The 55333-nt window shown below is 67.3% G+C and carries 56 protein-coding genes, 1 tRNA gene and 1 riboswitch (1 of these 58 cut by a window edge); of the genes, 33 read left to right on the forward strand and 24 right to left on the reverse strand.

Features of this window, described 5'->3' with window-relative positions; genetic code table 11:
• On the forward strand, window positions 1–537 hold a 537-nt coding region (locus C8D95_RS08560), incomplete at its 5' end, for a hypothetical protein (RefSeq protein ID WP_211312621.1).
• Entirely contained in the window at window positions 534–1226 is a 693-nt protein-coding gene (locus C8D95_RS08565) for a hypothetical protein (RefSeq protein WP_109758755.1), read from the forward strand. The genes C8D95_RS08560 and C8D95_RS08565, both read left to right, overlap by 4 nt.
• Before the next feature lie 73 nt (window positions 1227–1299).
• Here C8D95_RS08565 and purD read toward each other — a convergent pair whose 3' ends face one another.
• A complete protein-coding gene (gene purD / locus C8D95_RS08570; RefSeq protein ID WP_109758756.1) occupies window positions 1300–2565 on the reverse strand; it encodes a phosphoribosylamine--glycine ligase in 1266 nt (421 codons plus the stop codon).
• Between the two features lie 75 nt (window positions 2566–2640).
• On the opposite strand from purD, the gene xseA reads away from it, so the two are divergent.
• Window positions 2641–4140 carry an exodeoxyribonuclease VII large subunit gene (xseA, locus tag C8D95_RS08575; RefSeq protein ID WP_109758757.1) on the forward strand — a complete coding sequence of 500 codons (1500 nt, stop codon included), beginning with the start codon at window positions 2641–2643 and terminating at the stop codon, window positions 4138–4140.
• Window positions 4141–4210: 70 nt separating this feature from the next.
• Here xseA and C8D95_RS08580 read toward each other — a convergent pair whose 3' ends face one another.
• Window positions 4211–4603, reverse strand: coding sequence for a hypothetical protein (locus tag C8D95_RS08580; protein ID WP_109758758.1), 393 nt, complete (start codon window positions 4601–4603; stop codon window positions 4211–4213).
• A 106-nt stretch (window positions 4604–4709) separates the two neighbouring features.
• On the opposite strand from C8D95_RS08580, the gene ftsY reads away from it, so the two are divergent.
• The gene (gene ftsY / locus C8D95_RS08585; RefSeq protein WP_109758759.1) at window positions 4710–5828 is read left to right on the forward strand and encodes a signal recognition particle-docking protein FtsY; all 1119 of its coding nucleotides are present in this window, start codon (window positions 4710–4712) and stop codon (window positions 5826–5828) included.
• 20 nt (window positions 5829–5848) lie between these two features.
• Here the strand turns inward: ftsY and C8D95_RS08590 are convergent, their stop codons facing one another.
• Window positions 5849–6346, reverse strand: coding sequence for an MgtC/SapB family protein (locus C8D95_RS08590; protein WP_109758760.1), 498 nt, complete (start codon window positions 6344–6346; stop codon window positions 5849–5851).
• 65 nt (window positions 6347–6411) lie between these two features.
• Here C8D95_RS08590 and C8D95_RS08595 point away from each other — a divergent pair, with 65 nt between their 5' ends.
• Window positions 6412–7311 carry an EamA family transporter gene (locus C8D95_RS08595; RefSeq protein WP_109758761.1) on the forward strand — a complete coding sequence of 300 codons (900 nt, stop codon included), beginning with the start codon at window positions 6412–6414 and terminating at the stop codon, window positions 7309–7311.
• Window positions 7312–7336: 25 nt separating this feature from the next.
• Window positions 7337–7945 carry an inner membrane-spanning protein YciB gene (locus C8D95_RS08600; protein ID WP_109758762.1) on the forward strand — a complete coding sequence of 203 codons (609 nt, stop codon included), beginning with the start codon at window positions 7337–7339 and terminating at the stop codon, window positions 7943–7945.
• On the opposite strand, the gene C8D95_RS08605 is transcribed toward C8D95_RS08600, so the two are convergent.
• Complete coding sequence (locus C8D95_RS08605) at window positions 7942–8277, reverse strand: PilZ domain-containing protein (protein WP_109758763.1); 336 nt, start codon at window positions 8275–8277, stop codon at window positions 7942–7944. The genes C8D95_RS08600 and C8D95_RS08605 overlap by 4 nt on opposite strands.
• Window positions 8278–8378: 101 nt before the next feature.
• Window positions 8379–8457: riboswitch (SAM riboswitch) on the forward strand.
• A gap of 53 nt (window positions 8458–8510) precedes the next feature.
• Between C8D95_RS08605 and metZ the strand changes: the two genes are divergently transcribed.
• From metZ to C8D95_RS08635, 6 genes are read left to right on the forward strand one after another with little or no spacing between them, the layout of a single operon-like run.
• Window positions 8511–9695: an O-succinylhomoserine sulfhydrylase gene (gene metZ, locus C8D95_RS08610; RefSeq protein ID WP_109758764.1), complete on the forward strand. Its 1185-nt coding sequence runs from the start codon at window positions 8511–8513 to the stop codon at window positions 9693–9695.
• Window positions 9695–10222: a GNAT family N-acetyltransferase gene (locus tag C8D95_RS08615; RefSeq protein WP_109758765.1), complete on the forward strand. Its 528-nt coding sequence runs from the start codon at window positions 9695–9697 to the stop codon at window positions 10220–10222. Before metZ ends, C8D95_RS08615 begins: the two co-directional genes overlap by 1 nt.
• Entirely contained in the window at window positions 10222–10980 is a 759-nt protein-coding gene (locus C8D95_RS08620; RefSeq protein ID WP_109758766.1) for a glutamine amidotransferase, read from the forward strand. The genes C8D95_RS08615 and C8D95_RS08620 overlap by 1 nt, the downstream gene beginning before the upstream one ends.
• A 53-nt stretch (window positions 10981–11033) precedes the next feature.
• On the forward strand, window positions 11034–12134 hold the full coding sequence (gene folE2, locus C8D95_RS08625) for a GTP cyclohydrolase FolE2 (RefSeq protein ID WP_109758767.1): 1101 nt from the start codon (window positions 11034–11036) through the stop codon (window positions 12132–12134).
• A gap of 59 nt (window positions 12135–12193) precedes the next feature.
• The gene (locus tag C8D95_RS08630) at window positions 12194–12763 is read left to right on the forward strand and encodes a DUF6151 family protein (RefSeq protein ID WP_126918546.1); all 570 of its coding nucleotides are present in this window, start codon (window positions 12194–12196) and stop codon (window positions 12761–12763) included.
• 31 nt (window positions 12764–12794) lie between these two features.
• Complete coding sequence (locus tag C8D95_RS08635; RefSeq protein WP_109758769.1) at window positions 12795–14243, forward strand: TrkH family potassium uptake protein; 1449 nt, start codon at window positions 12795–12797, stop codon at window positions 14241–14243.
• A gap of 3 nt (window positions 14244–14246) precedes the next feature.
• Here the strand turns inward: C8D95_RS08635 and C8D95_RS08640 are convergent, their stop codons facing one another.
• Entirely contained in the window at window positions 14247–15941 is a 1695-nt protein-coding gene (locus C8D95_RS08640) for a serine protease (RefSeq protein WP_109758770.1), read from the reverse strand.
• A gap of 150 nt (window positions 15942–16091) precedes the next feature.
• Between C8D95_RS08640 and C8D95_RS08645 the strand changes: the two genes are divergently transcribed.
• The 7 genes from C8D95_RS08645 (at window position 16092) to glmM (ending at window position 25584) form a co-directional block, all read left to right on the forward strand.
• Window positions 16092–17033: a glycine--tRNA ligase subunit alpha gene (locus C8D95_RS08645; protein WP_109758771.1), complete on the forward strand. Its 942-nt coding sequence runs from the start codon at window positions 16092–16094 to the stop codon at window positions 17031–17033.
• 4 nt (window positions 17034–17037) lie between these two features.
• Window positions 17038–17559 carry a DUF6446 family protein gene (locus C8D95_RS08650; RefSeq protein ID WP_109758772.1) on the forward strand — a complete coding sequence of 174 codons (522 nt, stop codon included), beginning with the start codon at window positions 17038–17040 and terminating at the stop codon, window positions 17557–17559.
• Window positions 17560–17614: 55 nt separating this feature from the next.
• Window positions 17615–18451, forward strand: coding sequence for a DUF1206 domain-containing protein (locus tag C8D95_RS08655; RefSeq protein WP_109758773.1), 837 nt, complete (start codon window positions 17615–17617; stop codon window positions 18449–18451).
• Between the two features lie 84 nt (window positions 18452–18535).
• Complete coding sequence (gene glyS / locus C8D95_RS08660; RefSeq protein ID WP_109758774.1) at window positions 18536–20617, forward strand: glycine--tRNA ligase subunit beta; 2082 nt, start codon at window positions 18536–18538, stop codon at window positions 20615–20617.
• A gap of 104 nt (window positions 20618–20721) precedes the next feature.
• Complete coding sequence (locus C8D95_RS08665; RefSeq protein WP_109758775.1) at window positions 20722–23286, forward strand: putative PEP-binding protein; 2565 nt, start codon at window positions 20722–20724, stop codon at window positions 23284–23286.
• A 160-nt stretch (window positions 23287–23446) separates the two neighbouring features.
• The gene (locus C8D95_RS08670) at window positions 23447–24127 is read left to right on the forward strand and encodes a cell wall hydrolase (RefSeq protein WP_109758776.1); all 681 of its coding nucleotides are present in this window, start codon (window positions 23447–23449) and stop codon (window positions 24125–24127) included.
• Window positions 24128–24243: 116 nt separating this feature from the next.
• Window positions 24244–25584 (forward strand): phosphoglucosamine mutase, encoded by a 1341-nt coding sequence (gene glmM / locus C8D95_RS08675; RefSeq protein WP_109758777.1) that lies wholly within the window; start codon window positions 24244–24246, stop codon window positions 25582–25584.
• A 5-nt stretch (window positions 25585–25589) separates the two neighbouring features.
• On the opposite strand, the gene C8D95_RS08680 is transcribed toward glmM, so the two are convergent.
• Genes C8D95_RS08680 through C8D95_RS08690 form a run of 3 tightly spaced genes read right to left on the reverse strand, consistent with a single transcriptional unit; the run spans window position 25590 to window position 27168 of the window.
• Window positions 25590–26507 (reverse strand): DMT family transporter, encoded by a 918-nt coding sequence (locus C8D95_RS08680; protein WP_109758778.1) that lies wholly within the window; start codon window positions 26505–26507, stop codon window positions 25590–25592.
• Window positions 26504–26848 carry an antibiotic biosynthesis monooxygenase family protein gene (locus C8D95_RS08685; protein WP_109758779.1) on the reverse strand — a complete coding sequence of 115 codons (345 nt, stop codon included), beginning with the start codon at window positions 26846–26848 and terminating at the stop codon, window positions 26504–26506. Before C8D95_RS08685 ends, C8D95_RS08680 begins: the two co-directional genes overlap by 4 nt.
• Window positions 26845–27168: an NIPSNAP family protein gene (locus C8D95_RS08690; protein ID WP_109758780.1), complete on the reverse strand. Its 324-nt coding sequence runs from the start codon at window positions 27166–27168 to the stop codon at window positions 26845–26847. Before C8D95_RS08690 ends, C8D95_RS08685 begins: the two co-directional genes overlap by 4 nt.
• A 70-nt stretch (window positions 27169–27238) precedes the next feature.
• On the opposite strand from C8D95_RS08690, the gene C8D95_RS08695 reads away from it, so the two are divergent.
• The 3 genes from C8D95_RS08695 to C8D95_RS08705 all read left to right on the forward strand — a co-directional run bounded on the left by C8D95_RS08695 (window position 27239) and on the right by C8D95_RS08705 (window position 30246).
• Entirely contained in the window at window positions 27239–27919 is a 681-nt protein-coding gene (locus C8D95_RS08695; RefSeq protein WP_109758781.1) for an ArsR/SmtB family transcription factor, read from the forward strand.
• Between the two features lie 254 nt (window positions 27920–28173).
• Entirely contained in the window at window positions 28174–29106 is a 933-nt protein-coding gene (locus C8D95_RS08700; protein WP_164721637.1) for a PAS domain-containing protein, read from the forward strand.
• Window positions 29107–29226: 120 nt separating this feature from the next.
• Window positions 29227–30246, forward strand: a complete 1020-nt coding sequence (locus tag C8D95_RS08705; protein WP_211312625.1) for a sensor histidine kinase — start codon at window positions 29227–29229, stop codon at window positions 30244–30246.
• A gap of 175 nt (window positions 30247–30421) precedes the next feature.
• On the opposite strand, the gene ilvC is transcribed toward C8D95_RS08705, so the two are convergent.
• Window positions 30422–31444 carry a ketol-acid reductoisomerase gene (gene ilvC, locus C8D95_RS08710; protein ID WP_109758784.1) on the reverse strand — a complete coding sequence of 341 codons (1023 nt, stop codon included), beginning with the start codon at window positions 31442–31444 and terminating at the stop codon, window positions 30422–30424.
• Window positions 31445–31603: 159 nt separating this feature from the next.
• Between ilvC and C8D95_RS08715 the strand changes: the two genes are divergently transcribed.
• Window positions 31604–32734, forward strand: coding sequence for an aminotransferase class V-fold PLP-dependent enzyme (locus tag C8D95_RS08715; protein WP_109758785.1), 1131 nt, complete (start codon window positions 31604–31606; stop codon window positions 32732–32734).
• Window positions 32735–32789: 55 nt separating this feature from the next.
• On the opposite strand, the gene C8D95_RS08720 is transcribed toward C8D95_RS08715, so the two are convergent.
• On the reverse strand, window positions 32790–33989 hold the full coding sequence (locus C8D95_RS08720) for an FAD-dependent monooxygenase (RefSeq protein WP_109758786.1): 1200 nt from the start codon (window positions 33987–33989) through the stop codon (window positions 32790–32792).
• Between the two features lie 49 nt (window positions 33990–34038).
• The gene (locus C8D95_RS08725) at window positions 34039–34683 is read right to left on the reverse strand and encodes a pyrimidine 5'-nucleotidase (protein ID WP_109758787.1); all 645 of its coding nucleotides are present in this window, start codon (window positions 34681–34683) and stop codon (window positions 34039–34041) included.
• 121 nt (window positions 34684–34804) lie between these two features.
• On the opposite strand from C8D95_RS08725, the gene C8D95_RS08730 reads away from it, so the two are divergent.
• A complete protein-coding gene (locus C8D95_RS08730; protein WP_109758788.1) occupies window positions 34805–35476 on the forward strand; it encodes a GntR family transcriptional regulator in 672 nt (223 codons plus the stop codon).
• Between the two features lie 17 nt (window positions 35477–35493).
• On the opposite strand, the gene C8D95_RS08735 is transcribed toward C8D95_RS08730, so the two are convergent.
• Both C8D95_RS08735 and carA read right to left on the reverse strand, forming a co-directional pair.
• Complete coding sequence (locus C8D95_RS08735; protein WP_241239861.1) at window positions 35494–37227, reverse strand: glycosyltransferase; 1734 nt, start codon at window positions 37225–37227, stop codon at window positions 35494–35496.
• Window positions 37228–37292: 65 nt separating this feature from the next.
• Complete coding sequence (carA, locus tag C8D95_RS08740) at window positions 37293–38462, reverse strand: glutamine-hydrolyzing carbamoyl-phosphate synthase small subunit (protein WP_109758789.1); 1170 nt, start codon at window positions 38460–38462, stop codon at window positions 37293–37295.
• Window positions 38463–38612: 150 nt separating this feature from the next.
• Here carA and C8D95_RS08745 point away from each other — a divergent pair, with 150 nt between their 5' ends.
• From C8D95_RS08745 to C8D95_RS08755, 3 genes are all read left to right on the forward strand, one after another.
• Window positions 38613–39227, forward strand: coding sequence for a hypothetical protein (locus tag C8D95_RS08745; protein ID WP_109758790.1), 615 nt, complete (start codon window positions 38613–38615; stop codon window positions 39225–39227).
• Between the two features lie 102 nt (window positions 39228–39329).
• Entirely contained in the window at window positions 39330–39797 is a 468-nt protein-coding gene (locus C8D95_RS08750) for a GatB/YqeY domain-containing protein (RefSeq protein WP_109758791.1), read from the forward strand.
• Between the two features lie 80 nt (window positions 39798–39877).
• Complete coding sequence (locus tag C8D95_RS08755) at window positions 39878–40066, forward strand: DUF3008 family protein (protein ID WP_109758792.1); 189 nt, start codon at window positions 39878–39880, stop codon at window positions 40064–40066.
• A gap of 4 nt (window positions 40067–40070) precedes the next feature.
• Here the strand turns inward: C8D95_RS08755 and C8D95_RS08760 are convergent, their stop codons facing one another.
• The 3 genes from C8D95_RS08760 to ctaD are packed head-to-tail and all read right to left on the reverse strand — an operon-like array spanning window position 40071 to window position 42685.
• Window positions 40071–40547 carry a DUF2244 domain-containing protein gene (locus C8D95_RS08760; protein ID WP_109758793.1) on the reverse strand — a complete coding sequence of 159 codons (477 nt, stop codon included), beginning with the start codon at window positions 40545–40547 and terminating at the stop codon, window positions 40071–40073.
• A 48-nt stretch (window positions 40548–40595) separates the two neighbouring features.
• Window positions 40596–40961 (reverse strand): hypothetical protein, encoded by a 366-nt coding sequence (locus C8D95_RS08765; RefSeq protein WP_109758794.1) that lies wholly within the window; start codon window positions 40959–40961, stop codon window positions 40596–40598.
• A gap of 56 nt (window positions 40962–41017) precedes the next feature.
• Entirely contained in the window at window positions 41018–42685 is a 1668-nt protein-coding gene (ctaD, locus tag C8D95_RS08770) for a cytochrome c oxidase subunit I (protein WP_109758795.1), read from the reverse strand.
• A 306-nt stretch (window positions 42686–42991) separates the two neighbouring features.
• Between ctaD and argC the strand changes: the two genes are divergently transcribed.
• On the forward strand, window positions 42992–43921 hold the full coding sequence (gene argC, locus C8D95_RS08775) for an N-acetyl-gamma-glutamyl-phosphate reductase (protein ID WP_109758796.1): 930 nt from the start codon (window positions 42992–42994) through the stop codon (window positions 43919–43921).
• Here the strand turns inward: argC and C8D95_RS08780 are convergent.
• Both C8D95_RS08780 and lipB read right to left on the reverse strand, forming a co-directional pair.
• A complete protein-coding gene (locus C8D95_RS08780; RefSeq protein ID WP_109758797.1) occupies window positions 43918–45048 on the reverse strand; it encodes a hypothetical protein in 1131 nt (376 codons plus the stop codon). The two genes, argC and C8D95_RS08780, sit on opposite strands and share 4 nt — an antisense overlap.
• Window positions 45045–45692, reverse strand: a complete 648-nt coding sequence (lipB, locus tag C8D95_RS08785) for a lipoyl(octanoyl) transferase LipB (RefSeq protein WP_109758798.1) — start codon at window positions 45690–45692, stop codon at window positions 45045–45047. Before lipB ends, C8D95_RS08780 begins: the two co-directional genes overlap by 4 nt.
• A 127-nt stretch (window positions 45693–45819) precedes the next feature.
• Between lipB and C8D95_RS08790 the strand changes: the two genes are divergently transcribed.
• The 4 genes from C8D95_RS08790 (at window position 45820) to C8D95_RS08805 (ending at window position 49037) form a co-directional block, all read left to right on the forward strand.
• The gene (locus C8D95_RS08790; protein WP_109758799.1) at window positions 45820–47136 is read left to right on the forward strand and encodes a peptidoglycan-binding domain-containing protein; all 1317 of its coding nucleotides are present in this window, start codon (window positions 45820–45822) and stop codon (window positions 47134–47136) included.
• A gap of 108 nt (window positions 47137–47244) precedes the next feature.
• Window positions 47245–47331: transfer RNA gene (locus tag C8D95_RS08795), tRNA-Leu, on the forward strand.
• 73 nt (window positions 47332–47404) lie between these two features.
• On the forward strand, window positions 47405–47920 hold the full coding sequence (locus C8D95_RS08800) for a DUF2478 domain-containing protein (RefSeq protein WP_109758800.1): 516 nt from the start codon (window positions 47405–47407) through the stop codon (window positions 47918–47920).
• 67 nt (window positions 47921–47987) lie between these two features.
• Complete coding sequence (locus C8D95_RS08805) at window positions 47988–49037, forward strand: AI-2E family transporter (protein WP_164721638.1); 1050 nt, start codon at window positions 47988–47990, stop codon at window positions 49035–49037.
• Window positions 49038–49041: 4 nt separating this feature from the next.
• Here the strand turns inward: C8D95_RS08805 and C8D95_RS08810 are convergent, their stop codons facing one another.
• The 5 genes from C8D95_RS08810 to C8D95_RS08830 all read right to left on the reverse strand — a co-directional run bounded on the left by C8D95_RS08810 (window position 49042) and on the right by C8D95_RS08830 (window position 53504).
• Window positions 49042–49956, reverse strand: a complete 915-nt coding sequence (locus tag C8D95_RS08810; protein ID WP_109758802.1) for a YihY/virulence factor BrkB family protein — start codon at window positions 49954–49956, stop codon at window positions 49042–49044.
• Window positions 49957–50084: 128 nt separating this feature from the next.
• Entirely contained in the window at window positions 50085–51134 is a 1050-nt protein-coding gene (locus tag C8D95_RS08815; protein ID WP_109758803.1) for a DUF3618 domain-containing protein, read from the reverse strand.
• Window positions 51127–51522 (reverse strand): phage holin family protein, encoded by a 396-nt coding sequence (locus C8D95_RS08820; protein WP_109758804.1) that lies wholly within the window; start codon window positions 51520–51522, stop codon window positions 51127–51129. The genes C8D95_RS08815 and C8D95_RS08820 overlap by 8 nt, the downstream gene beginning before the upstream one ends.
• Complete coding sequence (locus tag C8D95_RS08825) at window positions 51522–52124, reverse strand: hypothetical protein (RefSeq protein ID WP_126918548.1); 603 nt, start codon at window positions 52122–52124, stop codon at window positions 51522–51524. The genes C8D95_RS08820 and C8D95_RS08825 overlap by 1 nt, the downstream gene beginning before the upstream one ends.
• A gap of 153 nt (window positions 52125–52277) precedes the next feature.
• Entirely contained in the window at window positions 52278–53504 is a 1227-nt protein-coding gene (locus tag C8D95_RS08830; RefSeq protein ID WP_109758806.1) for a DUF2254 domain-containing protein, read from the reverse strand.
• A gap of 412 nt (window positions 53505–53916) precedes the next feature.
• Between C8D95_RS08830 and C8D95_RS08835 the strand changes: the two genes are divergently transcribed.
• Window positions 53917–55236 (forward strand): PRC-barrel domain-containing protein, encoded by a 1320-nt coding sequence (locus C8D95_RS08835; RefSeq protein WP_109758807.1) that lies wholly within the window; start codon window positions 53917–53919, stop codon window positions 55234–55236.
• A 93-nt stretch (window positions 55237–55329) separates the two neighbouring features.
• Here C8D95_RS08835 and C8D95_RS08840 read toward each other — a convergent pair whose 3' ends face one another.
• Window positions 55330–55333, reverse strand: partial view of a phospholipase D family protein gene (locus C8D95_RS08840; RefSeq protein ID WP_109758808.1) — the 3' portion only. The gene runs 1484 nt beyond the window's last position; 4 of the gene's 1488 nt are visible here — the last part of the coding sequence; the start codon falls outside the window, past its right edge; the stop codon is at window positions 55330–55332.

The following is a 55333-nucleotide window of genomic DNA, read 5'->3' on the forward strand; positions in this document are numbered from 1 at the left end:
ATATGCCTGTCGCATGAGGCCGGCGATGTCGACTTCTACCTCAAAGGTCGAGCGAGCCCATTTGGCAACGCACCCCGTTTTTTGGTTCCGGCGCCTTATCTGACACCAGACATAATGGACGATCCGGTGAGGACTGGTATCGGCGCAGCATATTTTCCGTTGGATGATCTCACGTATGCGGGCCGGATCAGGGAACGGACAAATCCCCCGCCGGGCGCCTGCCTAGAGGAGCCGTTCGATCACGGGCTGATCTCTCTGAAGACCAATGAAGACTACAATCCGCAGGAGCAGGTCCCAGCCCGCTGCCGCGTGCTGCCTCTTGATCTGCAGCTCGTGCCGGAAGACAAATCCATACCGCTGGCAATGCGGTGCCCGCTGTCGCCCCGCACGGGTGCCTGCGAAGCGAGTTACCACATGGGAAACGGGTGGGAAGCGCAGTTCCTGGTTTCCGTCGGGGACATTCCCGAGTGGGAAGACCACGTCCAGCGCGTGACGGATTTCTTCGAGAACAGTTTAGAGGAATGTGAGCCGGAATGACCTGCGTCACCCTCGCCTGCCTTGCCCGCGGAGACGTCTCTGGGCATTCCCTGCTCTACACGAGACTGCTCGTGATCGTCTCGATGATCGCCGTCTCGTCCGGAGCGTTCGCCGAAACGATCAAACATCGGTACGAGAAGGCAAACAAACCTATATGCCTGTCGCATGAGGCCGGCGATGTCGACTTCTACCTCAAAGGTCGAGCGAGCCCATTTGGCAACGCACCCCGTTTTTTGGTTCCGGCGCCTTATCTGACACCAGACATAATGGACGATCCGGTGAGGACTGGTATCGGCGCAGCATATTTTCCGTTGGATGATCTCACGTATGCGGGCCGGATCAGGGAACGGACAAATCCCCCGCCGGGCGCCTGCCTAGAGGAGCCGTTCGATCACGGGCTGATCTCTCTGAAGACCAATGAAGACTACAATCCGCAGGAGCAGGTCCCAGCCCGCTGCCGCGTGCTGCCTCTTGATCTGCAGCTCGTGCCGGAAGACAAATCCATACCGCTGGCAATGCGGTGCCCGCTGTCGCCCCGCACGGGTGCCTGCGAAGCGAGTTACTACATGGGAAACGGGTGGGAAGCGCAGTTCCTGGTTTCCGTCGGAGACATTTCCGAGTGGGAAGACCACGTCCGGCGGGTGACGGATTTCTTCGAGAACAGTTTTGAGGAATGCGAGCCGGAATGAGCCGGACCACCCTCCGCCTTGCCAGCGGAGATGTCTCCCGGCTTTACCGCGTTTTCATCGACCGCAGACTGCCTCAGGGCAGCGCGCGCCAGCCGATGTCGCGGCGGCAGAAGCCGCCGGGCCAGTCGATGCCGTCGATCATCGCGTAGGCGGCGTCGCGCGCCTCGGCCAAGGACGCGGCGCGCGCGGTGACGTTCAGGACCCGGCCTCCGGTGGCGACGATGGCGCCGTCGCGCGCCTCGGTGCCGGCGTGGAAGACCATGCGGAAAGAGTCCTCGGGCATCGCATCCAGCCCCCGGATTTCGCTGCCCTTGTCGTAGGCACCGGGATAGCCTGTGGCGGCCATGACGACCGTGATCGCGTGGTCGTCGGCCCAGTTCACGCGCGTCTCGGCAAGCCGCCCCTCGGCTGCGGCCTGCATCAGGTCGAGCGCCTGCGCGCCGAGGCGCATCATCAGCACCTGGCATTCGGGGTCGCCGAAGCGGGCGTTGTATTCGACGAGGCGGGGGGTGCCGTTCTCGATCATCAGCCCGGCGTAGAGGACGCCCTGATAGGGGGTGCCGCGCTTCGACATCTCGGCCAGCGTGGGTTTCACGATCTCGTCCATGGCGCGCCGCGCGATCTCGTCGGTCAGGACGGGGGCGGGGGAATAGGCGCCCATGCCGCCGGTGTTGGGGCCGGTATCGCCGTCGCCCACGCGCTTGTGGTCCTGCGCTGTGCCTATGGCGAGGGCGTCCGTGCCGTCGCAGAGGACGAAGAACGAGGCTTCCTCGCCCGACATGAACTCCTCGATCACGATGTCCGCGCCGGCCTCGCCGAACTGGCCGCCGAGCATCTCGTCGATGGCGGTCTCGGCCTCCTCCTCGGTCATCGCGACGACGACGCCCTTGCCGGCGGCGAGGCCGTCGGCCTTCACGACGATGGGGGCGCCCTGCTCGCGGATGTAGGCCTTCGCGGGGTCGGTCTCGGTGAAGCGGGCCCAGGCGGCGGTGGGAGCGCCAGCGGCGTCGCAGATCTCCTTGGTGAAGCTCTTCGAGGCTTCGAGGCGGGCGGCCTCGTTCGAGGGACCGAAGACGAGGAAGCCCGCGCCGCGCAGGTCGTCGGCCACGCCCGCAGCGAGGGGAGCCTCCGGGCCGACGATGACGAAGTCGATGGCGTTCTCTTCGGCGAAGGTCGCCACCGCGCCGCCGTCGAGGATGTCGAGTTGGGCGCAGTCGGCGATGGCGGCGATCCCGGCGTTGCCCGGCGCCACGATCAGCTTGTCGCACTTCGGGTTCTGGAGCACCGCCCAGGCCAGCGCGTGCTCGCGTCCGCCGCCGCCGAGGATCAGGATATTCACTGTGCGCGCCCCCTTCGCTATGGTCGGCGCCGATAGACACGAAACGCGCCTGCTAGACAAGCGCGAGGGGAGCCGATGGACCTGTTCGAGCATGTGGGCGACGGCGGCGGCGCAGGCGACAACACGCCCGAGTTCACCGTGTCGGAGATCGCGGGCACCGTGCGCCGCATCCTCGAGGGCGAGATGGCCCATGTGCGGGTGCGGGGCGAGGTGGGCCGCGTCGTCCATGCGCGGTCCGGGCATCTGTACTTCGATCTGAAGGACGACAAGTCGGTCCTGTCCTGCATGACCTGGAAGGGGCAGATGGCGGGTCTCGACCTGATGCCCGAGGAGGGGATGGAGGTCATCGCCGAGGGCAAGATGACGGCCTCGGGGTTTTCGTCGAAGTACGGGCTGAACGTCACGCGGATCGCCGTCGCGGGCGAGGGCGCGCTGATGGCGATGCTCGAGCGGCGGAAGAAGGCGCTGGCCGCCGAGGGGCTGTTCGCGGCCGAGCGGAAGAAGCCGCTGCCGTTCCTGCCCGAGATCATCGGGGTGGTGACGTCGCCTCAGGGTGCGGTGATCCGGGACATCCTGCACCGGCTGAGGGACCGCTTCCCGCGCAAGGTGATGATCTGGCCGGTGGCCGTGCAGGGCAAGGAGTGCGCGCCGCAGGTCGCCGCCGCGATCCGGGGCTTCAATGCGCTGACGCCGGGGGGTGCCTTGCCGCGCCCGGATCTCATCATCGTGGCGCGGGGCGGCGGGTCGATCGAGGACCTATGGGGGTTCAACGAGGAGATCGTGGCGCGGGCGGCGGCGGAGTCGGCCATCCCGCTGATCTCGGCGGTGGGGCACGAGACGGACACGACGCTGATCGACTATGTGGCCGACCGCCGCGCGCCCACGCCGACGGCTGCGGCCGAGATGGCGGTGCCGGTGCGGGCCGAACTGATCGCCTGGACGCGCGAGCAGGAGGCGCGGCTCTTGCGCGGTGTGCGGCAGGGGGTCGAGCGGCGGCGTCAGCGGCTGTCGGATCTCTCACGCATCCTGCCCCGGCCCGAGACGCTGCTGTCGGACCCGCGCCAGAGGCTCGACCGGGCCGAGGCACGGCTGGGTGCGGCGCTGGAGCGGTCGGCGGCGCGGAAGCGGAAGACCTTCGAGGCGGTGGCGGGGGCGTTGCGGCCTGCGGCGCTGAGGGCGCGGTTGAGGGAGGCGCAGCGGCGGCTGGACACCTGCGGCGGGCGGCTGGCGCCGGCGCTGACGCGCGATGTGGCGCTGCACCGCGACCGGCTGGGAAAGGTGCGGCTGCGGGCCGAGCCGCTTGTGCTGCGGCTGGGACGCGGGCGCGACGCGCTGGCGCGGGCGGCTGCCGCGCTGGACCGCTGCGAGGCGCAGGGGCGCCTTCGGCGGCGGGACCGGCTGGACGCGCTCGGGCGGATGCTGGGGACGCTCAGCTATCAGGGGACGCTGGCGCGGGGCTATGCGGTGGTGCGCGACGGGGCCGGGGCCGTGGTGACGGAGGCAGGTGAGGCGCGGAAGAACGAGGCGCTGGAGATCGAGTTCCGCGACGGTCGGGTGCCGGTGCGGCGGGGCTGACCCCTGGCCGCCGCGAAGGCGCGGAGGGTTGGGATGCGTATTTCTGGCAAGATGAAGCGGGAGGGGTGGTCTAGACGCCCACCTCGGGACCGAGGCAGATGAGCGGGCCGTCGCGGCGGCTGGTCTCGTAAAGTTCGGTGACGCCGGGGTCGTTCTCGAACTTCGCCAAAAGGCGGCCGTCGCGCTGGTAGAAGGTCCAGCACTGGACCTCGGGGATGGTGTCATAGACGAAGCAGATCTGCTCGCCCGCCTCGTACCAGCGACCCTCGGCGCAGTCGCCGTCGAGGTAGGACCAGCGTACGCGGCGGCCTTCGAAATATTCCTCGGCACCGTATTCTCCGCCCGACGAAGCGTAGGAGAGGGTGCGCCCGGTGACGATACGCTCGAACTCGGCGGCGGAGAGCGGGGTTTCGGCCAGGGCCGGCGTTGCGGCGAGGAGGGCTGTGAGGACGAGGGCGCGCATGGGCCGAGAGTGACATGGTGCGCGGGCGCAGGGAAGGGGTGGCACGCGGCGGCGGCGCCCTCCCGCCGGGCTTCCATCTTCCGCACACGCGGATTAGGTGGAAGTCATGGCATTCTTCTCGAAGCTCAAGGACCGGCTCTTCAAGTCCTCGTCGAAGATCGACGAGGGGCTCGAGGCCATCGTCGAGGACGGCGGCACGGAGGAGGCGGCGGCGACGCCGGAACCCGCTCCCGACGTTCCGCCCGCACCTCCGCCCTCGCCTACGCCCGCCGCGCATCCGGCGCCACCGCCCGTCGAGGCGATGACGCCCGCGCCCACGCCCGCGCCGCCGCGCGACAGGGGCGGGTTGCTGGGGCGGCTTACGGGCCGCGCTGCGCCCGAGACGGTGGTGCGCCGGACGCTCGACGACGACATGCTGGAGCGGATCGAGGAGCTTCTCATCACCTCGGACATGGGCGTCGAGACGGCCGCAAGGGTGGCCGCGAACATGGCCGAGGGGCGCTTCGGGCGGAAGTTCTCGACCGAGGAACTGAAGGCCGTGATGGCGGGCGAGATCGCGCGCATCATGGAGCCGGTGGCGAAGCCGATGCCGCTTTACGCCAAGCGGCCGCAGGTGGTGCTGGTCGTGGGCGTCAACGGCTCGGGCAAGACGACGACGATCGGGAAGCTCGCCAGCCAGTTCCGCGCGGCGGGCAAGTCGGTGGTGATCGCGGCGGGCGACACCTTTCGCGCTGCCGCCGTCGAGCAGCTTCAGATCTGGGGCGACCGCGCGGGCGTGCCGGTGATGACGGCGCCCGAGGGGTCGGACCCGGCGAGCCTTGCCTTCGACGCGATGGCGCGGGCCGAGGCCGAGGGCGCGGACCTTCTGATGATCGACACCGCAGGGCGGCTGCAGAACCGGCAGGACCTGATGGAGGAGCTTGCCAAGATCGTCCGCGTGATCCGCAAGAAGGATCCCGAGGCGCCGCACAACACGATCCTCGTCCTCGACGCGACGACGGGCCAGAACGCGCTGAGCCAGGTCGAGATCTTCCGCAAGATCGCCGACGTCACAGGCCTCGTGATGACCAAGCTCGACGGCACGGCGAAGGGCGGTGTGCTGGTGGCTCTCGCCGACCGCTTCGGGCTGCCGATCCACGCCATCGGTGTGGGCGAGCAGATCGACGACCTGTCGCCTTTCGATCCCGAGGACTTCGCCAAGGCCCTGACCGGGGCTGGCGCGTGAGGCTCGACTTCTGTGGCGCCTCAGGCGTAGGGGTCCTCGTGAGTGCCCATCAGACGCTCCAACTGGCGGATGACGGTCAGAATTACGATGACGATGACCGTCGCCATCGCGGCGAGCGGGATCTGTCCCGCACCGCAGGCGAGACCGACCGCACCGGCGAGCCAGAGCGTGGCGCCGGTGGTGATGTTACGGACCTTTCCGCCCGAGGTGAAGATGAGGCCCGCAGCGAGGAAGGCCACGCCCGCCGTCACCGCCTCGATCAGGCGGAGCGGGTCCTGGCGCTGCGAGCCCTCGTCGCCGAAGGAGATGGACGACAGCTCGATGCCCACGACGACGAAAAGGCAGGCGGCGATCGAGACGAGCATGTTGGTCCGAAGGCCCGCCGGCTTTTCGCGCCGCTCGCGCTCGAAGCCGATGACCGCCCCGAGGAGGACGGCGGCGAGAAGGCGCGTCGCCGCGATCTCGAAAGGCACCCTGCTGAAGGTGCCGGTGAATTCGTCGACGATGGTCTCGATCATGTCTGTCCCGTCCGTTTCGCGCGACACAACGCACGATACCCCGTTCCGGTTTCGGCGACAGGGGGGTGAGCGAATGGCTGGTCTCTCTCGAGGGCACCGAAGCCGGACGGCACCTGGCGCTGGCGCTCGCCTTGCAGGCGGCGTTCCTGCACGCGCTTTTCGGTGCGTTGCAGAAGGGAAAGACGGACCCCTGGACGGCGCGCGCCGCGATCGACGCCTGCTATGTCGTGATGGCGCTTCCCATGGCCCTGTTCCTGGTGCCCGCGCCGGAGCCGGAGGTCTGGCCCTTGTTCGCCGGCGCCTGGGCGATTCATGTCGGCTACAAGCTCGCGCAGGGCGCGGCCTATTCGGCGGGCGCCTATACCGTCGTCTATCCGGTGGTGCGGGGGTCGTCGCCGGCCTTCACGCTGGTGGGCGCGATGCTGGTCTTCGGCGAGACCTTCGCGCCTCTGCAATGGCTGGGCGTCGCCGTGCTTATGGGCGGGATCCTTGGGCTTGCGCTTTACAACCTGCGCCACATCGTGGTGGACCGGGCGAAGCTGCCCCTGGCGCTTGGACTGGCGGTGATCACGGGCGGGTTCGTGGCGCTTTATACGACGTGGGACGCCTATGCGATCCGCGCGACGCCCGATCCCTTCACCTTCATCGCCTGGTTCTTCCTCATCGACGGGATCACCATTCCGGTGGGCTATATGGTGTTGCGGCGGGGGCGGCTGCCCCGGCCTCTCGGCCCGGTTCTGCGGCTGGGCGTCCTTGGCGCGGTGGTGGCGTTCCTGTCCTTCGGGGGGATCATGCTGGCCACGCGGCTCGACAAGGTGGGCGAGGCTGCGGTGCTGCGCGAGACGAGCGTCGTGTTCGCGGCGTTCCTCGGGTGGATCATGCTGGGCGAGGGCGTGGGACCGAGGCGGCTTCTGCTGATCGTGCTGATCGCGGCGGGGGCGGTACTGGTGGAAATGGGCGGATGACGTCGATGACAGGAAAAGGTGTGCGATGAGCGGTAAGGAAATCAGCCCGGTGGTGAAGCAGGTCCTGGAACTGGGGCCGCCGCTTCTGTTCTTCGTCGCCTACCTCTACATGAGGGACGAGACCTATCTCATTGGCGGGCGAGAGTATTCCGGCTTCATTGTCGCTGCCGCGGCCTTCGTGCCCATCCTTCTGCTGTCGCTTGCGATCCTGTGGCGGCTGACGGGAAAGCTGAGCCGGATGCAGGTCTTCACCGTCGTGATGGTGGTCGTCTTCGGCGGGCTGACGGTGTGGTTCAACGACGAGAGGTTCTTCAAGATGAAGACCACGCTGGTCTACGGGCTGTTCGCGCTGATCCTGGGTGTGGGGCTTCTGCAGGGGCGGTCGTACCTCGCCTGGGTCATGTCGGAGTTCCTGCCGATGACGCACGAGGGCTGGATGAAGCTGACCTGGCGTCTGACGCTGTTCTTTGCGGCGCTGGCCATCGGCAACGAGATCGTCTGGCGCACGATGTCGACGGACGCCTGGGTCAAGATCGAGACCTTCGGTTTTCCGCTTCTGATGTTCCTGTTCCTGTGGATCCAGATCCTCGCCCTGCAGCGTCACATGATCGAGGACGAAGGCGGGGACGCCTAGCGGTACTCGGCCAGGTCGTCGTCGGCGGCTTCGAGGGCCACGAGAAGGTCGCGGTCGAGCCGTTCGGCCAGGTGGACCCCGGCCTGACCGTTCTTCCACCAGTGGACGATGGCGGGGATGCGGGTTCCCAGAACCTCGACTGCGCCGGCGGTGCCGGGGGCGAGCGCCTCTTCGACCTCGAGCCGCATCCCGTCGTAGCTGACGTCGCGGATCGTGATGCGGAGGCGGCTGCCCCCATCGCGGGTTTCGGCGTCCCGGTGAAACCAGGCCTCGACACAGGTGCGGCGGCGGTTCGGGCTGAACCGCCTGTTGAATGTCTCTCTCATCATCATGTGGCGCGCTCCCGGCCGGTCGGGCGCAGGGTAGGGCGGCGAAGGTTAAGGATTGGCTGATCCCCCAAGTCTCTTGACGAGACCAGCGCGGAGGTCTAGCAGGCCCGCACCGTGGCGATTTGTTCACCGGATTGCGGGCCACGTTAAACATTCCGCTAAAGAGGTCTGGGACGGACTTCCGCCCCCGGCGCTCGTGCGGTGGGGGCTTTTTGTTGTGGAAAGGAGGCGTCCCCATGTCGAAGAAGGATTGGAAGCGCAGGACGACGCTGGTTCACGGCGGCATCCGCCGGAGCCAGTACAACGAGGTGTCGGAAGCCATCTTCCTGACGCAGGGCTTTGTCTACGAAAGCGCCGAGCAGGCGGCGGCGCGGTTCGAGAAGGCGGGCGAGGACGAGTTCATCTATGCCCGCTACGGCAACCCGACCGTGCGGATGTTCGAGGAGCGGATTGCGGCGCTGGAGGGGGCCGAGGACGCCTTCGCGACGGCCTCCGGCATGGCGGCGGTGAATGCCGCGCTGACCTCGATGCTGCGGGCGGGAGACCATGTCGTCTCGGCCCGCGCGCTGTTCGGGTCGTGCCTCTACATCCTCGAGGAGGTGCTGACGCGCTATGGCGTCGAGGTGACCTTCGTCGACGGTACCGACCTCGACCAGTGGCGGGCGGCGGTCAGGCCGGGGACGAAGGCGGTGTTTCTCGAATCGATGTCGAACCCGACGCTGGAGGTCATCGACCTGGAAGCGGTGGCGCGCATCGCGCATGACGCGGGCGCGCTGGTGATCGTGGACAACGTCTTTTCGACGCCGGTCTTTTCCCGCGCCATCGCGCTGGGCGCGGACGTGGTGGTCTATTCCGCGACAAAGCACATCGACGGGCAGGGGCGCGTCCTTGGCGGCGTGGTCCTCGGGACGAAGGATTACATCCGCAAGACGCTGGAGCCGTATCTCAAGCACACCGGCGCCGCGATGAGCCCGTTCACCGCCTGGCTGCTGCTGAAGGGGCTGGAGACGATGGACCTGCGCGTCCATGCTCAGGCGGATGCGGCGTTGAAGGTGGCGCAGGCGCTGGAGGGCGATGCGCGGCTGGCGCGGGTGATCTATCCGGGGCTGGAAAGCCATCCGCAGCACGCCCTTGCCATGCGGCAGCTCGAAAAGGCGGGGACGGTGATTTCCCTCGACCTGAAGGGCGGGCAGGAAGCGGCGTTCCGGTTCCTCAACGCGCTCGAGATCGTCGTGATTTCGAACAACCTGGGCGACGCGAAGTCGATCGTGACGCATCCCGCAACCACGACGCACCAGCGCCTGAGCGACGACCAGCGCGACGCGCTTGGCATCACGCGGGGGCTCGTGCGGCTGTCGGTCGGGCTCGAGGATGCCGACGACCTGATCGACGACCTGAAAGCCGCGCTGGACGCGGTCTGATGGACGTCGTGGTGAGGTCCGGCCGCGCGGAGGATGTCCCCGCGCTGCCCGAGGTGTTCCATGCCGCCGTGCAGGCGGCGGAGGCCTACAGCGAGGCGGAGCGCGCAGCATGGTCGCCCGCCGTGCCGACGGTCGAGGCGTGGACCAGACGGCTCGACGGCCTGGACGTTGTCGTGGCCGAGGTCGGGGGCGAAGTCGCCGGGTTCATGTGCCTGAAGGATGACTTGCTGGACCTCGCCTATGTCCATCCCACCTTCGCGCGGCAAGGCGTGGGCCATGCGCTTTACGCCGTGGTCGAAGGCCGCGCGCGGTCGGTCGGGGTGACGCGCCTGAGGACCGAGGCGAGCCTGGTGGCCGAGCCGTTCTTCCTCCGTCACGGCTGGCGCGTCGTGCGGCGGCAGGAAGTGGTGCGCAACGGGGTCGCGTTGCGCAATGCGGTGATGGAGAAGGTGCTCCCGGTCCCGGACTGGCAGGAGGCGGCAGCCGCCCCCATATCCGAAGCCTCGAACGCTCGAGCGGAAACCTGATGACGCGCGTCCTTATCCTTCAACTCCGCCCCGAGGACGAGGCGTCGGACGGCGAGTTTCGCGCCTTCCTCGACAAGGGCGGGCTGGACGAGAGCCAGGTGAGGCGCATCCGCATGGAGCAGGGACCGCTGCCCCGCGACGTCTCCCTGGACGATTTCGGGGCGGTGATCGTGGGCGGCGGGCCGGGTTGCGTCTCGGACGACCCGGCGACACGCGATCCGGTCGAGGCGCGCGCCGAGGCCGAGCTTCTGGCGCTGATGCCCAAGATCGTCGGGCGTGACTTGCCCTTCCTCGGCTGCTGCTACGGCATCGGGCTTCTGGCGCATCACCTGGGCGGCGAGGTCTCGAAGGCGCAGTACGGCGAGCCTGTGTCGGCCGTGACCTGCGAGGTGACGGAGGAGGGACGCTCCGATCCGCTGTTGCGGGGTCTGCCGGATCGGTTCGCGGCGCTCGTCGGCCACAAGGAGGCCGTGCAGGCGCTGCCGCCGGGAGCGGTTCACCTTGCGGGGTCGGAAGGTTGCCCGTTCCAGATGATCCGCGCGGGGCGGAACGTCTATGCGACGCAGTTCCATCCCGAGGCGGACGGGCAGGTCTTCGCGGACCGAATCCGCATCTATCGCAACCGGGGATACTTCGACCCCGAGGCGGCAGAAGATCTGACCCGTGCCTGCCTCTCGGCCGAGGTCACGGTGCCGGAGCGCATCCTGCGGCGTTTCGTCGAGACATACGTAAGATCCGGCGTACCTTCCCCTTCGTAAAGAAACGGCAAGGACGACGGGATATCCTCGCGGGACACGAAGGGGAAAGACGGATGACCATTCACTCGAAGCCACTGGGACGGGACCTGACGCCGGACGACGCCGCCGAGGCGCTGTCGGTCCTGCGCGACTGGGCAGGACAGGCGACGGCGGACGAGGTCGAGCGGCTTGATCCCGCCCTGCGCGCGCTGCTGGTCGGACGGTCGAACGGCTATCCCGACTTCTCGCGCGCCTATCCGGTCGACTTCCTGTCGGACGAGGCCTATCGCGCCACGCTGCCCGACCTGCAGAACGGTCCCGAATCCCTGATCCGGGGCGCGAGGTCCAAGATCCAGCACGTCGGCATCTCGAACTTCCGGCTGCCGGTGCGATTCAAGGTTAAGAGCGGTGGCGAGCGGCTTGTCGACGTCTCGGTGACGGGCACGGTCAGCCTCGACGCGGGCCGCAAGGGCATCAACATGAGCCGCATCATGCGCAGCTTCTATGCGCATGTCGAGCGCGCCTTCAGTTTCGAGGTGATCGAGTCGGCGCTCGACGACTATTGCGCGCACCTCGATGCCGAGGATGCGCGGATCCAGATGCGGCTGTCCTATCCGATGGAGGTGGCGAGCCTGCGCTCGGGCCTGAAGGGTTGGCAGTATTATGACCTGGCGCTGGAAGTGGCGCAGCAGGACGACGAGCGGCTGCGGGTGTTGCACCTCGATTACGTCTATTCCTCGACCTGCCCCTGCTCGCTGGAACTCTCCGAACACGCGCGTCGGACGCGCGGGCAACTGGCGACGCCGCATTCGCAGCGGTCGGTCGCGCGGCTGTCGCTGGCTCTGGAACCCGACGCCGGCACGCTTTGGTTCGAGGATGCGGTGGCGCTGTGCCGCCGCGCGGTGCCGACCGAGACGCAGGTGATGGTCAAGCGCGAGGACGAGCAGGCCTTCGCTGAACTGAACGCGGCCAACCCGATCTTCGTCGAGGATGCGGCGCGGCTTTTCGCCGAAGCCATCGAGGCCGATCCGCGCATCGGCGATTACCGCGTGGTGGCGAGCCATCAGGAAAGCCTGCACAGCCATGACGCCGTGTCGGTGCTGACCGGCGGCCCTACCTTCGCCCAGGCGAGCCTCGATCCCCGCCTCTTCGGGACGCTCGTGCATCCGGGCTGAGGGCGCTTGCCCGGTCGCGGGTCGCTGCTAGAGTGGCGGCCCGCGTGGAGAGGCTTCGGATGACGGATCGGACGTGTGACTGGCGGTGCGACTGCGGCAAGATGCACGCCCGCATCGGCCTGTCTAAGGGAACGCGCATCGTGTGCGCCTGCAAGGACTGCCAGGCCCACGCGCGGCACCTGGGGCGCGGCGACAGGATGGACGCGCGGGGCGGGACCGACCTACTTCTGACGACGGTGGACCGGGTCGAGATGCTGGAGGGGCAGGAACACCTCCAGTCCCTGCGGCTGACGAAGAAGGGTCCGATCCGCTGGTACGCCGGATGCTGCGGGACGCCTTTCGTCAATTCCGCCGGAACGCCCGGCGTGCCGCACGCGGGCGTCATCGCCTGGAACCTTACCCCTCGGGATGCCTTGCCGCCGCTCGCCGCGCGCATGATGGACAAGGGCTCGCCGAAGAGCGGCGCACTGGCCGTCGTCGGCGCCATCGTGCGACACCTGTCGCATGTCGCGGGCGCACGGCTGTCCGGGCGTTACAAGGCGACGCCCTTCTTCGATGCCAAGGGCGCGCCGGTGTCCGCGCCGAAGGTTCTCGACGAGGCGGAACGGCGTGCGGCCTACCTTGGCTGACCTTGCCGAACGGCAGGGACAGGGGTCCCGCATGATCGACTTCCGGCCCGTCGGATACATCATCGGCCTCGTCGTCGCCGCCATCGGCGCGTCGATGGTCCTGCCGATGATGGCAGACCTCGCCGCCGGGAACGACGAGGCGGGCGTCTTTCTCGAAGCCGCCGTCGTCACCATCCTTACCGGCGGGCTGATCGCGCTGGCCTCGGCCAACTCGGTCTCGGGCCGGATGGAGAACCGCCAGCTTTTCCTTCTGACGACGATGGTCTGGGTGGTGCTGCCGCTTTTCGGGGCGATCCCCTTCATGCGGGGCGCCACCGACGCCAGTTTCACGGACGCCTATTTCGAGGCGATGAGCGGCGTGACCACGACCGGCGCCACGGTCTTCGTGGGGCTCGACGACCTCCCGGCGGGGATCCTGTTATGGCGGTCGATGCTGCAATGGTTCGGCGGCGTCGGCATCATCGTCGTCGCGATGGCCTTCCTGCCGGAGCTTCGGGTGGGCGGGATGCAGATCTTCCGCTCGGAAGCCTTCGAAACCGACGGCAAGGTGCTGCCCCGCGCGGCCGAGATCGCCTCGCGCATCTCGATCGTCTACGTGGGGCTGACGATCGCCTGCGTGCTGTCCTACCTCGCCAGCGGCTTCACCTGGTTCCACGCGGTCAACCATGCGCTGACGACGGTGTCGACCGGCGGGTTCTCGACACACGATGCGTCCTTCGGCAACTACCAGGGGGCGCCCGAGTACGTCGCCTCGGTCTTCATGGTGCTGGCAAGCCTGCCCTTCGTCCGCTACGTCCAGATCCTCGCGGGGTCGGCGCTGCCGTTCTACCGCGATGTCCAGATCAGGGCCTATTTCTGGCTGATCGCCCTCCTGATTGCGGTCATGACAGCCTATCGACTTCTTGCGAATGGCGATCACTTCACACACGCTCTCAGGGAAGCGACGTTCAACATCACCTCGATCATCACCGGAACCGGCTACGCCAGCGTCGACTACCAGCTCTGGGGACCGTTTCCGGTCGTGCTGTTCTTCTTCATCGGGCTGATCGGGGGATGCGCGGGGTCGACCTGCTGTTCCGTCAAGATCTTCCGCTACCAGATCCTGATCGCGGCCATCGCGACGCAGATCCGGCGCATCCACAGCCCGAACGGGGTGTTCCAGATCCGCTACGGCGGGCAGACGCTGACCGAAGACGTGCTGTCGTCGGTGACGGCGTTCCTGACGCTGTTCTTCGTGTCGCTCGGGGTGTTCTCGGTGCTTCTGTCGGCGACGGGGCTCGATTTCGTGACGTCGGTGTCCGGGGCCGCGACGGCCATCGCGAACGTGGGACCGGGCCTTGGTCCCATCATCGGACCCGCCGGCAACTTCAGCACGCTGAACGACATGGCGAAATGGATCCTGACCTTCGCCATGCTCTGCGGCCGGCTTGAGTTGATGGTCGTCTTCGTCCTCTTCACCTCGCGGTTCTGGCGCGGCTGAGGCTCAGTTCCAGCAGGACACCAGCACGGTCAGGTCGGTGGCGAGAAGCGCCAGGTCCTCGGGCGCCATCAGGTCTCCCATCGCGGTCTCGTCGGGAGCGATGCCGTTCGCCGCAAGGAAGTCGGACAGGGCAGGAGCGTCGGCGGCGAAGGCCACGTCGCCTGGAAGCTGGCGGTCGCCCGCGCGCGGGGCGAGGAGCATCCCCACCACGGCGCCCGAGCCGTCGAAGACGGGGCCGCCCGCATCGCCGGGCTCGTTCGAGACGTCGAGACGCTGCACACGGTCGTCGCCGTCGAGGCCCTTCACGTCGGCGAGCGTGCCGAAGGACAGGACCGGCGCCGACAGAAGCCCGCCGTAGCTGTAGCCCGCCACGGCGATGTCGGACGCAAGCCGGGGCTCGTTCGTCGAGAGGCGCGCGACCGACAGGGGGGCGAGCGACTCGCGGGGTGTCAAAAGGGCGAGGCCGAGCGCGTCGTCACGCGCCGTCACCTGCGCCTCGACCTCGCCGTCGAGCGTCACGCGGGCGCATTGCGCGACGGCGCCCGAGGTGGTCAGGACAGTGCCCGAGCCGTCGATGTAGAAGCCCGAGGCGGTGGTGCCGGGGCGGCGGATCTCGAGGCCCGAGAGAAGGTCGATGTTCTGGATCGCCGTGCCTTCGGTGTCGGGCAGGACGCCTTCGAGAGGCGTGAAGCTGTCGCGCATCCGGGACAGGGCCAGGCGGAAGCGCTTTTCGTCGCCGGCGGGCCAGGCCAGGGTGAAGCCCTTGACCGCGCCGCCGGTGAGGCGCGCGTAGGTATAGGACTGGGTCGTCGCGTTCGTGCCCTCGATGGTGAACTCGGATTGGGTAAGCTCACGCTCTCCCTCGATCGGCACGATCTCGAGCGTCTGGAGGATGTCGTAGAGCGCGCCGAGCGTGTTCGCGTCGCCCGCCTGGCTGATGAGGACGACCCGCACGCCGTCGTCGGTTGCGGGCGCATAGTGCGCGAAGGGCGACTCGTAGCGGTCGAAGCGGACGAGGCCCGCAGGCATGTCGACCTGGATGCCCGCCCGTTCGTCGATCACGGGGGTAAGGCCAAGCGCGTCGAGGACGCCGAGATAGCCGTCGACGAGTTCGCGCCGCTGGAGCGTCGTGAGGATGCCGGTCGGCTCGTAGCCGTTGAGCTGCTGCCAGTCGGCCATCGCCCGGCGGGTGCCGGGACCAAAGGAGGCGTCGATCACCGAGGAGTAGACGCCTTCCCACTGCATCGCGGTCTGGATCAGGGCGCGGTCCTCGCGGGTGAGCTCTGCCTCGCTGCGGCGGGCCTCGGCAGGGGTCTCCTCGCCGGCTTCGAGGACGGGCGGCGGGGTAAGGGGCGCGGCGGGCGCGGTTGCGGCGACGCCGGTGCCGAAGATGCGGTCGCGGAACGAGCGCCCGTCTGACACGAAGGCGTCGGACGGCACGGCGCGGGAGGCCCGCAGTTCAAGAAGGCGCTGGCGCGCTTCGGCTTCGGAATAGGGGCCGAGGGCGATGGCGTGCCAGTTCGAGCGAAGCCGGAAGGCGTTCACGTCGGGAAGCTGGGCGGCATAGGCGTTGGCGCGCGAAAGGGCTTCGCGTTCCGTAGGTTGCGCCTCGATCTGCACCCAGGATTGCTGCGCCGAGGCGGTCCCGGCCAGGAAGATGCTCAGGCAAATGGCTGCGATGACCCGCCAAACGTTCATACCGATCCCGATCCTTGGAGGCCCCCCGGGGCGCCGATTGCGGCTGTTCTAGAGAAAGGCTGGACCGAGTGCGAGGGGTTTCAAGGGGGTCAGATTGACCCCGTCGGGCCTGTTGCCTATTGAGAACGCGAGTTGCGAGAGGTTCCGCCCATGTCCGCCCACAGCCCGTCCGACACGGTGCGCCCGAAGAGCTTCCAGGAGATCATTCTCAGGCTTCAGAGCTATTGGGCGTCGAAGGGCTGCGCGATCCTGCAGCCCTACGACATGGAGGTGGGCGCGGGCACCTTCCACCCCGCGACGACACTGCGGGCACTTGGCAGAAAGGCCTGGGCCGCGGCCTATGTCCAGCCGTCCCGGCGGCCGACCGACGGGCGTTATGGCGAGAACCCGAACCGGCTTCAGCACTATTATCAGTACCAGGTGCTGATAAAGCCGTCGCCGCCGGATCTTCAGGCGCTCTATCTCGGCTCGCTCGAGGCCATCGGCATCGACGCCGCGCTTCACGACATCCGCTTCGTCGAGGACGACTGGGAAAGCCCGACGCTCGGCGCCTGGGGGCTTGGCTGGGAGGTTTGGTGCGACGGGATGGAAGTGTCGCAGTTCACCTATTTCCAGCAGGTCGGCGGGCACGATTGCAAGCCGGTTTCGGGCGAGCTGACCTATGGGCTGGAACGACTTGCGATGTACGTCCTCGGCATCGATCACGTCATGGAGATGCCGTTCAACGACCCTCAGTCGCCGATCCCGCTGAGCTATGGCGACATCTTCCGGCAGACCGAGCAGGAGTATTCTCGGTGGAACTTCGACGTGGCGGACACGGACATGCTCCTGAAGCACTTCGAGGACGCCGAGGCCGAGTGCCGTCGCATCCTCGAGGCGGACGACGTCGATCCCAAGACCGGCAAGCGCATCGTCATGGCGCATCCGGCCTATGACCAGTGCATCAAGGCGAGCCATCTCTTCAACCTGCTCGATGCGCGCGGCGTCATCAGCGTGACCGAGCGCCAGGCCTATATCGGGCGGGTGCGGGCTTTGGCGAAGGCCTGCGCAGATGCCTTCGTCACGACCGACGCGGCCGGGGCGGCGGCGTGAGGGCATGAGCGGGAAAATCGTCGCCATGATCCTCGTGGTCTCGGGCCTGATCGCCGGCGCGGCGATGTACTATTTCCAGGTCTACGCCTTCTACGACACCGTCTCGGCGGAGGACTCCGAGGTGTTTCTTACGTCGGTGGCGACGGGAGCGCCCGAGGCGATCGGGGCCGAGTCCGTGCGCGCCATCGACGCCGACAGCTCCCCCCTGCGCTACCGGGCCTGTTTCGAGACCGGGCTGAGCCAGGCGATGCTGACCGAAAGCTATGTCGTCTATGAGGGTGCGGTGCCGAACGTGGCACCGGGCTGGTTCGACTGCTTCGACGCCGCTGCCATCGGTGCAGCACTGGAGGAGGGGACGGCGACGGCCTTCCTGGGCGAGGGCAACATCCATTACGGCTTCGACCGCGTGGTTGCCATCGGCGAGGACGGACGCGGCTTCGTCTGGCACCAGATCAACGCCTGCGGCCAGGCCTTCTTCGATGGAGATCCCTTGCCGCAGGGCTGTCCGGCTCCTCCCGAGCAGTAGCCTCGGCGGAACCGAATGCGTTGGCAGGCGCTTTGTCCGGCAGGAGGACGCGCCGATGTCAGACACTGCACCGAACTGGGTCGTACCGATGATGCGGGTGGGATACAGCGCCCGCGCCGCGGTCTATGCTGTGCTTGGCGGGCTGACGCTGGCCGCGGCCTGGGCCGGCGGTCAGACCGAGGACACCCAGGGGGCGCTGGCGAGGCTCAGGGACGAACCTTTCGGCAACGCGCTCCTCTGGCTCATCGGGCTTGGGCTTATCTGCTTCGCCGCCTGGCGGCTGGTCGCGGCGTGGTACGATCTCGAGAGGCGTGGCGACGACGAGAAGGGGGTCTTCGCGCGCGTCGCCCTCGTTGTGTCGGGCATCTGGTACGGCGCGCTTGGCGTGTCGGTCATCGCACTCGCGCGGGGGAACTCCTCGGGCGGGGGCGACTGGACCACGAAGATGATGGGGATGCCCTTCGGCAAGTGGATCGCGGCCGCGGTGGGCGTGGCCCTCCTCGGCGTGGGTGCCTTCCACCTCTACAAGGGCTGGGCGCGCACCTATGAGCGCAACATCCGCGTGACACCCACGACGCGGCGCCTTGACCCCGCGATGCGCGCCGGGTTCGTGGCCCATGCCATCGTCGTGGGGATCGTGGGCGCGTTCCTGGTTGTCGCCGCCCTGCAGTCGGACCCGAGCGAGGCCAAGGGCGTCGGCGACGCGCTGTCCTATGTGCGCGGCATGGCGTTCGGGCGGGTGCTTCTGGGGCTCCTCGGACTCGGGCTGCTGGGCTATGCGCTCGAGAACGCCATCGAGGCGATCTACCGCATCGTGCCGCGTTGCGCGGGACCGGATGTGCAGACGATCAGCGACTGGGCCGAGGAAAAGGCCCGCCAGGCCGGGGCCTGACGCACCGGGTCCGGGACTGGACGGGGGCGGGAGGGACGGCTATCCACCGCCCCTGAACCCTGAGCTGAACCGGACCCATCCCCCATGCCCGATCTTCTGATCGAACTCTTCTCCGAGGAAATCCCCGCGCGGATGCAGCGGCAGGCGGCGGAGGATCTGCGCAGGCTGATGACGGACGGTCTGGTCGAGGCGGGGCTGACCTATGCCCATGCCGCCGCCTTCGCCACGCCGCGCCGTCTTGCGCTGGCGGTCGAGGGGCTACTGGACCGTTCGCCCGCATTGCGGGAGGAGCGCAAAGGTCCGCGCACCGACGCACCGGATCAGGCGCTGGAGGGGTTCCTGCGTTCGACGGGTCTGACGAAGGACCAGCTTCAGGCGCGGGACGACAAGAAGGGCCAGGTCTGGTTCGCGGTGGTCGAGAAGCCCGGGCGTCCTGCGGCCGAGATCGTGGCCGAGGTGCTGGAGCGCACGGTGCGCGATTTCCCCTGGCCGAAGTCGATGCGCTGGGGCGCGGGCACCCTGAGGTGGGTGCGTCCGCTGCACTCGATCCTCTGCCTTGTGACCGATGAGGCGGGCGAGGCGACGGTGGTGCCGGTCGAGATCGACGGCATCCGGGCCGGCGATACCACGCGCGGGCACAGGTTCATGGCTCCGGGTGCGTTCCGCGTGTCGTCCTTCGACGACTACGTGGCGAAGCTGAAGCGGGCGCATGTGATCCTCTCGGCCGAGGAGCGCGCCGAGCATATCTGGCACGACGCGACGCAGGCGGCCTTCGCGCAGGGGCTGGAGCTGGTCGAGGACAAGGGCCTTCTGGCCGAGGTCGCGGGCCTCGTCGAATGGCCGGTGGTGCTGATGGGCGAGATCGGGGCGGAGTTCCTGGACCTGCCGCCCGAGGTGCTGCGGACATCGATGAAGGAACACCAGAAGTTCTTCAGCGTCACGGACAAGGCGGGCCGCATCGTGCGCTTCGTCACCGTGGCCAACCGCGAGACGGCGGACGATGGCGCGACGATCCTGAAGGGCAACCGCAAGGTGCTGTCGGCGCGGCTGTCGGATGCCAAGTTCTTCTGGGAGAACGACCTGCGCGTGGCGAAGGCAGGGATGGGCGAGTGGCTGGAGGCGCTGAAGGCGGTGACCTTCCACAACAAGTTAGGATCTCAGGCCGAGCGCATCGAGCGCATCGCGGCTCTGGCGCGGGAGTTAGCACCCCTGGTGGGTGCGGACCCGGAGAAGGCCGAGACGGCGGCGCGGATGGCCAAGGCCGACCTGTCGTCCGAGATGGTCTACGAGTTCCCCGAGTTACAGGGGGTGATGGGGGCCTATTACGCCAAGGCCGCCGGGCAGGGCGAGGATGTGGCGGCGGTGGCGCGCGAGCATTACCAGCCGCTCGGTCCGTCCGACGACGTGCCTTCGGCGCCCTTGTCGGTGGCCGTTGCGTTGGCCGACAAGATCGACACGCTGACGGGCTTCTGGGCGATTGACGAGAAGCCGACGGGGTCGAAGGATCCGTTTGCGCTGAGGCGGGCGGCGCTGGGGGTGATCCGGTTGATTGCAGCTAACGAATTTCGAATTGCCCTGAACGATATGTTTCAGCGAGCTAACGAGATTGCTGGCCCACGAAGTAACGCTTTCGCGGACATCAATGAAATGAGGAGCTTCCTCCATGACCGCCTCAAGGTCTACCTCCGCGACCGGGGCATCCGGCATGACGTCATCGACGCCTGCCTCGCCATGCCGAACGCGGACGACCTGACCCTTCTCGTCCGTCGCGCCGAGGCGTTGCAGGCCTTCCTCGACACCGAAGACGGGGGCAACCTTCTCCAGGGCTTCCGGCGCGCGCACAACATCCTGACGCAGGCGCAGGAGAAGGACGGGGTCGAATACTCCTACGGCCCCGATCCCAAATTGGCCGAGACGGACGAGGAACGCGCGCTTTTCGCCGCGCTCGACGACGCGCAGGCGAAGATCGCGCCCGCCATGCAGTCCGAGGATTTCGGCGCGGCGATGGCTGCTCTCGCCGACCTCCGCGCGCCGATCGACGCCTTCTTCGAGGCGGTGCAGGTGAACGCCGAGAGCCAGATCCTGCGGCGGAACCGGCTGAACCTCCTGCACCGCATCAGCGCGCTCTGCCTCGGCGTCGCGGACCTGACGCGGCTCGAGGGCTGACGCGAGGTTCCGGCAACGGACGGGCGCCGATAACGATTTAGACGCACGGCTTCCTTGATCGCGGACGATTAGCTTCTATCCTGCGCAGCGAAGGAATCGCCGCAGTGCAGAAACCATTCGAGATCGAAGACTTCGTCGTCATCGACGAAACGGCGCCCGTCGCGAACGATACGCACGGCGGACGCGCGAAGTGCCTGCAGCGGCTGATCCGGCTCGACCTTCCCGTTCCGCTGACCGTGGCGCTGTCCTTCGCGACGGTGCGACGGCTCGCGAGCGGAGGGCAGGTCGACACCGCCGCCATCCTGCGGAACTTCGGGGCCGCGCCCCTGGTTTCGGTCAGGCCGTCGTCCGAGGATCCCGACTGGGGCGGGCCGGGGGCGATCCTGAACATCGGCATGAACGATGCCCGGCACGCGGAACTGGCGAACCTCCTGGGCCACGCCGCCGCCGATAGGCTCTATGTCCGTTTCGTGCAGACCTATTCGGTGCAGGTCGCGCGTCTTGACCCCGACAGCTTCGAGGCGCCGGACGATCCCGACGGGTCGACCCTGACCGCCATGCTCGACGCCTACGAGGCCGAGATGGACGAACCTTTCCCGCAGGACCCGGCGCGACAGCTTTCGGATGTGCTGAAGTCGATGGCGCGCGCGTGGGAAGGCACCTCGGCCCGGCTTCTGAGGCAGGCGCGCGGCGCGCCGGCGGAGGCTGGTCTCGGCCTCGTCGTGCAGCGCATGGCGCCCGGCATGGGCCCGCCCGAAAGCGGCTCGGGCGTGATCCAGTTCGTCTCGTCCGACACGGGCCTGCCGCAGATCACGGGGCGCTACCTCGGCCAGAGCCAGGGGCGCGACGCGCTGTTCGACGAAAGCGCCGTGTACCTGACCCGCGACCCGCGCGGCCCGTCTCTGGAAGAAATGTACCCCGAGGGCTTCGACCGCCTGATGCAGTACGGCGCGACCTGCCGTCAGCGCCTGAAGGAAGAGATGCAGATCGAATTCGCCCTGGATGCCGGGCGGCTGTCGGTCCTTGACGCCGTGCGCGTGCAGCGCACCGCGCGGGCCGCTGTGCGGATCGCCGTGGCGATGGCCGAGGATGGGGCCATAGAGCGCGAGGAGGCAGTCCTGCGGATCGAGCCCGGGTTCCTCGCACACCTCATGCACCGTCAGGTCGACCAGAAAGCGGCGCGCGACGTGATCGCGACAGGCGTCGCCGCCAGCCCCGGCGCCGCCACCGGGCGCATCGTCTTCACCTCGGCCGCGGCACAGGCCGCCGCCGCGCGCGGCGAAGCCACGATCCTCGTCCGCCGCGAAACCTCGCCCGAGGACATCCGGGGGATGCACGCGGCCCACGCGGTCCTGACCGAACGCGGCGGCATGACCAGCCACGCCGCGATGGTGGCGCGCGGTCTGGGCCTGCCGGGTGTCGTCGGCGCGCACGGGATCGCCCTGAACCGGCGCGCGCGGACGCTCACCACGCCGGATGGCCGGGTCCTGAACGAGGGCGACCTCGTCACGGTCGATGGCACGACGGGAACGGTCCTTGCCGGCGCGGTGCCGCTCCTGGAGCCGAACCTCGACGACAGCTTCCGCACGCTCCTCCATTGGGCCGACGAGGTGCGCGACATCGGCGTGCGCGCCAACGCCGACACCTATGCCGAGGCGAAGATGGCGCTGACCTTCGAGGCCGAGGGCATCGGGCTCTGCCGGACGGAACACATGTTCTTCGAGGAAGACCGTTTGACGCTGATGCGCGAGATGATCTTCGCCGAGACGGCCGAAGGCCGCGCGGCTTCGCTGGAGCGCCTTGTGCCCATGCAGGTGGCGGACTTCTGCAAGCTCTTCGAGGTGATGGCGGGGCGCCCGGTCTGCATCCGGCTGTTCGATCCTCCGCTGCACGAGTTCCTGCCGCAGTCGCGCGACGGGCTGCGGGATCTGGCCGACGCCATGGGCCTGCCCCTGTCGCGCGTGACGCGGCGGGTCGAGGCCCTGTCCGAGTTCAACCCCATGCTGGGCCTGCGCGGGGTCCGCCTGGGCATCACGATGCCCGAGATCTATGAGGCGCAGGCGCGCGCGATCTTCACCGCGACGATCGAAAGTTCGACGCCCGAGATGCCCGTCGTGCCCGAGATCATGATCCCGCTCGTTTCGGCCAAGCGCGAGGTCGAGCTTGTCCGGGGCCGGATCGAGGGCATCGCGGCCGCCGTGCGCTCCGAAACGGGGGCCTCGTTCGACTATCGTCTGGGCGTCATGGTCGAGACGCCCCGCGCGGCGCTTCGCGCGGGCGAGATCGCGCCCCATGTCTCGTTCCTGTCCTTCGGCACGAACGACCTGACCCAGATGACCTATGGATTGTCGCGCGACGACGCGGGGCGGTTCATGTCGGTCTATGTCCAGCAGGGCATCTTCACGGAAGATCCGTTCCACCGCCTCGACGTCGAGGGCGTGGGAGAGCTTCTGCAACTGGGCGCCTCGCGGGGACGTGCGGTCCGGCCCGACATGAAGCTGTCGATCTGCGGCGAACACGGCGGCGACCCCGAATCCATCGCCTTCTGCCGTGCCGCGGGCTTCGACTACGTCAGTTGCTCGCCCTTCCGCGTCCCCGGCGCTCGACTGGCCGCCGCGCAGCTTGCGCTCCGCGACAAAGAGATATTTTCCCGACCATTGATCGATTAATGGAATTTTAAGCGGATTCTTGCCGAATCTGTCCCCGTTCCACGGTCCGTTTTTCCGATCCCGGGGTGGACGTTCCCCCGGCCATTGGCTAGGCCCGCCTTGAGGTACGAGGGCGTGTGCTGCCCTCAAGGTGATGTGTTGCTGCGAAAAGGGGGCAACCATGTATGGAAACGCCGTTCGGGCGCTGATCGTATCGGCGTCTCTGGTCCTGTGTTGCGGGGCGGCTTTGGCCGATGTGACGCTGGGATCTTCGAACAATTCGCAGGCCGGGATTGACGACCGCCTGTCTTCGCTTCTCGACGCCGAGAACCGGACCGTCAGCGATGTGCAACGCCGCGGGCTCGGCCGTCTGATCCAGTCGCCCGCGGCGACGCCAGGCGACACGGGATATTATTCTCGTGCCCGGCTCGATGCGATGCCGGCCGTTTCGGGCGGACCGGAATGGCGGTGCCTGTCCGAGGCTCTCTACTTCGAGGCACGGGGCGAAACCGTTCGCGGCATCTTCGGCGTGGCCGAGGTCATCCTGAACCGGGTCGACGATCCGCGCTATCCCAACAGCGTCTGCGGTGTCGTGAACCAGGGGACCGGCGAGAAATTCCGCTGCCAGTTCACCTATACCTGCGACGGGCGTCCCGAGGTCATCCGCGAGAAGAAGGCCTTCGCGCTGGTGGGCAAGGTGGCCAAGATCATGCTGGGCGAGTCCGAGCGTCCCCTGACCGACGGCGCCACGCATTACCACACGAAGTCCGTTCGTCCGAAGTGGGCCCGCGCCTTCCCGATGACGGCCGCCATCGGCTTTCACAAGTTCTATCGCCAGTCCGACGCCTTCGCCTCGCGCTGACGCGCGGAAGCCTCGGTCGGTCACGCGGTTTCACGCCGTTTTCGCTGGACGCTCGCCTGACTGCGGGAGCCATGCTAGACACGCCTCAGGATCAGGTCGCTGGGGTGTGTGAGACAATGGTACGCAAGCTTTTCGGAACCGACGGCGTGCGCGGGCGCGCCAATTCCTTCCCGATGACCGCCGACACGGCGCTGCGCCTCGGCGCGGCGGCTGGACGCTATTTCCGGCGCGACGGCTCGGCCGCGCACCGGGTTGTCATCGGCAAGGACACCCGTCTGTCGGGCTACATGTTCGAGAACGCGATTACCGCGGGGTTCACCTCGACGGGCATGAACGTGCTTCTGCTCGGCCCCGTGCCGACGCCCGCCGTTGGGCTTCTGACGCGGTCGATGCGCGCCGATGTGGGCGTGATGATCTCGGCCAGCCACAACCCGCACGAGGACAACGGCATCAAGTTCTTCGGGCCGGACGGCTTCAAGCTGTCCGACGAGGCGGAGTCCGAGATCGAGGCGATCATGGCGGGCGAGATCCAACCTGCCGATGCCGGCAACATCGGCCGGGCCAAGCGGATCGACGACGGTCTGCACCGCTATGTCGAGCGGGTGAAGTCGACCTTTCCGCAGGATCTGACGCTGGACGGGCTGAAGGTGGTGGTCGATTGCGCGAACGGCGCGGCCTATCGCGCGGCGCCACAGGTGCTGTGGGAACTGGGCGCCGAGGTCATTCCTGTCGGCGTCACGCCGGATGGCACCAACATCAACGCGGGCTGCGGCTCGACCGACACGCGCCTGGCCGCCGAGACGGTCGTGACGCACGGCGCGGACGTGGGGCTCTGTCTCGACGGCGATGCGGACCGCATCATGATCCTCGACGAGAACGGCCGCGTGGCCGATGGCGACCAGGTCATGGGCCTTTTCGCGGCCAGATGGGCCAGCGAGCAGCGTCTGAAGGGCGGCGCCTTGGTGGCGACGGTCATGTCGAACCTGGGGCTCGAACGCTATCTGCAGGGCAAGGGGCTCGAGTTGCGCCGGACTGCCGTGGGCGACCGCTATGTCGTCGAGGCGATGCGGTCGGGCGGCTTCAACCTGGGCGGCGAGCAGTCGGGCCATATCGTGATGACCGATTACGCGACGACGGGCGACGGGCTTCTCGCCGGGCTTCAGTTCCTGGCCGAGATGCAGCGCACGGGCCAGCCCGCGAGCGCGCTGCGCCAGGTCTTCGAGCCGGTGCCGCAGAGGCTGAAGAACGTGCGTTACGCCGAGGGGGCCGCGCCGCTGGACACGGTGTCGGTCAAGACGGCAATCGCCGAGGCGGAGGCGCGTCTGGAAGGTCACGGGCGGCTTCTGATCCGGAAGTCGGGCACCGAGCCCCTGATCCGCGTCATGGCCGAGTGCGAGGACGATGGCCTCCTGACGCAGGTGATCGACGACGTCGTGCGCGCAGTCGAGGCGGCCTGACCGGCTCAGCCCCGGCCGAACATCCGCTTGAGCGCGCCCCACTGCGACAGCAGGACCCCGGCGAGGATCAGCGCCATGGCGCGAAACAGCGTCGGCTCCGCCTCTTCGTTCAGGATCAGGACGCCCAGGATGACCGACCAGAGAGGCACCATGTAGTTGGTCAGCGACATGAACGTCGGCCCGGCCGAGCGGATCACCACGATCCTGAGCAGGTTCGCCGCTGCCGTCTGGACGAGGCCGAGGGTCACAAGCACCGCGATGACCTTGCCGCCGGGGACACCGGGCAGGCCCTCAATCCAGAGCGCGGCGATCGTGACGAGAGCGCCGCCGATCCAGAGCGTGACGGCGGATAGGCCGACCGGGTCGACGGGCGGGATGCGGCGCATCAGGACCGACGAGACGGCATAGCAGGCGGCAGCCCCGAGGCAGGCAAGCTGGCCCCAGATTTCACCCTGGCGACCGGTCGAGGCCATGGCTTCGGGTCCGATCAGCACGACGACGCCAGCGAAGCCGACGAGGAAGCCTGTCGTGCGTCGCAGCGTCATGCGTTCGCCCGGCACGAAGACGTGGGCGAGAGGCAGAACCATGAGCGCGACGGCGGCCATCGAGACGCCCGCGAAGCCCGACGTCACCACCTGCTGGCCCCAGCTTATCGCCATGAAGGGGAGGGCCGAGCTCATCGCGCCGACCGCGAGGAGAAGGGGCAGCGGCGCGCGGGCGGGCGAGGTGTAGAATGTGCCTCCCCGCGCGCGCCAGACCGCCGTGGTGACGGCACCGGCGAGAAGGATGCGCGAGGAGGCGAGCCAGAACGGGCCGATGCCCGCCAGCGCCAGCTCGATGAACAGGAACGACGCGCCCCAGACGAGGCCAAGTGCGAGGACCGAGATCCAGCTCGATCTTGTGATCGTGGGTGTGTCGGTCATCCGTTCAGCGCGCGGCTGTCCTGGGGCGCCTCGTCGCGCTCGGTCATGCCGTAGTCGCGGATCACGCCGGCGATGCGCAGCCGATAGTCGGCGAAATGTTCGTGGCGTCCGGCGCTTTGCGCCGCCCGGTGGCGCGGCCTCTGCCGCCAGGCGTCCAGCGCGGCCTCGTCCTCGAAGAACGACAGCGACAGCAGTTTCTCAGGATCGGTGATGCTGCGGAAGCGTTCGACCGAGATAAACCCCGGATGGCCCGTCAGCTCCTCGCGAAGGCTGGCAGCGATGTCGAGATAGGTGTCGACGTGGCCGTCCTTCGGCCAGACTTCGAAGATGACGGCGATCATGCGGGGTCTCCGTGCGGGGCGGACGCGAGCGTCAGGAAGGTGCGGTCCTCGCGCAGGATGAAGCGTTCGGACCGGGCGAAGTCGTAGTTCTGCCGCCCGAGCGGGTCCTCCGCAAGCCTCTTGCGGTAGGCCTCGTAGGCGGCGAGAGAGTCGACGTTGTAGATGCCGTAGGCGAGCGTGGCAGAGCCTTCGTGCGGGGCGTAGTAGCCGACGAGGTCGGCGCCGCAGCGCGGGATGCACTGGCCCCACGTCCGGGCGTACTGCGCGAAGGCCTCGCGGCGGTTCGGGTCGATGTGATAGCGGATGACGCAGGTGAGCATGGGGTGTCCTTCCATTGTTCGCCCTGCCTATCCCGTTGTGCGGCGCGGATGCTTTGGCTAGGACCGAAGCATGAGAGAAGGCCCCGACATATCGCGCCTCGCCGCACTCATCGGCGATCCGGGTCGCGCGGCGATGCTGGTCGCACTCATGGGCGGCCAGGCGCTGACGGCGGCCGAGCTTGCCGCCGAGGCGGGGGTGACGGCGCCAACGGCCAGCGGGCATCTGGCGCGCCTGTCCGATGCAGGACTGCTGACGGTCCGCAAGCAGGGACGGCACAAGTATTTCGCGCTCGCCTCGGCCGAGGTCGCAGCGGTGGTCGAGGGGCTGATGGGCCTCGCCGACAGCCACGGGCTGACGCGGACACGGCCGGGCCCCCGCGACGAGGGGATGCGCGAGGCGCGGGTCTGCTACAACCATCTCGCCGGGCGGAGAGGGGTGCAGATGTACGACAGCCTCGCCGCGCGCGGGTTGCTCGAGGTCGGTGCGGAGGGGCTGGTCCTGTCGCAGGCGGGACGGGTTTTCGCCGGCGGTCTCGGGGTCGATGTAGGGGCGCTCGAGACGGCGCGGACGCCGGTCTGCCGCGAGTGCCTCGACTGGTCCGAGAGACGCAGCCACCTCGCAGGGTCGCTCGGGCGGGCGATCTTCGCCCGGATGGAGCGGGGCGGGTGGATCAGGCGCGACGGGGAGAGCCGGGCGGTGGTGTTTTCGCGGTCGGGCCTCGGGGAGTTCGAGGCGGCGTTTCCGGTGTGACGACGTAGAACAAGGGGCTGAGGCCCAGACCTGCAGCCGCGGATTCACGACCGAATCCCCGATTCAAGAGCGTTCTATGGACTTGAAACCGCAACTCGCCCAATATGATCACTTGGCGAGACAATTTCGCTCAACCCGAACAATCTTGCGAGGGGGCTCACATGTCGGCGGACAAGACAGTCGCGGAGTCATGTCACGAGCTTGCATCCGCGTGGCAGGCTGGAACGTACGAATGGTGGCCATCTGCCGACCGCTTGAGCTGGTCGCCCGAGTTGATCCGCCTCTACGGCCTGAAGCAGGCCCCCACAGCGGAGGATGGGTTCTCGGCGCTCGTTCATCCAGAGGACCGGGTCCGGGTCGAGGGGGAAACCTCCACCTACCTCGGATCAGACCTCACGACGTACAGCCATAGTTTCCGGATCGTGAGGCCAGACGGCGCCGTACGCGTCATGCTGGATCGAGGCGTCATCGACAGGGACGCTGCCGGGAACGTCCGGGTCATTCGCGGACTCAACATCGACGTCACCGATCAAGCCCGCGCCGGCTTTTCGATGCAGCACGGCGCTGCGGCAGGCGTTGGCGGGCAGCCGGAGCAGGCCCACCTCGCGCCTCACGCCGTGCCGACGGGCGTCTTCGAATGGGACATCCGCGCGGACAAGGTCCAGCGCATCGCGAGCGATTATCCGGGGATGCCGAAAACCGAAGGAGCGCCCGAGACGTTCGAACATGTGGCCAAGGCCGTTCATCCCGCCGACCGCGAGGCATTTCGGGCCGCCGTCACGGCCGCGCTGACGTCCCCCGACGGCAAATACTGGTCGAGACATCGCTACGCCGGTCCCAAAGGAGCAGAGTGCTGGTTCGTCGAGAACGGGCGTGTCGAATTCGATACCGATCGTACGCCCATTCGCATGATCGGCTTTGCCCACGCCATTCCCGAGCAAGAGCACCCGGGACAGGAGCCGACCGACGCCGACGCCGTCCTGGCGGCGCTGTTCGGCGGCGCACCCGTCGGCCTCGGGGTCTGGGACAGCGAGTTCAGGTTCCAGTACGTGAATCCCATGCTCGCAAGCATCAACGGCCTGCCTTCCGACGTTCACATCGGGCGTCGGCCGGACGAGCTCCTGCCGGATCTCGTGGATTTCGAGAGGCTCTACCGCCGATGGGGCGAAATCCTCGAGACAGGATAGCCTTGGCACGGGGTCGAGATCAGCGGAGAGACGCCAGCGGAACCGGGACGCCTGCGCCATTGGGAAGAGCACTTCTTCCCGGTGCGCGTCGACGGCCGGAATGTTGGCGTAGCGGCTGTCGTGCAGGAGACGACGCAGCGCAAGGAGGCGGAGGAGAAACGCCGCGCGAGCGAAGCGCGCTATCGCACCCTGTTCGACGCCATCGACCAGGGCTTCTGCGTTCTCGAGCTTCGCCTCGACGCGCCGGACGGACGCATCGATTACCGGGTCGTGGAGGCGAACCCCGCCTTCTACGACCGGACCGGGTTCCCCGAGGCCATTCTCGGCCAGTGGCTGCGCGAGGCGGCGCCGGACCTTGAGGACCATTGGTATGAAACCTACGGGCGCGTTGCGAGGACGGGCGAGCCGGTGCGCTTCGAGCAACGCTCGCAGATGCTGGGGCGGTGGTTCAACGTCTACGCCTTTCGGATCGACTCGCCGGAGGACCATCGCGTCGCCGTGCTGTTCAACGACATTTCCGACCGCAAGGATCAGGAAGAACTGAACCAACTGTTGATGCGCGAGGTCGATCACCGCTCCAAGAACATGCTGAGCCTCGTCCTGGCAATGGCACGGCACACGGCCTCGTCTGGCGCGGACGATTTCATGGAGCGGTTCAGAACACGCGTGCAGGCGCTGGCGGCCGCGCAGGACCTGCTGTTCCGGAACTCGCGGAAGACGGTGCAGCTCGCCGATCTCGCCCGGTCCCAGCTTGCGCATCTCGGCGATCTGATCGGCGAGCGTATCGAGGTCGACGGGCCGCCCCTCGCGCTCACGCCCGATGCCACCCAGGCGCTGGGAATGGCGCTCCACGAACTCGCCACCAACGCAGCGAAGTACGGGGCGCTCTCGAACGAGACCGGGCGCATCTCGATCCGCTGGACGTTGGAGGGGGATTCATCGACCGGCCGCAAGTTCACGCTGTCCTGGCTGGAGAGCGGCGGGCCGCCCGTCGCAAAGCCGGGACGGTCCGGTTTCGGTTCCACGGTGACAACCGGCATGGTTGAGAGAACCACAGGGGGGAAGGTGTCCGTCGATTTTGCGCCTGCCGGGCTTGCCTGGCGTCTTTCCTGCCGGGACGCGAAGGGTGTTGTCGGCTGATCGGCACGGGGCTCGGCGTCGACGCTGGTACGAGCAAGGGTCGCCTTTCCGTGGTCGTCGACGGTGCTCGCGTAAGGGAAGCAGGGCGCTGTCGGGCGGTCCCTGGCGCGAACCATCACAGCAAACGCAAAAGGCCGGGCGCTTGGCCCGGCCTTTCAAAATCCATGAAACCCGATCAGTTCCGCGCGCGGTCGACCATCTTGCCCTTCGAGATCCAGGGCATCATGCCGCGCAGCTTCTCGCCGACTTCCTCGATCTGGTGGGCGTCGTTGATGCGGCGCGTCGACTTGAACATCGGCTGGCCGACGGCGTTCTCTGTCATGAAGTCGCGGACGAATTTGCCGGTCTGAATGTCCGTCAGGATCTCCTTCATCCGCTTCTTCGTCTCGTCATAGGGAAGGACGCGCGGACCCGAGACGTATTCGCCGTATTCGGCGGTGTTCGAGATCGAGTAGTTCATGTTCGCGATGCCGCCCTCGTAGATCAGGTCGACGATCAGCTTTACCTCGTGGAGGCATTCGAAATAGGCCATCTCGGGGGCGTAGCCCGCCTCGACCAGCGTCTCGAAACCCATGCGGATCAGCTCGACGAGACCGCCGCAGAGAACGGCCTGCTCGCCGAAGAGATCGGTCTCGCACTCTTCCTTGAAGTTGGTCTCGATGATGCCCGAGCGGCCGCCGCCGATGGCGGAGCAATAGGAGAGGCCGATTTCCAGCGCCTTGCCGGAGGCGTCGTTGTCGACAGCGACGAGGCAGGGCACGCCGCCGCCCTTGACGTATTCGCCGCGCACCGTGTGACCGGGGCCCTTGGGCGCCATCATGATGACGTCGACGCCGGGCTTGGGCTCGATCAGGCCGAAGTGGACGTTGAGACCGTGCGCGAAGGCGATGGCGGCGCCGTCCTTGAGATTGTCGTGGACGTGGTCGCGATAGGTCTTGGCCTGAAGCTCGTCCGGCATGGTGAACATCATCAGGTCGCACCAGGCGGCGGCTTCCTCAATGCCCATGACTTTCAGCCCTTCGGCCTCGGCCTTCTTCGCCGAGGGCGAGCCGGGACGAAGCGCCACGGCGAGGTTCTTCGCGCCGGAGTCGCGGAGGTTCAGCGCATGCGCGTGGCCCTGGCTGCCGTAGCCGAGGATGGCCACCTTCTTGTCCTTGATCAGGTTGATGTCGCAATCGCGGTCATAGTAAACGCGCATGGGTTCTGTCCCCTCCGGTCGGTCTGGTCCCTGGTTCACGCGCGCTTCTAGCGAAATGACGCGCGGATGCAATGCGGGAATGGGCGGTCTTGTCTGCCCGCGCCGTTGCATCCGTCCCGGCCCGGCGCTAGGTCCGGCACAAGGTCAATGGAGGACACCATGACAGCGCTGAGACAGGACATCGACCCGGACGGGCTTCTGGAATATTCGGTCGTCTTCACCGACCGCTCGCTCAACCACATGAGCGCGGCCTTCCAGGGCGTGATGCGCGACATCTCGTCGATGCTGCGCGAGGTCTACAACGCCGACGCGGTGGCGCTGGTCCCCGGCGGCGGCACCTACGCGATGGAGGCGGTCGCGCGGCAGTTGGCCGGCGGCGAGCGGGTCATGGTGATCCGGAACGGCTGGTTCTCGTACCGCTGGACGCAGATCTTCGAGGCGGGCGGCCTGCCGTCGGACGAAACCGTGATGATGGCGCGGCGCACGGGCAACGATCCGCGCTCGGCCTTTGCGCCCGCGCCCGTGGACGAGGTCGTGGCGCGGATCGCGGCCGAGAAGCCGGCGGTGGTCTTCGCGCCCCATGTCGAGACGGCTGCGGGGATGATCCTGCCCGACGACTATATCCGCAAGGTGTCGGACGCGGTCCATGCCGAGGGCGGGCTCTTCGTCCTCGACTGCATCGCCAGCGGCACGGTCTGGGTCGACATGAAGGCCTGCGGCGTCGACGTGCTGATCTCGGCGCCCCAGAAGGGCTGGTCGGCCTCGCCGTCCGCAGGTCTGGTCATGCTGTCCGAGGCGGCGGTCGCGCGGGTCAAGGAGCGGACCTCGTCGTCCTTCGCCATCGACCTCAAGAAGTGGTTGTCGATCATGGAGGCCTACGAGGCGGGCGGCCACGCCTATCACGCGACGATGCCCACGGACGCGCTCAAGGGCTTCCGCGACACGATGGTCGAGACGAAGGCGATCGGGTTCGAAAAGCTCGCCCAAGCGCAGTGGGAGCAGGGCCGCAAGGTGCGCGCGATGCTCGAGGCGCGGGGCTTCCAGTCGGTGGCGGCCGAGGGCTTCCAGGCGCCGGGCGTCGTGGTGTCCTATACCGACGATCCGGCGATCCAGACCGGGAAGGTCTTCGCCGCCGAGGGCGCTCAGATCGCGGCCGGCGTGCCGCTGATGGTGGGCGAGGGCGAGGACTACCGCAGTTTCCGCATCGGGCTCTTCGGGCTCGACAAGCTTCTGGACGTGGACGCAAGCGTTGCGCGGCTGGAAGGTGTCCTGGACCGCGCCCTAGGGTGAACGCCGACCCGGCGTGGGCCGGGTCATTTGCGTATTTGAGGCAAGATGAAGGACGTCAGCCACCCATGCCCGCCCGCATCACGGCGTGGCGGAGGGGAGCGGCGTCGTGGATGAGGGCGAGGCCCAGGGACCGCAGCGTCTGAAGCGGCGGGGCGTCGGAGCGGCAAAGGCGGTTGTAGAGGTCGATGATGCGGGCGCGGGCCGCGATGTCGCGGGCGCGTGTCCGGGCGTAGGCGTCGAGCATCGCGTCGGAACCGAGGTCGGAGGGGTCCGCGCGGGTCAGGTCGAGGAGCGTGCGCACGTCCTGGAGCGAGGTGTTGAGGCCCTGCGCGCCTATGGGCGGCAGGACGTGCGCGGCCTCGGCGATGACGGCGACGCGGCGGGCGGTGAGCGCGGTGGCGCGTTGCGTGACCACGGGCCAGAGGGCGCGGGCGGTGACGGGCGTGAGCGGGCCGAGGACGCCGCAGGAGCGCACGGTGGCGGCCGCCCCGAAGGCGTCGTCGTCCAGCGCATGCAGCCGCAGCGCCTCGGCGCCGTCGTTCATCCAGACCACGGCCGAGGCGGGCCTTCCCTCATGGTCCGGCAGCGGCACGAGAACGAAGGCGCCGCCCGACAGGTAGAGTTCGGTCGAGACGTTTTCATGCGGCTTTTCGTGCGTGACGGCGAAGGCGAGCGCCTTCTGGCCGTAGCGCGTCGTCTCGACACCGATGCCCGCCGCCTCGCGCAACGGTGAGGCGCGTCCGTCCGCGGCGATGGCGAGGCGGGCCTTGAGGCGCGCGCCGTCACTCAACGTGACGAGCGCCTCGCGGTCGCGGGTGAGGATGGAGGCGAAGCCGGCGCCGAGACGGAGGTCGATGGCGGGGTGGCACGCCGCACGCTCGGTCAGGACGCGGCGCGTGAGCCAGTTGGGCAGGTTCCACCCGAAGGCGGGCTGGCCCAGGTCGGCCGAGGTGAAGGCGCGCTCGGTGCGGATGGCAGGCGGGTCGCCCGCGCAGTCCGCGACGCGCAGCGTCGCGAGTGGTATCGCGTCGGCGTCGAGCGGTCCCCAGGCTCCGATCTCGTCGAGAAGGGCGCGGGCCGGGGCGAGGAATGCGGTCGAGCGAAGGTCAGCCGTCGGATCGGCGGTGCCGGACGGCGGGGGCGTGGGATCGGCGAGCACGACCGAAAACCCGGCGTACGCGAAGCCCAGGGCAGCGGCTAGGCCGGCAAGGCCCGCGCCGGAGATGAAGATGTCCGTCTGCTGTGCCGCGGTCATGGCGTGGAGGTTAGCGCGCGTGGAAGGCCCGGAAAGGCGGCGCGGTGTCTCATGCGAGGGCCGCGAGGAAAGCCGCCAGATCGGCGGTGTGGTGGTGGATATGCGAGGCGGGCGCGGGCAGGGGGGCGACGTGGACGGTCATCATGCCGAGCCCGTGCGGCTCGGCCAGGTTGCGCGGATCGTCCTCGAACATCGCCGCGCGGGACGGCACGAAACCGTCGAGCGCGATGATGGCGTCGAAGGCCGCGCGTTCGGGCTTCGGAAGGAAGCCCGCGTGCTCGACCCCGTAGACGGCGTCGAAGAGAGGCGCGAGGCCTCGGGCAGCGAGGACGCGGCGGGCATAGGGTTCGGAGCCGTTCGTGTAGACGATCTTGCGCCCCGGCAGCCGCGAGATGGCCTCGACGAGGGCTGCGTCCGACACGAGGTGGTCGAGCGTGATGTCGTGGACATCCTCGAGGTAGGGCGCTGGATCGACGCCGTGTTCGCGCATCAGGCCGGCCAGCGTCGTGCCGTAGCGCGCCCAGTAGTCGGTGCGCACGCGGTTGGCCTCCGCCTCGTCGACGCCCAGGACGCGCGCGACCCAGGCGGTCATGCGGACCTCGATCTGGTCGAAGAGCCGCGCCTCGGGCGGGTAGAGGGTGTTGTCGAGGTCGAAGACCCAGGTCTCGACATGGGAAAAGGCGTCGCGGGACATGGGCCGGGTGTAGCGCGGGCGCGTGGGCGAGGGAACCTGCGGTTTTCGTCGCGCGCAGGCCGCCCCGAGGTTGCCACGGGCCGCGCCTGTCCCGTAACGTCCGCCCGTCGGAGGAGACGGCATGACATCAGATACCCGCGCGGGCCAGACTGACGCCTACCAGATGATCCTGAACGCGATCGACGGGGGCACCTATCGTCCCGGCGACCGTCTGGTGGAAAGCGAACTCGCGGACCGCTTCGGCGTGTCGCGGACGCCCATTCGCGAGGCGTTGCAGCGGCTCGAGACGCAATCGCTTTTGGCACGGGACGGGCGGTCGCTGGTGGTGGCCTCGCTCGACCACAACCAGATGGCCGAACTCTATGTCGTGCGCTCCGAGCTCGAGGCGCTGTCGGCGCGACTGGCGGCGCGGCACGCGACGGCCGAGGAGGTGAACCTTCTGCGCGAGATGGTGGCCGAGGACCGCGAGAGGGTCAGCGATCCGGCGGCGTTGGCGCGAACCAACCGGCGCTTTCACCGGCAGGTGCATCTGGCCAGCCACAACCGTTATCTCGTCCAGCAGCTCGACCTCGTCTATCGGTCGATGGCGCTGATGGCGACGACGTCGCTTTCGGCGAAGGGGCGCAGCCAGGTCGCGATGGACGAACACGCGGCCATCGTCGACGCCATCGCGCGGGGTGACGGCGACGCGGCCTACGAGGTGTTGAAGGGCCACATCAGCCGGGCCTTCGAGGCGCGGCTGCGGCAGGACGCCGACGAGGCGGCGAAGCGGGACGACCCGATGCATGAGTAGGGTGTGGCTGGCCTTCGCTACAGGTGAGCCTGAGACGCAGGCCGGCTGCGGTTAACGGTCAGCCCGTGCTGCGTCTTGTCCCAGTAGAACGGCCGCGTGACCAGCTCGGCCATGCCCTTCCACGAGGCCAGCGCGGCCAGCGGGAAATAGAGGTGCATGAGCGGCACCCACTTTATCAGCCATGACCCGCGCGGTGTCGCCACAGAGGCTGCGAGGATCGCCATGGTCGCGACCTCGCAGAAGAAGAACAGCGCGGCGAGGGCGGGCACGACGCCCGGCGGTGCGACGTGCGTCAGCGGGTGCGGCAGCCCGAAGACGATCAGCCAGAACGACCACAGCACGGGCGCCAGCACGAATTGGCTGAGCGTGCCGAGAAACAGGATCTGCACGCCGATGAAACGGAGCGGTCCGAGATCGCCGAGAAGCCGCAGGGGGTCGCGCATGTGGACGGCCCAGGTGACCCAATAGCCCTTGATCCACCGCGACCTCTGCCTGATCCAGGCCGGGACCGAGGCGGTCGCCTCCTCCTCGGTCACCGTGGGCACGAAGGCGCAGCGGAAGCCGTGGCGGGCGAGGCGGAGGCCCAGGTCGGCATCTTCGGTCACGTTCTGCGCGTCCCACCTGCCCAAGGACTCGAGCGCCGCGCGGCGGAAGAAGACGGTCGTGCCGCCCAGGGGAATGACGAACCCTAGGCGGACGAGGCCGGGCAGCACGAGGCGGAACCAGGCGGCATAGTCGATGGTGAAGCAGCGCGTCAGCCAGCTTTGTCTGGGGTTGTAGAAGTCGAGCACGCCCTGGAGACAGGCCACCTCGGGTCCGGCGCGCGAAAAGGCCTGGGCGATCTTCAGAAGCTGGTCGCGGGCAGGCCGATCCTCGGCGTCGTAGATGCCCACGATGTCGCCTTGAGTGAAGTCGAAGGCATAGTTCATCGCGCGGGGCTTGGTGCGGCAGGCGCCGTCAGGGACGCGGACGACCCGCATGAAGGGCGGCAGGCTCGCTGCGTCGAGAGCGTCTGCGGTCGCGGTATCGGACGCCTCGAGGATCAGGCAAACCTCCATCCGGTGGCGGGGATAGGCGAGCCGCCCGAGACGTTCGACGAGGCGCGAAGCGATCTCGGTCTCGCGGTAGAGCGGCACGAGAAGCGAGATGCGCGGCAGCGGGCCAAGCGGGGGATCAGGGCGCCGGCTGGTCCAGGTCCGCGCCATGCGGCGTGCGTGCCGGAACTCGACAAGTGCGCCAAGGCTGCGGAGAAGCGTGACCGAGACGAGGGTCAGCGCCGTCCAGGCCGCCAGCGCCAGGACGGCGGCGCGCGGCCAGGCGAGGGTCACGGCAAGGCCGAGGGACGCGACGAGAACGGCGATGGCGCCGGTGCGGGCGCCCGACCAGCCGCGGCAGCTTTCCCGGGCGGGCGTGCGCGTCTCGGCGCGGCGGGCGAGGTAGGGCGCGCGCAACCGCTCGATCTCGGCCAGGATGTCGCGTTCGGCTTTCCGCCGGAACACGACGGGGCCGAGGCGCGCGGTCAGCCCCGGCTCGAGCCGCGTGAAGACGTCGATGTCGGTGCAGGCGACGGGCGTGACCCAGCCGGCGCGCTCCATCGGCAGAACGCGCTGCGACAGGGCGGTCTCGAGCCCGATCCGGTCGAGCGCGCGGGCGTCGGCGCGACCGGCGGACGACGGGCCTGGCGCGCGGTCGAAGTCAGCGCGCGACGAGGGCGGCAGGCGAAGCGGGGTCTTGGGGCGCAGGGACGACAAGGGGGCACGGCACCGAAGGCGGAGATCTGTTGCCGCCTCCATCGCACCTCGTGGTTAAGCCGGACTTAAGACGCGCGCGCCGCCGCCGTGTCGTCCATCGCGCGGGCGAAACGTTCGAACAGGTACTGCGAGTCGGCGGGGCCGGGGCTGGCCTCGGGGTGGTACTGGACCGAGAAGACGGGCCGGTCGGTCATGCGTATGCCGCAGTTCGAGCCGTCGAAGAGCGAGACATGCGTTTCCTTCACGCCCGTGGGAAGGGTCTGGCTGTCGACGGTGAAACCGTGGTTCATCGAGGTGATCTCGACCTTGCCGGTCTCGAGGTCCTTCACCGGATGGTTCGCGCCGTGGTGGCCGTGGTTCATCTTGATCGTCTTCGCGCCAAGTGCGAGCGCCAGCATCTGGTGGCCGAGGCAGATGCCGAAGACGGGGATGCGGCTGTCGTCGAGCACGCCCTTGATCATCGGCACGGCATAGGCGCCCGTCGCCGCCGGGTCACCCGGACCGTTCGACAGGAACAGGCCGTCGGGGTTCTGCGCGAGCACATCCTCGGCGGTGGCGGTCGCTGGCAGCACGGTGACGTCGCAGCCGACGCTGGCGAGGCTGCGCAGGATGTTGCGCTTGGCGCCATAGTCTATGGCCACGACCTTGAACCTGGGATCGGTCAGGCGGCCGAAGCCCTCGGGCCAGGCCCACCGCGTCTCGTCCCACCGATACGACTGCGCGCAGGTCACGTCGCGGGCGAGGTCGAGGCCCACGAGACCGGGGAAGGCGCGGGCCTGGGCGACCAGCGCCTCGATGTCGAAGTTGCCGTCCGGGTCGTGCGACAGGGCGACGTGCGGCGCGCCCTGGTGGCGGATCGCGCGGGTCAGGCGGCGGGTGTCGATGCCCCCCATGCCGATCCGGCCCCTGCGGGACAGCCATGAAGACAGCGTCTCGGTCGCACGCCAGTTCGAAGGTTCGGTCGGGTCCCATTTGACGATCAGGCCTTCGGCGACCGGATCGGCGGTCTCGTCGTCTTCGGGGTTCACGCCCACGTTGCCGATGTGGGGAAAGGTGAAGGTCACGATCTGGCCCGCGTAGGAGGGGTCCGTCATGATCTCCTGATAGCCGGTCATCGAGGTGTTGAAGCAAAGCTCGGCGACCCTGGTGCCCGTCGCGCCGAAGCCCTGGCCGAAAAAGATCGTCCCGTCCGCCAGAGCCAGGCACGCGGTCGGTTTCGTCGTGGCGTCTGTCATGGCTCGGGCCCCCAAGGCGATGTATCGGTAAACGGCCCGGACCTATGGCGGGACGGTCGCGAGGTCAAGGGCGGGGCGTGGATCGCCATCCCGATCCCCGCCGCGTTCCGGCCATCCCGAAGCCTCTTTTCATTGTCATTCTTGCCCGTCATGTGGCGCCCGTTCCTTCGCCTGAGGCTTTTCGCGCTTCTTTTCGAGACGGCGGGGCCTCCTCCGCTGCACCGCCTGGTGCAGTCCGGCGCGGCCTTGGCGGTCTGGACCGGGCTGTCGCGCATTCCGGGCATGGCAGAGACGACGGTCTTCGTCGCGACCGTACTGACAGCCCTCGCCATCGGTCACGCCGCGAATGCGCGCACTCTTCCCGAGAAGGTGGGGCACGAGGCGACGGCGCTGTCTCTGATCGTGTTTTTCTGTTTGATCGCAGTTATTTATGGGATCATCCTCTTGTCGCCTGATCCCGTCTGGGTGCAACACCTTTTCACGATCGTTCCGGCGCTCTTCGCACTCGGCTGTTTCCTCGACATCGTTTCCCGGACCGAGGGTTTCGGCCGCGACTGGTGGCCTGACGACGCCATGAACAAGGCCCGCCCGATGCTGACGCGCGCCTTTCTCCTGAAGCATTTGTCGATGGCGGTCCTGAACGCGACGCTGGTCGCTTCGGTCTCGCTCGACGCGTGGGTCATGTGGTTCGCGGTCTTGCCGCTGGTGAACCACTACCTGACCGCAGGGTTGACGACGACCGTCCTTCTTGACGCCGGGGAATAGCGGCAAAGCCTGATTTTTCAGCTGGTTAGGCGTTTCAGTCGCAGTTGCGGCGGGTCTGGTTAAGAGATAAGGTCCCGAGTCTCGGCAAGCCATGAGGGACAGATGGGGCTCAGGGACCAGATCGGAGAGGCACTGAAGCAGGCCATGCGGGACAAGGACGCGTCGCGTCTGTCCACGCTGCGTCTCATCATGGCCGCGATCAAGGACCGCGACATCGCGCGGCGCGCCGAAGGCGGCGACGGCGGCGACGCGGGCGTGGGCGAGGAGGACATCCTCCAGATCCTCGGCAAGATGGTGAAGCAGCGCCAGGAGTCGGCGCGCGCTTACGAGGAAGGCGGTCGCCTGGAACTGGCCGAGGCGGAACTGTCCGAGATCAAGGTGATCGAGGAGTACCTGCCGCGCCAGCTCGACCAGGCCGAAACGGCGGCCGCGGTGGATGCCGCCATCGCCGACACCGGGGCTGCATCGATCCGCGACATGGGCAAGGTGATGGGCGCTCTCAAGGCGCGCTACACCGGCCAGATGGATTTCGGCAGGGTGGGCCCGATGGTGAAGGCGCGGCTGGGTTAGGTTTCGCCGCAGAGTCCGACCTGCCCGGAACATGTAGCAGGGGGTGCCGGTTTCTCTTTTCTCAGGAAGGGAGACCCATCATGCCAGCCACATCCAAAGCCCAGCAGAAAGCCGCCGGAGCCGCCCTCTCGGCCAAGCGCGGCGACACCAAGGTCGGAGACCTCAAGGGCGCGTCCAAGGACATGTACGACTCGATGAGCGAATCCGAGCTCGACGAGATGGCATCGACCGACCGCGAGGATCTGCCCGAGAAGAAGTCGAAGGACTGAGCCGTCACTCTGCGCGGATCAGGCGATTCAGCTCGTCGTAAAGCGCCAGCCGCTCGTCCGGCGTGAGGAAGGCGCCCAATTCGACCTCGCGCCCGGAACCGGACAGGGTCAGGTAATTCTCGACCGGCCCGTCGCGCCTCAGTTTCACGGTCACCCAGTAGGGATTCGCCTGCCAGTCGAGGTGCGGCCCGTCGTGCGGGACATGACTGAGGTGTAGGGACTCGCGGCCGAACGTCAGCACCTCGTGCAGGCTGCGATGGCGTCGGTTGACCATGATCGCGCGCCACACGCCCCAGATCGCCGCGAGGAAGAACGCCAGCAGCACCCAGGTCACCGCCGAGCCCAGGACGGCAAGCAGCGGCATGGTCAGCATGACCGCCGTGGCGCCGATGAACCAGACGAAGCCCTCGGGCGTCATCGACTGGTGCGGCCAGAGCGTCAGGATCTTCTCGTCGGGGGCTTCGGTCCAGCGATAGGGCATGTGACTAGGATATATCGCGCGCGCCGTCCTTCCAGAGGGCGCGGTGTGTCATCGCCGCGCAATGCGTCGAGACAGGGAGATCAGAAGCGTGGCGAGAGTCAGGGCGCCGGCGAGGGCCGTCAGCGCGGCGCCGGCCAGCGCGGCCAGGCCGAGGGCGGTCAGAAGGCCCGGCCAGTCCAGGATTTGCTCGCCGGGCAGGATCATCATGGCAATGGGCTGCGCGACGATCGCGAGTATGCCGGCGATCCAGGAGACGAGGGCCAGCGTTCGCGCGGCGCGGAACTGGCCTGGGGTAAGCCGTGCGATCGCCACCCAGATCAGCACGCCGACGACCGTCAGCACCAGCACGCCAAGAAGAAGCTGGGCGTGCGGCATCACCACGAGGGTGTCGGTGTGGGACGAGGGGCCGTTCATGGGTCCGTGTCCTCGATCGAAGAAGGGCCCCGGGGGGCCCTTCGTTCACATCAGGTTCAGTGCGCGTGGCTTCTGTCCCAGTCCTCGCGCTTCGGGAGCGTCTCGAAAGTGTGCTCCGGCGGCGGCGAGGGCAGGGTCCATTCCAGGGTGTCCGCGTGCTCGTTCCAGTAGTTGTTCTCGGTCACCGGCTTGCCGGAGCGGATCGTGTAGAACACGATGTAGATGAACAGCAGGAACGACGCGAAGGACAGGAACGCGCCCCAGGTCGAGACCTCGTTCCACAACGCGAAGCCATCGGGATAGTCGATGTAGCGGCGCGGCATCCCCTGACGGCCCAGGAAGTGCTGGGGGAAGAAGGTCAGGTTCGAGCCGATGAACATCATCCAGAAGTGGATTTGCCCCAGACGCTCGGGGTACTGCCGGCCGGACATCTTGCCGATCCAGAAGTAGGTGCCCGCGAAGATCGCGAAGACAGCGCCGAGGCTCATCACGTAGTGGAAGTGCGCCACGACGTAGTAGGTGTCGTGATAGGCGCGGTCGATGGCGGCCTGGCTGAGGACGATGCCCGTGACGCCGCCCAGGGTGAAGAGGAACAGGAAACCGAAGGCCCAGAGCATCGGCGTCTTGAACTCGATCGAGCCGCCCCACATCGTGGCGATCCACGAGAAGATCTTCACGCCCGTCGGCACCGCGATGACCATCGTCGCCAGCATGAAGTAGGTCTGCTGCGACAGCGACATGCCGACCGTGTACATGTGGTGCGCCCACACGACGAAGCCCAGGCCGCCAATGGCGATCAGCGCCCAGACCATCGGCAGGTAACCGAAGATCGGCTTCTTCGAGAAGGTCGCGATGACGTGGCTGATGATGCCGAAGCCCGGCAGCACGATGATGTAGACCTCGGGGTGTCCGAAGAACCACAGGATGTGCTGGTAGAGGATCGGATCGCCGCCGCCTTCGGGCTGGAAGAAGGTGGTGCCGAAGTTGCGGTCCGTCAGCAGCATTGTGATCGCGCCCGCCAGCACCGGCAGGGCCAGGAGGATCAGCCAGGCGGTCACGAAGATCGACCAGGCGAAGAGCGGGACCTTGAACAGCGTCATGCCGGGCGCGCGCATGTTTAGGAAGGTCGTGATCATGTTGATCGCGCCGAGGATCGACGAGGCGCCCGAGAGGTGCACGGCGAAGATCGCCAGGTCCATCGAGAAGCCCTGCTCGGAGGTCGAGAGCGGCGGATAGAGCACCCAGCCCACGCCGGAGCCAAGCTGACCGTTGCCGCCCGGCACGACGACCGAGAGGATCGCGAGCGAGGCGCCCGAGACGTAGAGCCAGAAGCTGAGGTTGTTCATCCGCGGAAAGGCCATGTCCGGCGCACCGATGTGCAGCGGCATGAAGTAGTTGCCGAATCCGCCGAACAGCGCCGGAATGACCACGAAGAACATCATCAGGATGCCGTGCGCGGTGACGATGACGTTCCAGACGTGCCCGTTCGGCGCGCAGACGCCGTCGGAGATCAGGCGAATGCCCTCCTGGCACATGTACTGGACGCCGGGGTCCTTCAGCTCGAGCCGCATGTACACGGTGAAGGCCACGGCGATGAAGCCGACGAACCCCGAGGTGAAGAGGTAGAGAATGCCGATGTCCTTGTGGTTCGTCGACATGAACCAGCGGGTGAAGAACCCTCGCTCGTCGTGATGGTCGTGCCCGTGTGCTGCGGCGTCGGCCATGTGATGCCTCCTGGAGAACGATTCCCGTAGGGCGGGTCGATGCCCGCCGGTTTGTATTCGGTTCTAGGGATGTGTCGGTCCGGGGGCAATGGCGAACGAGAGACGTGAGCGGGCTAAATTGTCTCAGGGGAGGGGTGCGGCGGGTAACAGCTTTCTGCCCGTCCAGCCCTTGAACGCGGCGGGCAAGTCATTGGCAACAAACGATTGCGCTCACGGCGCTGCGAGGTGCAGCAGGACGGGTAGCTTTTTCTTGGCGCGATGTCCTGCGTCCTGTAGAAGCGGGCTCGAACGCAGACGGAGGCGATCATGGCCGCACGGGTCTTCATCGACGGCGAAGCCGGGACGACCGGTCTTCAGATCAGGGAGCGGCTGGACGGCCGCGCCGACATCGGGCTTGTCCGGATCGACCCCGAGCGCCGCAAGGACGAGGCCGCGCGCCGCGACGCCTTCGCCGCCGCCGACGTGGCGATCCTTTGCCTGCCCGACGATGCGGCGCGCGAGGCCGTGGCGCTGTCGTCGGACCTCGGCACGCGGATCATCGACGCCTCCACGGCTTACCGGGTGGATCCAGCCTGGGTCTATGGCTTCCCCGAGCTTGCGCCTGCGCAGGCGGGGCGCATCGCCGCCGCCCGCCACGTGTCGAACCCCGGATGCTATCCCACGGGAGCGCTTGCGCTTCTGGCGCCTCTGGTGTCGCGCGGGCTGGTGCCGGCGGATGCCGGGATCACGATCAACGCCGTCTCGGGCTATACCGGTGGCGGCAAGTCCCTGATCGGCGAATTCGATGCCGGCACGGCGCCCGATTTCTTCGTCTATGGCACGGGACAGGCGCACAAGCACCTGCCCGAGATCCTGCGCTATTCGGGGCTGGAACGGGCGCCGATCTTCGTGCCGTCCGTCGGCAACTTCGCGCAAGGAATGGTCGTCCAGGTGCCGCTGCACCTGTCGCTTCTGCCCGGCAAGCCCTCGATGGCGGATGTTCACGGCGCGCTGTCGCAGCATTTCGGCACGGGTGGCGTGGTCACCGTGGCGCCCCTGGGCGGCGAGTCGAGCCGCATCGTTCCGACAGCGCACAATGGCACCAACGACATGACGCTGCACGTCCTCGGCGATGCGGGAACGGGCCGCGCGGTTCTCGTCGCGGTTCTCGACAACCTGGGCAAGGGTGCGTCGGGTGCTGCGGTCCAGAACCTCGACCTGATGCTCGGGCAACGGGTCGAGGAAGCGGCGGCCTAGCGGCGACCGGGCACGTCGAAGGGAAACACCTTCGCGTATCTGTGCGGATCAATGACGCCCGGCTTCCCTGCAACGCCCGGGTCGGCGAGGTCGTCGGGCGGTGTCGGCACGTCCGAAGACAGTCGCGTCGGCGCCACGAGGACCATGCCGGGAGCCATCTCCACCCCTTGTGAGGCGGCTTCAGGCCAGAGCTGCGTGTAGGGCGGTCCGAGGACGAAGGCGCGGACCGGGCTCTTGGGCAAGCCGTACCAGAACCATGCCTTCACGGGGCAGTCGTGGTCGCGGATCTCGGCGTAGAACGCGTTCACTGCCAACGCGATGTCCCGCATCAACTCCAAAAGGCGAGGGTCGTCCAGCGCCTTCGGGCGCAATTCGAATGTCAGGCGACCCACCAGGAATTCGGCCCGCAGAAAGTAGGAAGGGTGCCATTTGGCGAGTAAGGCCTCGCAGGCGACGTACATGAAGATGTGCGCAAACGGCGCCTTCGCCTTGAGAGACAGGTCGGGGTCATGAGCGAACTCGGCGAGCAGTGGGCCCACGTCGCCGTCCTGGACCCGGCCCTGCAACGGTTCCCAACTGCCGAACCGCGTCGGCATCGCTTCGGGCAGGACTCGCGCGATGACGTCTAGGACCCTGGCGAGGCCTTCAGCGTGAAACGCCTCCAGATCCTCGAAGAAGAACGACATCTTGCCAAGTTCAGGCTGTAACGGGGAAGACGTGGCAGGCTGGGGCGACGCGAACCGACCGAGCAGGCGGTCGAGGAACCTGGAGACAATGCCGCTGGCGGGCGGCAGCGACGTACCGGCGGCTTCGGTCGGCAACGGTCCCGAGGTTCGAACGCCCTGGAAGCGTTCGGTCTGCATGTCGATCAAGATGCCGTTCGTCTCGGCCAGGATGCCGGTCAACCACTTTTCGAACCTTGCCATCGCCTCCGCGCCGGGGCGGCCCTCGATGTAGAGGCGGTGGAGCCAGCGCCGGCGCTTTCCAAGGATGGGCAGAACGTCGGGCGGAATGTCGTCGTCCTCGCAGAGCGCCGGCGGGTCGATGTTGAACGCACCCTGCTCGTCGGCTTCGGGCGGGACCAGGGGCGCGGCCTTCGCGGTGTAGAGGTCGAGGTCGTAGCTCACCCGAACACCTGCCCGAAGGTCCGCTTCAAAGCCACGTCGACGTCCTCCATCGTCACCGGCAGGCCCAGGTCGACGAGCGAGGTCACGCCATGTCCGGTGATGCCACAGGGCACGATGCCGTCGAAGTGCGACAGGTCGGGATCGACGTTGATCGACAGGCCGTGGAAGGACACCCACTTGCGGATGCGGATGCCCAGGGCTGCGATCTTGTCCTCGCGCGGGGTGCCGTCGGGCAGGGGCGGTTTGTCCGGGCGAGGCACCCAGACGCCGACGCGGTCAGGGCGGACCTCGCCCCGGACGTTGAACTCGGCCAGCGCGGCGATGATCCAGGCCTCGAGGTCGTGGACAAAGCGCCGGACGTCCTGTCCGCGCGTCGAGACGTCGAGCATGACGTAGGCCACCCGCTGCCCGGGTCCGTGATAGGTGTATTGCCCGCCGCGCTTGGCCGCGAAGACGGGAAAGCGGTCGGGATCGACGAGATCCTCGGCCTTGGCCGAGGTACCGGCGGTGTAAAGGGCCGGATGTTCCAGAAGCCAGATCGCCTCGTCCGCGGCACCCGCGCGGATCGCGGCCGCCCGCGTCTCCATGACAGAGACGGCCTCCTCGTAGGCGACGGGAGCGGCGGAGGTGATCCATTCGACCATGCAGGCGTTCTAGGCGAGGCCAGCGGCATTGCCAATCGGCACGAAACGAGGGACTCGCGCCCGATTCCGTGCTAGAAATGCCGTAGGGTCAATTTTGCCAAGAACTTATTTTCTGGGGGAAGATGCAATGAAATCCGGTCTCATCGGCTCGGCCGTCCTGTCGGCCGTCCTGTCGGCCATCCTGATCGCCACGCCCGCGACGCGGGCTCATGCCGACGCGGGCGACGCCCTTGTCGGCGGCATCATCGGCGGCATCGTGGGCGGCGCCATCGTCAACGAGAACAACAAGAAGCGCACGGTGCGGAAGGTCTATCGCGCGCCGGTCTATTCGCCCGAGCGGGCGCAGAACCGCGAGGTGCAGACCTCTCTCAACTATTTCGGCTTCCCGGCGGGGACGCCGGATGGCGTGCTGGGTGGACGGTCGCGCGCGGCGATCTCGCAGTACCAGGCGCACCTCGGGTATCCTCCGACCGGCTATCTGAGCGAATACGAGAAGAGCTTCCTCCTGTCGTCCTACCAGCGCGCGATGGCGGGGGGCGCGATGACGCACCAGCAGATCGCGTCGAACCCGATGGGGTCGCGCGGCCTTCTGACCATTTACCGCGACGAGGCGGCGGGCGTGCCGCCCCAGACCGGCGGGACGATGGCCTTCGCCGCACCGGCACCCGCTCCCATCCCCGCGCCCGAGGCGCCCGTGGTGGAGGCGGCGGTCGAATCCGCCCCGCCGTCCGCGCCGACGCTGCCGTCCTTCCTGGGTGCAACTGGGTCGCGCTCGCTGGCCTCGCACTGCAACACGGTCTCGCTTCTGACCAACACCAACGGCGGCTTCACCACCATCCAGGCGATGAGCGACCCGAACGCGGTCCTGAACGAGCAGTTCTGCCTCGCCCGCACCTATGCCATCGCCACGGGCGAGGATCTGGCAGCGGGCGTGCAAGGGGTCGGCGTGGCCGAGATCGAGGCGCAATGCGACAGTTTCGGTCCGGTGATGAAGGATCACGTCGCCGCCTTGTCGCTGAAGTCGCGCGACGCGGTGCTTCAGGACGTCTCGGGCTTCGTGCTGTCGACCGGAATGGCGCCGCAGCAGCTGGCGGCAACCTCGAAGATCTGCCTCAGCGTGGGCTACCGGACCGACGACATGGACGTGTCCGTCGGCTCGGCCCTGATCCTCGCGGCGCTCGGCGAACGCGCCTACGGCGAGCTGATGGGCCACCACCTGAGCCAGGGCTTCGGCGCCACGGCGCGAGCGGACCTGGCGCGGGACTGGTACGACATGGCGGTCACCGCGCTGGAGGCGGGACAGCCCGCCGTCTTCGCGCCGGGACAGCCCGAACGCATCGCCCTGATCCGAGCTGCGGCCCTAGGTCAGACCGGACAGGCGGGGACGATGACCGCGCCCGTCCAGCCCGCCTCGGCGCTGCCGAGCTTCACCGTGACGAAGTGATCGTCTGGCGAGGGGGCGGCCATGCGCCGTCCCCCGCACTTTTTCGCGCGACCCCCCTTCACAAGTCTCGGCGGTCCCGGTAAGAGACGCGCCACCAACCAACGGCGTGCGGTCGTGGCGGAATTGGTAGACGCGCAGCGTTGAGGTCGCTGTGGGGTAACTCCCGTGGAAGTTCGAGTCTTCTCGACCGCACCATTTTCTCTCCCCTGAAGACAGCTTTCCGTCCGTGCGACAGCGCGTTATGGATGATGTCGGAGGAGGATCCGCCATGCACATCGCCTATACCGTAGCACCTGGGCGCGGGGCCACCGACCTGCTGCTGGCCGGATTGGTGCGGCGGATGGCGGCGCGCGGGTTCCGCGCGGCGGGCACGGTGCAGATGAACGTCATCCCCGACCCGGACGGCCCCTGCGACATGGACGTCAACGTCCTGCCCGACGGGCCGGTGATCCGGATCAGCCAGAGCCTCGGTCCCGATGCGACGGGCTGCCGTCTGGACCCGGGTGCGCTGGAAGAGGCCGTGCGGCTGACGCTCGGACGGCTCGAAGGAGCCGAGTTCCTGATCGTCAACAAGTTCGGCAAGCACGAGGCGGGCGGACGCGGGTTCCGTCCGGTCATCGCCGAGGCGCTGGACCTGGGGCTTCCGGTCCTCGTCGGCCTCAACCGGGGCAATGCCGAGCCGTTCCTGTCCTTCACCGGCGGAGTGGCCGAGGAGCTGGCGCCGGACGAGGGGGTTCTGGCCGACTGGCTGGAAGCGCGCATCGGACGTACCGCAGCCGCTTGATCCCGGCGCCGGAACGGAACAAAAGCCGGGATCGGAGATTATCTCCGCGAACGGAGACACGACCCCCATGCCGCGCGACAGCCTTCGCACCCTGATGCTCGCCATCATCTGCGCCATCCTGGTGCTGGCCAGCATGAAGCTCGGGCAGGCGCTTTTCGCGCCCATGGTCGCTGCCATCGTTCTGGGCGTCGTCTTCGCGCCCATCACCGACAAGGTGGAACGGATCGGCTTGCCCCGCGCGGGGGCGGCGCTACTGGTGCTGTTCCTGTTCCTCGGCTTCACCATCTCGCTGTTCCTGCTGATCGAACCCACGATCAGCCGCGCGATCCGCAACGGCCCGATCGTGTGGCGCGAGGTGACCGAGATCGGGGCCATGCTGAAGGCCAGGTTTGCCGGGCTGACGTCGCTTCAGGCGACGGTGTCGGAAGCCCTGGGCGAGACGGCGGGCGCGCCGGGGCGCGAGGACGCGATGGAGTTTCCGGGCGTTCTCGATGCGCTGGCCTATGCGCCGTCCATCGCCTCGGGTCTTCTCGTCTTCGTCGGCACGCTTTACTTCTTTCTCGTCGCGCGGTCGGACATCTACCGGAAGGTCGACAGGCTGAAGGTCTCTCTCAGCCACGACATGCTGTGCGAAGCCGAGGCGCGCGTGTCGCGCTACCTCATCACCATCTCGATCATCAACGCCGTCTTCGGCGTTGCAGTGGCGCTTGTCATGACGGCCATCGGCCTGCCCGGCGCCCTGATCTGGGGACTGGCGGCGTTCCTGGTGAACTACGTCCTGTTCCTTGGACCGGCGATGTTCACCGTGGCGCTTCTCGTGGCCGGCATCCTGGCCTTCGATGGGGCGGCCTCGTTCGTGCCGGCAGCGGTCTACGTCGGCATGAACGTGACCGAGGGCCAGTTCGTGACGCCCTCGCTTGTAGGCCGGCACATGGAGGTGAACCCGCTTCTGGTGTTCGTCTCCCTGGTGTTCTGGCTGTGGCTCTGGGGTCCCCTCGGCGGCATCGTGGCGATCCCGCTTCTGGTCTGGCTGCTGTTCGTCTTCGAAAAGCTGTCGCGTCCGCCGGTGCCCACTGTCTCGATCAACGCGAAGGGCGCAATCGAGGTCGTGGCCTGAGCGCCTAGCCGTCCGCCACCTTCTTGCGGCGGATGCGGCGGTGCTTGCCGCGAGCTTCGAGTTCGGCGTCGAGAAGCGCACCAAGCATCGTCACGAAGGCCGAGATCCAGAGCCACATCATCAGGACGATGACGCCGCCCAGGGCGCCGAAGATCTCGCTGTAGCGTCCGAAGCTCTTGACGTACCAGGCGAAGGCGGACGACAGGCCGATCCACAGCAGGCACGCGAAGATGCTGCCGGGCGCCAGCCAGCGCCAGCGGGCTTTGCCCCGGTTCGGCCCGAAGCGATAGAGGACGGCGAAGCCGAAGGCGCCTACCACAAGGATCACCGGCCAGCGCGCGACGTTGGTGGTGTAGGACCAGAAGCCCCACTCTCCCATCCGGCCGAGAATGGCAGGCACCAGGCCGAACGCGATGGCCGAAAAGACGAGCGCCGTCATGATGAACAGCGTAAGCGCGAAGATCGTCATGTAAAGCTCTATCCAGCCACGTCTTTCGCGGATCCCGTAAGCCACGTTTAGGCCCTGCATCAGGGTGCCGACCCCATTCGCGGCCGAGATGTAGGCGATGGCGATGCCGATGATGGCGGTCAGGCTCAGGCCCTCGCTTCCGGCGGAGGAGACGGATTCGATCTGAGTGAAGATGATGTCGCGCGCGGCCTCGGGGAGCGCCGCCGTCATGTTCTCGAGCCGCGGGATCAATGTCCGCGGATCGAGGATCAAGCCTGCGACCGCGACCGTTGCGGCGATGCCCGGAAAGAGCGCGAAAAGGGCGTAGAATGCGACGCCTGCCGCGATGAGAGAGAAGTTGTCGTCGAAGATGCGCGTCCGCACGACGGTGAGCGTGTCCCACCACGTCCGCGGAGGCAGATCGAGCGGCCCCTCGGCGGGTGGTTCCATCTGCGCTGAACTGTGCTGCATCGGGCTTCCTCGTCTCGCGGTCTATACCCTAAGGGAACCGAGTGTCGGTGTCATCGCGTCGAGGATACGAAAAGTGCCCCCCGCTGGTTCAGCGAGGGGCGCTTCATAGATGTACTGCAATCGGGCTATCAGGAAACCTTGCCGAGGCGCTGCGACGAGGCTTCGCTGCGCGCGGCGCTGGAAACGCGGTTCGCCGCACCTTCCATCGTCTCGCCGGTCTCGGACATGGCGTCCTTCATTGCGGCCTGACCTTCGGCGACCGTCGCTTCAGCCACCTTCCTCAGCTTCTGCGATTCCTCGCGGAACACGCGGTCGGCTTCATCGAACATCTGGTCGCGATAGGCGCCGATGGCGCGGTCCTCGGTGTCGGTCCGGGGCAGAAGGGCCGCTATGGCAGCGCCGGCTGCGAAGGCCAGGGCACCGACCAGAAGCGGATTCTCGTGCGTCGTGCGACGGGCGCGGTCCGCAGCCTCGGACATGGTCTCTTCGAGATGCTGCTGGGCCGCAATGGCGGCCGCACGGGCCTGACGCACGCGGTGGCGCGCTTCCTCGGACATGCTGTGCGTGCCTTCGTCGATCGAGTTGCGCAGATCGGAGGCCGAGCGCGACGCGCGGGCGCGATAGATGCGCGCGCGGGCCTTCATGGTGCCCCAGGTGCCCGGATCGTCGTTGTAGTCGTCGTCGTGGTCATAGTTCGTATAGGATGTGGTCGAATGGGTCATGTCGGATCCTCCTTCGGACTCCAGGATGCTGTCTTGACGGTAGGAGCGGCGCATGGCGCGATCGGCTGCGCGGACGCGATCGTCGAACCTTTCCGTCGGCGGTTGAGCGCGGCGAAAGCCCGAGGCAGGTGCGGTGTAATGCCGGTCGTAGTCAACCGACGCCACCTCGTCTGCGGGGTCACGGTCTTTCTTCGCGGTGTAGGTCCTGTCGCGGGGACCGGTCATCAGCCAGGCAAGGCCGATGCCGGTCAGCGCCAGGGCAACGGGATTGTCCTTGGCCGCGCGGCCAAGGTTTTGCACAACGTCGCGGCCGTTGTCCTTCAAGAACCGGCTGGCGTCGGACACCAGCGCCTCGGGGGACAGCCGCGACTGCAGGGCGGCAATCGAGTCCTCGAGTGCGGCGCGTTCGACCTCGATCTCGCGCTCGATCTCCTTGGGTGTGCGGTCATCAGCCATTGATCTGCTCCTTCAAAGCGGTCGCGTCGCGGCGCAGGTTCTCTGCGGTGCGTGTCGGCGCAAGGCTCTTGGCGCTGAGGTCGGACTTGCCCTTGAACGCCATGATCGCGGCCACGATCAAAAGGACGGCGCCCACGATGAGGGCGGCAAGACCCGCATTCATGCCCGCCTCGGCCATTGCGGCAACGGCCGCGGCAGCCAGGACGTTCAACGCGACCAGTATGAGAACGACTGCGCCGACCAGAAGCCCGATCGCCGTCCCGGCCCGCCCAAGGTTCTGGCGGATTTCGGACTTGGCCAGATCGACTTCCTTCCGCACCAGATTGGACAGGTGCGAAAGGATGTCGCCGATCACGGAAGTGGTGGGTTTCGGCTCGAGCGAGTTCATCAGATCTGCGTCCGATTGCGCGTCGGGACGTCCGCACGGGAGCCGGCGTAATCCGGTTGTCCATGCGTCGTGTCGAAGTCATCGGTGTCATCCGTGAGCGCGTGATGACCACGGTCGCTGGCCTTCATCATCCGGGCCGCCGCGAAACCGAGAGCAGCGGCGCCCCCGAAGAACAGAAACGGGTTGCGGCGGGCGAAGGCCGAAAGATCATTCTGCACGGTCCGGAGGTCGGCGGTGCGAACGGCGCTCGCGGCTTCCGCAAGATTGTCCGCCAGACGCTGCGCGGCTTCGTTGATGAGAGAGCCCGGCTCGAACGCGCCGCCGGCGTCGCGGATCTGCGATGCGGTGCGGTCGGCGCTGTTGGCGACATGGGCCTTGGCCTCGTCGGCCTTTTCCTGCGCCTTGCGCTTCGCGGCGACCGAGGCCTCGTCCAGAGCCTCACGAGCCTGGTTTCCGGCGCTGTTCATTTCGGACTTCGCGGCGTCGGCCGTGCTTTTGGTGGCGTCCTTCGCCTGATCCGAGATCTCGGTAGCAGATTGGCCCGCCTTCGAGGCCATGCTGTCGGTGTCGGTGCCGGTCGTCTTGGATGCGGGTTTCGTCATGGTCATCCTCCTGAGGGATAGCGAGTGCGATGCCGGCGCGGCGCGTGATATCCGTTGCCGGAGATAGGTTGACACCCCGTCAGGGGCTCTTCCCTTGTCTGTCCGGTCAACGTCGACGAACGATCTTGGTTCCGATCAAGCGGCGCCTCGACTTTACCCCGCGAGGCGGGCGTCGCCGCCTGTGCCCGGAGATGCCTCGAGCCGGGCGCGCAGGGCCCGGACGGCGGCTGCGAGGTTCGTCGCATCGCCACCTTCCATGCGGTCGAGAAGAGCGATCCAGCGGCGTCGTGTCAGCTGATCGGGCTCGACGTATTGCCAGGACGCGCCGAACGTTCTGTCGAGGATCTCGCTGAGCTCGATCCTGGGAAGATGAACGCGATCGGTCCCCTCGAGCCCGAATTGGCTGCCCTTCGCTGCTCCCTCGACGATGGCAGCAGCGAGCCAGTTGAGGCCGTTGATGGCGGTGAAGGGATCGTTGACGCCCGGAGACAGGGCGCGCGCGATCATCTCGACCTGCTCGTCGGCGATGAAGAGCGGCGATTGATCCTCTGTCTTGGAGCGTCCCACCGCGAAGGCTGCGCGCAGTTCCTCGGTGATATCATCATCCAAAGGACGGTCCGTTCGAACCACGCATTGATGCGCGTCGACGAAGATGCCCGGCACGGCGTCGACGACGATCGTCAGCCCATGCGTCTCGGCCACGGTATCCAGACGGTTGACGTCCAGACGCTGGATGTATCCCGGTCTGTCCAGCGAAAGAGAATGACGAAGGTGCGGAGGCTGACCAGGGGCCTCGAACCTCGCACTTTCGACGAGCGCGTCGCGGAACCGCTGGCCGAGACCCGAGGCGATATTGGCCACGTTGATCGTCTCGGGAATGTGGTGGACGAAGTAGATCATCACGAAGACCGATCCGAAGGTCAAGGCCATCCCGAGCAGGACGGAGACCTGCGGGACGAAGGCGTCAGCGTCTTCGCTCGCCGGGGCGTGCAGGCTTTGGAGGATGAGGAGGGCGTAGACGAAGGTCGAAATCAGGATGCCGAGGCTCCACTGGTTGCCCCGGTCGCGCATGAAATTCCCGATGAGTCGCGGGCCGAAGTTGCCGGACGCGAACGACACGGCGACCATCGTGACCGAGAACATGACCCCCGTGACGCCGATGACCGATTGCGCCGCCACCGTGAGGGTCGAACGAGCGCCGTCGAGCTGCGTATCCGTCAGGCTCTCCGGCAGCCAGCCTGAAAGGTCGACGCCGCTGCGGTCGAGCGCGAGAGTGGCTTCGGCGAGGATCATCGCGGCGATGACGAGGCAGGAGGGAACGAACCAGTAGCTTGCGCGAAGGTCGGAAAGGATCTTCTGCACGAAGGCGCGGTGTCGCATCGGGTCTCCGGTTCTGGCTCGGACGGTGGGATATTTGCTGCGGATCTATAATGTATGCCCGGACGTATGACCGCCAACGTCCTGCATTTGAGTCGGTTCCGACGAGGCTTTTTTCTCCTTTCGCATGGCTGATGCAAAGATTTCAAAATTTTTTGATCGCCTTGGGAACCGAGACGGCGAGGGGGTGTTGGTAGCCTGACGCTGGAGGACACTTCCCTCCCTGCAGCGTGTCCCAAACTGTCCCGTTTGGCCTTGCCGAGAGACCTTGGTCTCTCGGCCTTTTCTTTGAAGATCGCCCTTTATCGTGCAGAAATTTAAGTAAAATTTCCGGGGAACGGATTTTGATGATCGGCGTTCTCGACACAAGTGCCACGAAGCACCCAAGCAAAAATTCCCTTACGGAGGAAGAGACATGAAACGTTTCATGACCACCACCGCGATCGTGACCGGCCTGATGGCCGGGACCGCCTTCGCTCAGGATGCGGGCTCGATGTTCCGCACAGAGTCCAACGCTCAGGAAATCCAGGCGTCCGAGTTCATGGGCAAGCGCGTCTATGCTGCCGAAGGCGGCGTTGAGGGCGATGCCGTCGAAGGCATGCAGGATGGCTGGGAAGACGTCGGCGAGATCAACGACATCATCCTTGGCCGTGACGGCTCTGTCGAAGCCGTTCTCGTCGATATAGGCGGGTTCCTCGGCATGGGCGAGCGTCAGGTTGCGCTGAACATGGACCAGGTCCAGTTCGTCGCTGACGAAAGCACCACCGATGTCGACGACGACTACTTCCTGGTCATCTCGGCCTCGCGCGCCAATCTCGAAGAAGCGCCCGAGTATTCGATGGACACCGCCGCCACCGGCGATGCGGCAACTGAGCCGATGACCGAAACCGACACCGCTGCCGCCGGCGATACGGCGACAGAGCCGATGACGGAAACCGACACCGCTGCCGCCGGCGATTCGACGACCGAGCCCATGACCGACGAGCAGGTCGCGGACGAGCAGCAGGCCACCAACGAAGCCACGGCTGAACAGCCGACCGAAGAAATGGCCGAAGGCACCGATGCGACGGCTGAGCAGCCGGCCGCAGAGATGGCCGAAGGCTCCGACGCAACCGCTGAACAGGCGACCGAAGAGATGACTGCCGAGGCCGAACAAGCCGGTGACGCCGTCGTCGAAGGCGCCGAGACAGCCGGTGAGGAAGTCGCCGAGGCGGCTGACGCAACTGGTGAGGCGGTCGTCGAAGGTGCGGACGCTGCGGGTGACGAACTTGCCCAAGCTGCCGACGCCACAGGCGAAGCGGTTGCGGAAGGCACCGAAGAGGTGACTGCCGAAGCCGAGCAGGCTGGTGACGCTGTCGTCGAAGGCACCGAAAACGCTGCCGGCGACGTTGCCGTGGCGACCGACAGCACCCTGGGTGCGTCGGACGGCATCATGCGCGACGGCTACGACACCGCCGTGTATGAAGACCTGACGGCCGAGGATCTTACGGGCGCTCGCGTCTATGACGGCAATGACGAGTGGATCGGCGAAGTCTCCGAACTGCTTCTGAGCGATGACGGCCAGATCTCCGGCGCGGTCGTCGATGTGGGCGGCTTCCTTGGCCTCGGCGAAAAGCCCGTCGAGCTGTCGATGGACGAACTCGACATCCTGCGTGAGCAGAACGGCACCAACCTTCTCGTCTACATCCCGATGACGAAGGAAGAGCTGGAAGCCCTGCCGACCTACGAGAACTAATCGAAAGTCACAGGTGTGAACGAGGCGCGGGAGTTTCTCCCGCGCCTTTTTCTATGGGTCCGAGCGATGTCTTTAGGATCGACGTGCTCAACGTCAG

This window comes from Silicimonas algicola (assembly GCF_003148765.1).
Taxonomy (GTDB): Bacteria; Pseudomonadota; Alphaproteobacteria; order Rhodobacterales; family Rhodobacteraceae; genus Silicimonas; species Silicimonas algicola.

Bases quoted from the DNA above. Each gene is read 5' to 3' on its own strand.
- C8D95_RS08835 (WP_109758807.1), top strand. From the start codon at position 53,917: ATGAAACGTTTCATGACCACCACCGCGATCGTGACCGGCCTGATGGCC.
- C8D95_RS08590 (WP_109758760.1), bottom strand. From the start codon at position 6,346: ATGATCGAGACCATCGTCGACGAATTCACCGGCACCTTCAGCAGGGTG.
- C8D95_RS08680 (WP_109758778.1), bottom strand. From the start codon at position 26,507: ATGACCGACACACCCACGATCACAAGATCGAGCTGGATCTCGGTCCTC.
- C8D95_RS08615 (WP_109758765.1), top strand. From the start codon at position 9,695: ATGGACGTCGTGGTGAGGTCCGGCCGCGCGGAGGATGTCCCCGCGCTG.
- C8D95_RS08715 (WP_109758785.1), top strand. From the start codon at position 31,604: ATGACAGCGCTGAGACAGGACATCGACCCGGACGGGCTTCTGGAATAT.
- C8D95_RS08725 (WP_109758787.1), bottom strand. From the start codon at position 34,683: ATGTCCCGCGACGCCTTTTCCCATGTCGAGACCTGGGTCTTCGACCTC.
- C8D95_RS08825 (WP_126918548.1), bottom strand. From the start codon at position 52,124: ATGACGAAACCCGCATCCAAGACGACCGGCACCGACACCGACAGCATG.
- argC (WP_109758796.1), top strand. From the start codon at position 42,992: ATGGCCGCACGGGTCTTCATCGACGGCGAAGCCGGGACGACCGGTCTT.
- C8D95_RS08810 (WP_109758802.1), bottom strand. From the start codon at position 49,956: ATGCAGCACAGTTCAGCGCAGATGGAACCACCCGCCGAGGGGCCGCTC.
- glmM (WP_109758777.1), top strand. From the start codon at position 24,244: ATGGTACGCAAGCTTTTCGGAACCGACGGCGTGCGCGGGCGCGCCAAT.
- ftsY (WP_109758759.1), top strand. From the start codon at position 4,710: ATGGCATTCTTCTCGAAGCTCAAGGACCGGCTCTTCAAGTCCTCGTCG.
- C8D95_RS08635 (WP_109758769.1), top strand. From the start codon at position 12,795: ATGATCGACTTCCGGCCCGTCGGATACATCATCGGCCTCGTCGTCGCC.
- C8D95_RS08565 (WP_109758755.1), top strand. From the start codon at position 534: ATGACCTGCGTCACCCTCGCCTGCCTTGCCCGCGGAGACGTCTCTGGG.
- C8D95_RS08690 (WP_109758780.1), bottom strand. From the start codon at position 27,168: ATGCTCACCTGCGTCATCCGCTATCACATCGACCCGAACCGCCGCGAG.
- C8D95_RS08830 (WP_109758806.1), bottom strand. From the start codon at position 53,504: ATGCGACACCGCGCCTTCGTGCAGAAGATCCTTTCCGACCTTCGCGCA.
- C8D95_RS08620 (WP_109758766.1), top strand. From the start codon at position 10,222: ATGACGCGCGTCCTTATCCTTCAACTCCGCCCCGAGGACGAGGCGTCG.
- C8D95_RS08800 (WP_109758800.1), top strand. From the start codon at position 47,405: ATGCACATCGCCTATACCGTAGCACCTGGGCGCGGGGCCACCGACCTG.
- lipB (WP_109758798.1), bottom strand. From the start codon at position 45,692: ATGGTCGAATGGATCACCTCCGCCGCTCCCGTCGCCTACGAGGAGGCC.
- metZ (WP_109758764.1), top strand. From the start codon at position 8,511: ATGTCGAAGAAGGATTGGAAGCGCAGGACGACGCTGGTTCACGGCGGC.
- ctaD (WP_109758795.1), bottom strand. From the start codon at position 42,685: ATGGCCGACGCCGCAGCACACGGGCACGACCATCACGACGAGCGAGGG.
- glyS (WP_109758774.1), top strand. From the start codon at position 18,536: ATGCCCGATCTTCTGATCGAACTCTTCTCCGAGGAAATCCCCGCGCGG.
- folE2 (WP_109758767.1), top strand. From the start codon at position 11,034: ATGACCATTCACTCGAAGCCACTGGGACGGGACCTGACGCCGGACGAC.
- xseA (WP_109758757.1), top strand. From the start codon at position 2,641: ATGGACCTGTTCGAGCATGTGGGCGACGGCGGCGGCGCAGGCGACAAC.
- C8D95_RS08790 (WP_109758799.1), top strand. From the start codon at position 45,820: ATGAAATCCGGTCTCATCGGCTCGGCCGTCCTGTCGGCCGTCCTGTCG.
- C8D95_RS08580 (WP_109758758.1), bottom strand. From the start codon at position 4,603: ATGCGCGCCCTCGTCCTCACAGCCCTCCTCGCCGCAACGCCGGCCCTG.
- C8D95_RS08765 (WP_109758794.1), bottom strand. From the start codon at position 40,961: ATGAACGGCCCCTCGTCCCACACCGACACCCTCGTGGTGATGCCGCAC.
- C8D95_RS08755 (WP_109758792.1), top strand. From the start codon at position 39,878: ATGCCAGCCACATCCAAAGCCCAGCAGAAAGCCGCCGGAGCCGCCCTC.
- C8D95_RS08820 (WP_109758804.1), bottom strand. From the start codon at position 51,522: ATGAACTCGCTCGAGCCGAAACCCACCACTTCCGTGATCGGCGACATC.
- C8D95_RS08760 (WP_109758793.1), bottom strand. From the start codon at position 40,547: ATGCCCTATCGCTGGACCGAAGCCCCCGACGAGAAGATCCTGACGCTC.
- C8D95_RS08650 (WP_109758772.1), top strand. From the start codon at position 17,038: ATGAGCGGGAAAATCGTCGCCATGATCCTCGTGGTCTCGGGCCTGATC.
- C8D95_RS08645 (WP_109758771.1), top strand. From the start codon at position 16,092: ATGTCCGCCCACAGCCCGTCCGACACGGTGCGCCCGAAGAGCTTCCAG.
- C8D95_RS08720 (WP_109758786.1), bottom strand. From the start codon at position 33,989: ATGACCGCGGCACAGCAGACGGACATCTTCATCTCCGGCGCGGGCCTT.
- C8D95_RS08670 (WP_109758776.1), top strand. From the start codon at position 23,447: ATGTATGGAAACGCCGTTCGGGCGCTGATCGTATCGGCGTCTCTGGTC.
- C8D95_RS08730 (WP_109758788.1), top strand. From the start codon at position 34,805: ATGACATCAGATACCCGCGCGGGCCAGACTGACGCCTACCAGATGATC.
- ilvC (WP_109758784.1), bottom strand. From the start codon at position 31,444: ATGCGCGTTTACTATGACCGCGATTGCGACATCAACCTGATCAAGGAC.
- C8D95_RS08630 (WP_126918546.1), top strand. From the start codon at position 12,194: ATGACGGATCGGACGTGTGACTGGCGGTGCGACTGCGGCAAGATGCAC.
- C8D95_RS08815 (WP_109758803.1), bottom strand. From the start codon at position 51,134: ATGGCTGATGACCGCACACCCAAGGAGATCGAGCGCGAGATCGAGGTC.
- C8D95_RS08600 (WP_109758762.1), top strand. From the start codon at position 7,337: ATGAGCGGTAAGGAAATCAGCCCGGTGGTGAAGCAGGTCCTGGAACTG.
- C8D95_RS08655 (WP_109758773.1), top strand. From the start codon at position 17,615: ATGTCAGACACTGCACCGAACTGGGTCGTACCGATGATGCGGGTGGGA.
- C8D95_RS08805 (WP_164721638.1), top strand. From the start codon at position 47,988: ATGCCGCGCGACAGCCTTCGCACCCTGATGCTCGCCATCATCTGCGCC.
- carA (WP_109758789.1), bottom strand. From the start codon at position 38,462: ATGACAGACGCCACGACGAAACCGACCGCGTGCCTGGCTCTGGCGGAC.
- C8D95_RS08750 (WP_109758791.1), top strand. From the start codon at position 39,330: ATGGGGCTCAGGGACCAGATCGGAGAGGCACTGAAGCAGGCCATGCGG.
- C8D95_RS08695 (WP_109758781.1), top strand. From the start codon at position 27,239: ATGAGAGAAGGCCCCGACATATCGCGCCTCGCCGCACTCATCGGCGAT.
- C8D95_RS08685 (WP_109758779.1), bottom strand. From the start codon at position 26,848: ATGATCGCCGTCATCTTCGAAGTCTGGCCGAAGGACGGCCACGTCGAC.
- C8D95_RS08745 (WP_109758790.1), top strand. From the start codon at position 38,613: ATGTGGCGCCCGTTCCTTCGCCTGAGGCTTTTCGCGCTTCTTTTCGAG.
- C8D95_RS08605 (WP_109758763.1), bottom strand. From the start codon at position 8,277: ATGATGATGAGAGAGACATTCAACAGGCGGTTCAGCCCGAACCGCCGC.
- C8D95_RS08640 (WP_109758770.1), bottom strand. From the start codon at position 15,941: ATGAACGTTTGGCGGGTCATCGCAGCCATTTGCCTGAGCATCTTCCTG.